Consider the following 57671-nt stretch of genomic DNA (forward strand, 5'->3'; position numbering starts at 1 on the left):
CAGCCCGGTAGCTCGTCAGGCTCATAACCTGAAGGTCACAGGTTCAAATCCTGTCCCCGCAACCAAGCCCAATATCTCAACTTCCCTCGCAAGCACACGCTCGCGGGCGTAGAGTCTTGTCTGCACAAGATGCCGAGTCGTTGCCAACGATACTTGCCGCCGAAGCCAAACCGGATATGCTTCCGTATTCGTAAAATTCGGAGGTGCGAAATGGCTCGCAAAAGGACACTCGTCACGATCGGTCTTCTGTTGGGAGTGCAGTGCCTGTCGACCGCGGCCGTTGGTGATACCTCGGTGCCGAAGACGGGCCAGGAACGAATTGTCTGCAGGACATTCCCCGTTACGGGATCCCTCGTCCGCAAGACGAAAATCTGCAAATCCGTGCATGACTGGGAAGCCGAGCGTGAATTGCTGAGCCAAGGGCCGGGCGTGTCGGACGCCTGCCGCGATCGCGCCAATGGTGGTTTTCTATGTCAATGATCGAGTAGTCGGAAAGGAGTTCGACGACGCGTGGAAAACCGCGATCGCTGTCAGGCCTCCTCAATCAAGGCAATCGCCAGCGTGAGACGACAGATAAGTCTAAGGTTGGGACGTGCGCATTGGGGCAATGTTGCGCAGCATTTGATTCGCTTTCCTGATTTTTCGGTCAGGACGATTGGTGCCCGACCTAGGGAAGAAGCGACATATGAAGCGCGGGTTCTTGAACTTGAGGCCGCAAAGCCCCCATCGCTCCGATCATCATGCACGCGGCATAATGGGCGGTTTCGTCGTCCGAAAGCCTGGGTTGGGATAGCGAGCGGTGGCCGAGGCCGAACAGACACGCCAGCAGAAGTTCTTCGCTCGCGTCGAGTTCGCGGGGCCCGAATTCGGGGTGGCTGACTGCGGCGAGGCGGCGGATGGCTTCACGAAAATCGCCGCACAATGCGTGAATCGTATCGGCGACCCGTGGGTTGCGATGGGCCTCGGCGAGAATTTCGAACGACAGGCCCTCGTCCTGATCGGTCAGCGCGTTGTTCACAAATTGTTCGAAGGCGGCCTGAATCGTGAGATGACCCGATTCAAGTTGCTCGCAAATTGCAACGAGGGCGCGCTGCTGGGCACTGGTCTTCTGCTCGATGATCGCTGAGATTACGTCCCCCTTGTTCGCGAAGAGCCGATAGACTTGGCCGACGCTTACTCGCGCGCTCTCCGCCAGTTCCGCCATCGGTGACGAGTGAAAGCCCTTGGACATGAAGAGCCGCCGCGCCGCGTCAATGATACGATCCCGAGGGGTGGTCGTGATCGGCGGCGCATTCATGTTGCCATTCATCCTCGTTTTTTTGTTGACCTCAAGATTACACACTTTACTGCAGCGCACAATATGGAATGAACGTTCATTCCGCTTTCGTTACCAAAGGCGCCGCGCCTGCCGGAGTGCTTATGAAGTCTGTCACCCTCCCAATGTTTGCGCTCGCTTTCACTCTCGGCGTGGCGGGCTGCTCGAAGCCGGCGCCGTCGCCGAAGCCGGTGCCCAATGTCGGGATCACGGTGATCAAGACCCAGCCTGTTACCCTTACGACGGAGCTTCCCGGCCGCGTCTCCGCAGTGGAGTCGTCGCAGGTTCGACCGCAGATTGGCGGCATCATCCGCCGGCGGCTGTTCACCGAAGGATCGATGGTCCGCGCCGGGCAATTGCTATATGAGATCGACGATGCGCCTTATCGTGCCGCGGTGCTCAACGCGCGGGGCCAGCTCGCCCGGGCTCAGGCCGCGATCACATCCACCCAGTTGCAGGCGGATCGCTATCGCCAGCTCGTCGCGATCAATGCCGTCAGCCGGCAGGATAGCGACAATGCCGCTGCGTCGGCGGGCCAGGCCAAAGCCGATGTCGTCGCGCAGCAGGGCGCCTTGCAGAGCGCCAATATCAATCTCGGCTTCACCCGGATCCGTGCGCCGATCTCGGGCCGGATCGGCCGGTCGCTCGCCACTGCTGGCACTTTGGTGCAGCCGGGTCAGGCCGATGCGCTGGCGACGATCCAGCGGATGGACCACGTCTATGTCGACGTCACCCAGTCGGCCGCCGACCTGCTCAATCTGCGCGCGGCAGTAAGCGGTGGCGCGGTGGCGGGGCAAGGGCCGGGCAGCGCGCGCGTCCAGCTGATCCTGCCGAACGATGCCGTCTATCCGATCGAGGGTCGGCTGCAATTCGCCGATGTCACTGTCGATCAGACGACCGGTGCCGTCACCTTGCGCGCGACCTTTCCGAATCCCGCCGGTGTGTTGCTGCCCGGCCTTTATGTTCGTGCCCGGCTGATCGAGGGGACGCGCCTGCAGGGCATATTGGTGCCGCAGGCCGGCATCTCCCGCAATGAGCGGGGCCAGGCGACCGCTCTCGTGCTCGGTCCGGACGATGTCGTCGCGCAGCGGATCGTGACGACCGATCGGGTGATCGGGGACAAATGGCTCGTCACCGACGGATTGAAGCCGGGGGACAGGGTTGTCGTCGAGGGGCTCATCAACCTGCGGCCCGGCACGAAGGTCGCCGCACATCCGGCAGCCGCCGGCTCGGCGCCGGCAGGTGGCCGGCCGGCTGATCCCAACGCCTCGACGAAATAGGCCGCTCATGTCTCGCTTCTTTATCGACCGGCCGATTTTCGCGTGGGTGCTCGCCCTCGTCCTGATGTTGGCGGGCGTGCTCGCCATTCGTTCGCTATCCGTCGCCCAGTTTCCCGAGATCGCGCCGCCCGCCGTCTCTATCACGGCGATCTATCCGGGCGCCGATGCGCAGACGCTCGAAAACACGACCACCCAGGTCATCGAGCAACAGATGAAGGGCATCGATCGGCTGCGCTATTTTTCGTCGACCAGCGATTCATCGGGCACGGTGACGATAACCCTGACCTTCGAACAGGGCACCAATCCGGATACCGCGCAAGTCCAGGTGCAGAACAAGCTGCAGCTCGCGACGCCGTTATTGCCGCAGGAGGTCCAGCAGCAGGGCATTCGGGTCGCCAAGGCGGTACGGAACTTCCTGCTGATCGCCGCGATCTATTCGCAGGATGGCAGCCATAGCCAGGAGGATCTGGGCGATTATGTCGCATCGCGGATCCAGGATCCGCTCAGCCGTGTCTCCGGCGTCGGCGATACCCAGTTGTTTGGATCGCAATATGCGATGCGGATCTGGCTCGATCCGGTCAAGATGGCCAATCTTCAGGTGACTGCCGGTGACGTGACGACGGCGATCAGGGCACAGAACGCGCAGGTCTCCGCCGGCCAGATCGGTGGGCGGCCGACGGTGCAGGGCCAGGCGCTCAACGCCGTCGTCAGCGCACAATCGCGCCTGCAAACGCCCGAACAGTTTCGCGACATCCTGTTGCGGAGCAATGGCGATGGATCGGTCGTCAAGCTGGGTGATGTCGCGCGAATCGAGATCGGCGCCGAAAATGCCAGCTTCATCCTGCGCTACGATGGCAAGCCGGCAGCGGCAATCGCGATCAAGCTCGCCCCGGGCGCCAATGCGCTGACCACGATCAAGGCGATCAAGGCCGAAATGGCTAGGGTGTCGAGCAGCTTCCCGAGCGACATCCGGGTCGCCTATCCGTTGGACACGTCGACCTTCGTTAGCCTGTCTATCGAACAGGTGGTGCAGACATTGATCGAGGCGATCATCTTGGTCTTCGTCGTCATGTTCCTGTTCCTGCAGAACTGGCGCGCCACCCTGATCCCGACGATCGCGGTGCCGGTCGTGCTGCTCGGAAGCTTCGCGGTCCTCTATGTTGCCGGATTCACGATCAATACCTTGACGTTGTTCGGCATGGTGCTGGCGATCGGCCTGCTCGTCGACGATGCGATCGTCGTCGTCGAAAATGTCGAACGGCTCATCCAGGACGAAGGGCTGTCGCCCAGGGATGCGGCCCGAAAGTCGATGGACGAGATTACCGGCGCGCTGATCGGCATCGCCCTGGTGCTGTCCGCCGTATTCCTGCCGATGGCTTTTTTCGGTGGATCGACGGGCGTGATCTATCGTCAATTCTCGATCACGATCGTCTCGTCGATGGTGCTGTCGGTGCTGGTCGCATTGATCCTCACCCCGGCACTTTGCGCTACGATCCTGAAACCGGCCTCACACAGCCAGAAGATCGAAACCGGCTTTTTCGGCTGGTTCAATCGCACCTTCGATCGCGGCGTCGTGCACTATGGCGAACGGGTCGACAAAACCGGCCGTCGCTGGGGGCGCTCGCTCGCCATCTATGCGGCCATCGTCCTGGTCATGGCTTTGCTGTTCCTGCGGTTGCCGGGTGGTTTCCTGCCCGATGAGGATCAGGGCGTGGTGTTCACCCAGCTCAGCCTGCCGACCGGCGCGACCGCCGAGCAGACCGAAACGGCGATGGCAAAAATTCGCCACCATTATCTGGTCGACGAAAAAGCGAATGTGGCGGGGATTTTCACCATCTCCGGCTTCGGCTTCGTCGGCCAGGCGCAGAATGTCGGTATTGCCTTCACCAAGCTTAAGGACTGGTCCGAACGAAACGGCAAGGCGAACCGTGCGCCGGCGATCGCCGGCCGCGCCATTGGCGCACTCGCCCCGCAAATCCCGACCGGCCAGGCGATCGCCTTCGCGCCGCCCGCGGTGATGGAACTTGGCAACGCCACGGGTTTCGATCTGCAGCTCACGGATATCGGCGAGGTCGGCCATGCCGGCTTGCTGGCTGCCCGCGATCAGCTGCTGGGCATGGCCGCGCAGGACAAGTCGCTGATGCAGGTTCGGCCGAACGGGCTGGACGATACGCCGCAATTGAAGCTCAATGTCGACAAGGCCCGGGCCGGGGCGCTCGGTCTGTCGCTGACGGACATCAATACGACGGTCAGTACCGCGTTCGGCGGCGCCTATGTCAACGATTTCATCGATCGTGGCCGTGTGAAGAAGGTCTATATCCAGGCGGACGCGGCCTATCGCACCAAGCCGGAAGATCTGAACGCGCTCTATGTCCGCGGCGGGAGTGGCACGATGGCGCCGTTTTCGGCGTTCGCATCGAGCAGCTGGGGCAAGGGCCCGGCCCGGCTCGAACGGTATAATGGCCGGTCATCGGTCGAAATCCTCGGGTCGCCGGCACCCGGCCTCAGCACCGGTGCGGCCATTGCCAGCATCGAAGAACTGGCGGCCAAGCTGCCGGCGGGCATCGGCCACGAATGGACGGGCCTGTCCTATGAAGAGCAATTGTCGGGCGGACAGGCACCCGCGCTCTATGCGCTGTCGCTGCTGATCGTCTTTCTGTGCCTTGCCGCGCTCTACGAAAGCTGGTCGGTGCCGGTCGCCGTCATCCTGGTGGTGCCGCTGGGCGTGGCGGGTGCGGTGCTCGCCGCCCATCTGACCGGGCTCGACAACGATATCTATTTTCAGGTCGGCCTGATCACCACTGTGGGCGTATCGGCCAAGAATGCGATCCTGATCGTCGAATTTGCGGAGGAACGGATGCGCGAGGGGATGAGCGCTGGTCATGCGGCGCTCGCCGCCGCCAAGTTGCGGCTGCGGCCTATTCTGATGACGTCGCTCGCCTTCATCTTCGGTGTGCTGCCGCTGGCGGTATCCACCGGTGCCGGCTCCGGCGGGCAGCAGGCGATCGGGCGTAGCGTGGTCGGCGGTATGTTGTCCGCCACCGTTCTCGGCATATTCTTCGTCCCGATGTTCTTCGTCATCGTGAAGCGGCTGTTCCGGCAGGATCAGCCCGACCGGTCTGCGTCCGGCGATCAGGACGAGAAGCGGGCGCAGGAGGCCTGATATGCACCGGTTCAAATATATCATCCCGCTGATGGCGGGGCTGGCCCTGGCGGGTTGCGACATGGCGCCTCGTTATGCCCGTCCGGCTCTGCCGGTGCCGCCATCCCTGCCGACGGGGCCGGCTTACCGTCCGGCCGATCAGGGCGGAGCAACGGAAATGGCACCCGCCGATATCGCGTGGCGCGATTTCTTTACCGATCCAAACCTGCGCGAGGTGATCGCGCTGGCGCTTGCCAATAATCGCGACCTGCGCATCGCGGTCGCCAACGTCGCGCAGGCGCGTGCGCTGTATCGGGTGCAGCGTGCCGATCTGCTGCCGACGATAGCGGCGGACGCTAACGCGACCTGGCAAAAGAGCTCCGCATCGACGCTCAGCACCGCGGCTGTCGCCGCGGGTGGCCGCCGGTCCGACGTTTTTTCCGCCGATATCGGGCTTTCGTCGTGGGAGATCGATCTGTTCGGCCGCGTCCGTAACCTGACTAAGGAAGCGGCGGAAAATGCCCTGGCCAGCGGCGATGCCCGCGCCGCGGCCCAGGTCTCGCTGATCGCGGAGGTGGCCGGCGCCTGGCTGACTTTGGCCAGCGATCAGGATGGCCTGCGCATCGCCGAGGATACGGTACAGGCGTTCGGTCAGACGCTGGAACTCACGCGCGCCCGGTTCAAAAGTGGGATTTCATCCGAACTCGATGTCCGTCAGGCCCAGACGAGCTATGACGATGCCCGCGTCCAGGTTGCCCGGCGGACGACGCTTGTCGCACAGGACCGCAACGCGCTGGATCTGCTGGCCGGAGCCCGGGTTCCCGATGCGCTGCTGCCGGCAGGATTGCCCGCCGCCGGCGCCACGATCGCGGCCTTGCCGGCGGGGCTCGCATCGGATGTTTTGCTGCGCCGTCCCGACATTGCCGAGGCTGAGCATCGACTTCGCGCTGCCAACGCCGATATCGGCGCGGCGCGCGCGGCCTTCTTTCCGAACATTTCGCTGACGGCGGCCCTGGGGTCGATGAGCCTTGGCTTGTCCAATCTGTTCGCGCAGGGGAATGGAACCTGGTCGGTCGCGCCGGCCGCTTCCCAGACGATTTTCGATTTCGGGCGGAACAAGGGCAACCTGCGCTACAGTGAAGCCACGCGCGATGCCGCCCTCGCGCAATATGAAAAGGCGGTGCAGACCGGATTTCGGGAAGTGGCGGACGCGCTGGCGACCCGCGGCACGATCGATCGGCAGATCGAGGCGGAGGCTTCGCTGCGCGATGCGGCGGCCGCCGGCTATAAGTTGTCCGAAGCGCGCTTCCGCACCGGGATCGATCCGTTCCTGACCACACTCGACTCGCAGCGGACCTTGTTCACGGCCGAACAGGGGCTGATCGCGACTCGGCTCGCCGCGCAAAACAATCTCGTGGAGCTCTACAGGTCGCTCGGCGGGGGGCTGAAATGAACCGCGGCTGTCGCGGTGCGGCATCACCTTCGCGGTGCCGGGCCTTTGTCAGGCACAGTCAGCACGCGCCGTTCCGCACAGGCGTTTTACAGCGAAATGAGTGTTCAGAAGACGCAGCGCGCGACCTGATAGCTCAAAATCAGTGGCACCACGATCAACGCAGTGCAGCATAGTTGATGCATCAGTTTGTCAACGGCGACCATATCGACCCTCTCCAGGGCAGGTGTTGCTCTTCTCCCAGAGCACCACGATCCGCGCCGTTATGCAAGTTCTGATTGCAAATGTCGGCAGGGCAGTTGCATAAAATGCAATTGGTGTAAAGTGCCCGATGTCGGGGAAGATTGCCTAGTCGACCTGGTCGGGGTTCAGATTCAGCGCCCATGTCTGACCGACAAGTTCTTTGCCGAACGAATGATGGGGCGCCTCATCAACAAGCATGAAGCCGGCATTTTCATAGATCTTGCGCGCGGCGGTCAGCACCGTGTTGGTCCACAGTTCGAGCCGGCTGTAGCCCGCCTCCCGAGCCCGTTCGATGCAGGCGTTAACGAGCATCTTGCCGATGCCTGCACCGCGCGCATCGGGTTCGACGTAGAGCAGCCGCAGCTTTCCCACTGCTGCGCTGTCGCTTCTGACGAGGAAGATCGAGCCGACCATTGTTCCGTCCAGCTCCGCGATCCAGCCGGCCTCCCGAGCCGGGTCGAACGCTTGCTGGAAATCGGCGAGGATGCGCGCCACCAGCGCCTCATAGTCGGCATTCCAACCATATTCCTGCGCATAGAGGATCGCCTGCCGGGCGGTGACGAGGCCGAGATCGCCCGGTCGCAGGCCGCGCAGCACGGGTTGCGGCGGCGCGTCGTCTTCAAAGATGCGTGTGATGACCTCGGCGGCCGATCGAAGGCGTTCGCGCCGAAAAGGGGGGAGTTCTTTCAGCAGCCCGCCAACCGCCATGCGGGTGTTGCGCTCCAACGCGTCGAACGCGGTGCGTCCCTCCCGTGTCAGCGACAAAAGCTGGTGTCGTCCATGCGCCGGATTTTCCCTTGCCTCGGCGAGGCCGCGATTGGCGAACCGCTTGAGCGTACGGCTGATCTGCGCCGGATCCAGCCGGAGCGAGCGGGCGATTTCCGCCGCGGTCGGATCGGTCCGGTTTGCCAGTTCGTAAAGTACCCGCGCCTCGCTCAGCGTGAAAGGGCTACGGTCGAGGTGCGCGTCGAGCAGGCCGAGCCGGCAGGTGTACGCGCGATTGAAGGCGCGCAGTGCGGCTATGTCCATCTCTTCTCGAGTTGCCATATTCGGCCTCCAATATTGACTCAATCAATATTCTGGAATGATGACTGAGTCAATAAGTGCCGAGGTGCGTTGTCGCCGCTTGCCGCGATGTCCGCGTCGCGGACGAAGCGGATCAGGGTTGCGCGGGGAATTCCAGCTTGGTGACGTCATAGCCTAGCGCCTTGCCTTCGGCGACCAGCGACTTCACCAGAGCCGGATCGGGATGCGTGTCGCGCGTATAGATCCAGAAATTGGTGAAGTCGGCGGTAGCGGAAATGAACCAGCTATAGCCGTCGTCATGGTCGAGCACCCAATAGTCGCGGGTCACCGGTATGAAGCCCAAAAAGCGATAGACGGCATGGAGCTTGGCGTTGGTCCCCGGATCGACGATCTTACCCGACGCGCCGATCGATTTCAGCTTTCCGGCGGGTGTCTGGTCATGACAGCTGTCGATCAGGTCGATCCTGTCGCCGGTTTTCGCCACATATTCAGTGCCCCCGGCCACGCAGCCATCGGTGATTTTCGCCGGCGTACGGGCGATCTCGATCCATTTGCCCCGATAGAGCTTTGCCACGTCCACCGGCTTGATGGGTGCGGGAGCGGCTGTTGGCGCTGCGGCCTGCGCCGAGCCCGCGCCGACGAAGAGCGCGGCGACGATCAGGCGCGACAGGATCGGTTGGTTCATCATGTTCTTCACTCCCCCTCCAGCGCGATCATCGGCGGCCACCTGCCGGATCCGGCGCCGCGCCGCATAATGAGCGCCTTCAGGGCGCCTTCGTCAATGGCACCAACAGCGCCTCAAACCCGGCCGCTCCAACGGGCATCGGGGCACGGGATGGTGCATGTCTCAAGCCAATCAAAGCGTGCGATGGGCAACTCCAACATGCGCACAATCGTACGGATTGCCGATCGCAACGATATTCCAGACCCAAGCCGGTTGATTTCGCTGCGATCATCCCGCACACTTTGGCCGGCAAGCCCGACCGAATGGCCCTGATGGTTGTTCGGAGCGCGGCATCGGTTGCCTGATCTCCCATCAGGCTTTCGTCCTTCTGAGTGGAACTCCCTATGACTTTGAAACCGCTATCTGGCGTCCGCGTGCTCGACTTCACTTTTCTGCCGCCGGGCGGTGCATGCACTGTGATGCTGGCCGATCTCGGAGCCGATATCATCCGCGTCGAATCGCCCGCACAAAAGGGCAGGCCGAGCATGGTGATCGGCCAGGTGCCGTTGAGCCGGGGGAAGCGTTCGATCACGCTCGACCAGCGCAATCCGGCTGCGAACGCGATACTCGCGCGGTTGGCCGCGAGCGTCGATGTGGTGGTCGAAAACAGCATGCCGGGGTCGATGGAGGCGCGTGGCTTCGGCTACTCGCACGCGCGTGCCGCCAATCCGCGGCTGATCTGGTGCGCGATGACGGGCTTTGGGCAGGACGGCCCCAATGCCGCGCATGCCGGGCATGACATGTCCTATGTCGCGCATTCCGGGATGTTGGGCGCGCTCTCGGCTGACATGCCGTGGCAGCCGGCGACGATGCTTTCAGTCCCGGCCGGTGCGCAAGCAGCTGTGATCGGCATTCAGGCGGCCTTGCTGCAACGCGTGGCATCCGGCGAAGGCGCGTTCCTCGACATCAGCCTGTCGGAATCGATGGGCTGGTTCCTTACCTGCGCGATCAACCCGTTCTCGGACAACCCGTATATGCTCTTGGGAACGCCCGATCGTCGTGTCTATGGCTGTGGCGACGGGCGCTATATCGCGGTGGCCTCGGCCGAGCCGCGTACATGGGGGGCGCTGTGCGACGGACTGGGCCTGCCGGAACTGAAGGACCGGCTCCACAAGGCCGATCAGGCCGCCGAAACCACCGCAATTTTGGCGCAGGCATTCCTTGCCCGTCCGGCGGCGGAATGGGTCGAACGGCTGGCGCCGGCCGGTGCGGCGGTCACGTTTGTGAACCGGGCGAAGGAAGTGCTCGACGATCCGCATATCAAGGCGCGCGGGTCGGTCGTCGACTGCGCGGGCGTACCCACGCCCGTCAATCCGGTGCGGCTGTCCACCGCCGACGGGCAAAGGGGGGAGATGGCGTTGGGCGCTCCGCATCTTGTCGGGCAGGACAATGCGGATGTGTTCACCGCGGCGGGCTTCGCGGCGGACGAGATTCAGAAGCTTGAAGCAGATGGCGTGATCTGACCCGGATTACGCGGTCACGCCATGGGGCGAGGTGGGCCGTTTCGATGGCACACCTCGCGGGCTGATTTCAGTCCACATCCTCGACATCGACCTTCTCGCCCGTCACGCGCTGCGATAGCGCCGCCGCCATGAATCGGTCCAGCTCGCCGTCGAGCACGTCGGACGGGGCGGTCGAGGTCACGCCGGTCCGCAGGTCCTTCACCATCTGATAGGGCTGAAGGACGTAGGAGCGGATCTGGTGGCCCCAGCCGATCTCGGTCTTGGCGGCATAGCCCGCCATCGTCTCGGCTTCGCGCTTCTGCAATTCCTGTTCGTACAGCCGGGCCTTGAGCTGCTTCATCGCCTCGGCCTTGTTCTTGTGCTGCGAACGCTGATTCTGGCAGGCCACGATGATGCCGGTCGGAAGGTGGGTGATACGGACCGCGGAATCGGTGGTGTTGACGTGCTGGCCGCCGGCGCCCGAGGATCGATAGGTATCGATCTTGAGGTCCTTCTCCAGCACCTCGATGTCGATATCGTCATCGACTTCAGGATAGACCCAGACCGAGGCGAAGCTCGTGTGGCGCCGCGCGGCGGAATCATAAGGGCTGATGCGGACGAGGCGGTGGACGCCGCTTTCGGTCTTCGCATAGCCATAGGCATTCTCGCCCTTGACGAGGATCGTCGCCGATTTGATGCCGGCCTGTTCGCCGGCATGATAGTCGACCAGTTCGACCTTGAATCCGCGCCGTTCGGCCCAGCGCGTGTACATGCGCTGGAGCATTCCGGCCCAGTCCTGGCTCTCGGTACCGCCGGCGCCGGCATTGACCTCGATATAGCTGTTATTGCCGTCGGCCTCTCCGGCCAGCAGCGCGGAGATCTTGTCGGCCTCGGCACGAACCGCGAGCGTCGCAAGGCTGGCGACGCCGTCATTGACCAATGCCTCGTCACCCTCGGCCTCGGCCATCTCCATCAGTTCGACGGTATCGCTGACTTCGGTTTCGATCGACTTCACCGCCGAAACCGCCTCGTCGAGCCGGCGGCGTTCGCGCATCACCTCCTGCGCGGCCTTGGCATCGTCCCACAGCTTCGGATCCTCGACCCGGTTGTTGAGCTCGTCGAGGCGGCGCAATGCACGATCCCAATCCAGGAAGCGGCGGACAAGCGCCATCGCCTGGTTGATCTGATCGACATGGGCTTGCGCTTCAGCGCGCATGGTTTTTTCTCCGAACGTTGGACCGTCGTCCCGGCAGGGCCGGAACCGTAAGCTTCGTCATTCCAGCGAAAGCTGGAATCTCTCTTCCTTCAGCGGTTGAAGGAGAAATGAGATCCCGGCTTTCGCCGGGATGACGATTCAGGTTGAGCGCGCTCTAGTAAATAGCGCCCTGTGTTTGCAAGAACTCGCTGTCGCTGGTGGCTTTGGCCGGTGCCTTCGTAGCGGTGGCGATTTCCTCGCGGCGGATCGTGCGGCGCGGCTCGCTTTCGGGCTTGAAGGCTTCCCAGATCACCGGCGACAATGGCGATCCGTCGGGCCAGGCGCCGAATACGCGGCGGCCGCTCTTGCGATCGATACGGATCATGCGGATGCCGGGCGGCGCCTGGAACGGCACGACCGGCATGTCCTTCATCGCCTTCTGTGCAAACTGGCGGAAGATCGGGGCCGCTATCGTGCCGCCCTGCGCATAGCCGCCCATCGGCTTCGGCGCGTCATAGCCCAGATAGAGCCCACCCACCATGTCGGCCGATCCGCCGACGAACCACACGTTGGTCGGTCCGGTCGAGGTGCCGGTCTTGCCGAACATCGGGCGGCCGAGATCGCGCAGCACGGTCGCGGTGCCGCGCTGCACGACGCCTTCCATGATGTGCAGCATCTGATAAGCGGTCATCGCATCGATGATCTGTTTCTGGCGCAGGCGCGGACGCGGCATCGGCTTGCCGTCCCAATTCGGCATGTTGCAGCCTTCGCACGCGCGCTTGTCGGCGCGCCAGATGATCTTGCCGTGGCGATCCTGGATATAATCGATCAGGGTCGGCGTCAGCGCGCGGCCCTGATTGGCGAACATCGAATAGCCGTTGACGATCTTCGACACGGTGGTCTCGCCGGCGCCGAGCGCATAAGCCAGATACGGTGGATAATCGCCGATCCCCATTACCTTGGCCGTGTGGACGACCTTGTCCATGCCGATCTGGCTCGCGGTGCGCACGGTCATCAGGTTGCGCGATTGCTCGACGCCCCAGCGCATCGTCTGTTCGCCCGCGCTCTGGCCGCTGAAGTTGCGGAAGCATTTCTGGCCGAGATGGACCGATTGCAGCACGCAGAATGGCCCGTCGATCACGATCGAAGCCGGCGTCATGCCATTGTCGAGCGCGGCGGCATAAACGAACGGCTTGAAGGTCGATCCGGGCTGACGCAGCGCCTGGGTCGCGCGGTTGAACGAACTGCCGCGCGAATCGAAGCCGCCTTGCATCGCCAGCACCTGTCCGGTGTGCGGATTTTCCACGACCATGCCGCCCGAAATCTTCGGAATGCTTTTCAGGATGAAATGGTCGCCGTCGCGGCGCACGACGATCGCATCACCGACCTTGAGGAAATCGAAGGCCCGCCCGCCGATCCCGGCGCGCGGCATCGTCGCGCCATAGGATGGCAATAGGCCCTTCGAACCATTCTCGAAGCCGATCTCGGCCTGGTTGGCGGCTTTGGACAGCACGACCGCGGGATACCAATTGGCATAGCCCGCGCCGATATTGGCGAGGGACAGCGCCTGCGCCCAATTGCCGCTGACATCGATCTTCGCGATTCGTCCGGTCCAGCCCTGCGCGGCCTCGAAGCGGGAGAGCCCGTCGCGCAGCGCGCCTTCGGCTGCGTCCTGCACTTTCGGGTCATAGGATGTCCGCACCCACAGGCCCCCGGCATAAACGCTGTTCGGGCTGTCCTCGGCGTCCTCGCCATATTGATCGATCAGCTGGCGGCGCACCTCTTCCATGAAATAGCCGCCGACGCTCGGCTTGGGGGCGTAGCGCATGATGACGCCCAACGGAGCCGCTGCCGCTGCCGCCTGTTCGGCGGGGGTGATATAGCCGTTCAGCGCCATCTGGTGGAGCACATAGTTGCGGCGATCGATTGCGCGGTCGGCATGGCGTTCCACAGTGTAGTTGGACGGCGCCTTGGGCAGGATCGCCAGATAAGCAGCCTCCGGCAGGGTGAGGTCGGCGACATCCTTGCCGAAATAGGCGCGCGCAGCGGACTGCACGCCATAAGCGTTCCGCCCCAGGAAGATCTGGTTGAGATAGAGTTCGAGAATCTGCTGCTTGGTCAGCGCGCCTTCGATCCGGAAGGCCAGGATCGCTTCGCGGATCTTGCGCTTGATCGAATATTCGTCGCCGACAATCAGATTCTTGGCGACCTGCTGAGTGATGGTCGATCCGCCCTTGGCGCGCCGGCCGCTGCCGAGCTTGGTCGTATAGTCCCAGACCGCCCCGGCCAAGCCAGGCAGGTCGACGCCCGGATGCGTGAAGAAGGTCTTGTCCTCGGCCGAAATGAAGGCGTGCACCAGCGTCGGCGGGAACTCGTCATAGTTGAGCTGGACGCGCCGTTCACGCGCGAAATCGGCGATCGGTTCGCCATCATAAGCGCGCACATTGGTGGGCAAAGGCGGTTGATAGGCGAGCAGGGCATCTGCCGATGGCAGCCCGCGCGCGAAGAAGAACCAGATGGCGATCCATGCGAACAGCAATGTGAAAAGCGTGTAACCGGTCCAGCGCCAGCTACGATATTGGGCCGCCGCGCGAAAATTATCGCGGAACGGCGGCAAAGGCGGCAGGTGCAGACGGGGCAGCTTCATCACGCGCCCGCGTCTAGCAGCTTTGCCCGGCTTTGCCAGCGCCGGCCGATCAGCGCGGCCATCATTCGCCGGTCAGGCGTCGCGCGAAATGGGTTTCAACGGCCTTGCGCACGCCGACGGCTATGTCGTGCTGATAATCGTGTGAAAATAGCAGCTGCAGATCGTCGGGGTTTGACATATAGCCGGTTTCGAGCAGCACCGACGGCACATCAGGTGCCTTTAGCACGATCAGGCCCGCGAATTTGTGTGCGCTGTCCTTGAAATGGACGGTGCCGGACATCTCCCGTTGCAGCAATGTCGCGAAATTGGACGAGATGTTCATCGTCTCGCGCTGGGCAAGGTCGATCAGGATCGAGGATACGTCATTGTTCTCGCCGCCGAGATCGACTCCGTTCAGGATATCGGCGCGGTTTTCCTTCGCCGCGAGCTGGGCTGCCACCCTGTCGGAGGCGACTTCGGACAATGTGTAGATGCTCGCGCCGCGCGCGGCGGGATTGGGGGCGCTGTCGGCATGGACCGAAATGAACAGATCGGCCTTCAGTCGGCGGGCGATTTCGCGCCGCTCGCCGAGTACGAGAAACCGGTCGTCGCCGCGGGTCAGTGCGACGCGCACCCGGCCCGAGGCAGCGAGTTCGTCGCGGATGGCGCGCGCGATCGCCAGCGCCGCATCCTTTTCGCGCCGCGACCCGTCGGCCGAAAGCGAGCCGGGATCATGGCCGCCATGCCCGGCATCGATCACGACGAGCGGGCGCTTCGTGCCACGGGCGCCGGTCACGAGCGGGGCGGGCAGCGGCTTTGGCGGATCGAGGGGCACGGTGATGCCGCCCGGCTGGGTGGTATTCTCGTCATTGCCCTTGTTCAGTCCGAACAAGCGCCGCCCCTTGCGGACGGTGCGAGCGAACAGGTTTTCGCTCACGGGCTGCAGGGTGAGGGTCAGTGCCTGATGATCGGGCGAAAATTCGGCGTCGGCAACGATCGCGGGTTCAGTCAGTTCGAACACGATCCGGGCCGTCTGCTGGTCATATTGGCCGTGCCGTGTCGATGCGATCAGCCCCCCGGTCGCCGCGATCCGGCCCATCTGGGTTCCGGGAAGATCGACGGCGATCCGATCCGGCCCATTGAGCACGAAAGCCGACGCGGTCGCGACCGGCTTGTCGAACCGTACCGTCACCTGGTTGGCGGCGATGTCGATGCCGGCAATTGCCGCCGAAGCCCGAACGGCACCCGGCCATGCGATCATCAGCCACGAGGCGATCATGATCCACATGAACAAGGCGGGGCGGTGGCAACGGTGCGATGATGGCAGGCTGATGGTCTCTCGTTGCAAAATCGCCCCGCAATCACGCATTTGCCGACGCTTGGGTTGGCAGTGTGGCCAGTTAACCAAAGCTTTACCCTGCTTGTCCAGAGCAGTCGCACGGTCTGAGGATTTGGTTGCTACCAGGTCACGCGAATGCTAGCACCATTTGTCCGGACGAAGGCCGATGTTTATCATCGGGAAAATCCGTCCGGGACTGTCGTCGGCGCCGATTTCGGCGGCCGACACAATAGGTTGACGTTCGCATGAGTCATTTTTCGCCTTTTCTACGTAGCGACCATGAAAGTGGTGGCGCGTGGAATGAGGCCTTTTTTCCGGTGCATAGTGCCGGATGTGACTTTGCGACGGCTGCGCACAGACTCTTTTCAACCCATTTGGCCATGATGACCGGTGCGACGCGATCTGCTTCGCCGGGCGCAGGGCCACATCACACATATTGCGCGTTCCGCAGCGGCGATCACGCCGCGCCGCGCGCCTGGAGACATTTGAATGACAACCCGCATGCTGATCGACGCGCGCCACCGGGAGGAAACCCGCGTGGCCGTCGTCCAGGGGAACCGGATCGAGGAATTTGACTTTGAGTCTGCCGAGCGCAAGCAGCTCAAAGGGAATATCTATCTAGCCAAGGTCACGAGAGTCGAACCGTCGCTGCAAGCGGCGTTCGTTGATTATGGCGGCAATCGCCATGGCTTCCTGGCGTTCTCGGAAATCCATCCCGATTATTATCAGATCCCGAAGGAGGATCGCGAAGCGCTGCTGCGCGAAGAGGCCGAACACGCCGCCGAGGAAGAGGCTTTGCGCCAGCGCGAGCTCGATGATGGCGACGAGGACGATGTCGAGCGGGACGAGGGTGATCAGGACGATGATCGCGGCGAGATCGAGGGCGAAGGCGACGACGAAGACACGCCCCGCCCGCAGCGCGAATCGGTCGGTGGCCGCAGTTCGGACGATGGCGCCGTAGAGAATCTACGCCAGAAGCGCATGAATCTGCGCCGTCGCTATAAGATCCAGGATGTGATCCGCCGCCGTCAGGTGCTGCTGGTGCAGGTCGTCAAGGAAGAGCGCGGTAATAAGGGCGCGGCGCTGACCACTTATCTCAGCCTTGCCGGCCGTTATTGCGTGCTGATGCCCAACACCAGCCATGGTGGCGGGATCAGCCGGAAGATTTCGAACGTTGCCGACCGCAAGCGCCTGAAATCGATCATGGCCGAATTGAACCTGCCACGCACGATGGGTTGCATCGTGCGTACCGCGGGGCTTCAGCGCACGAAGGTCGAGATCAAGCGCGATTTCGATTATCTGGCGCGGCTATGGGACGAAATTCGCGAGAATACGCTCAAGTCCGAAGCGCCGGCTTTGATCTATGGTGACAGCGACCTGATCAAGCGCGCGATTCGTGACATCTATAATCGCGATATCGACGAAGTGATCATCGAAGGCGAGGAAGGCTATCGCCAGGCCCGCTCGTTCATGAAGCTGCTGATGCCGAGCCACGCCAAGAAGGTGCAGCTGTATATCGATGCCGTGCCGCTCTTCCAGCGCTTCGGCGTCGAGGATCAGTTGGCGGCGATGTATCAGCCGATCGTCCAGCTCAAGTCGGGCGGTTATCTGGTGATCAACCCGACCGAGGCGCTGGTCTCGATCGATATCAACTCGGGCCGTTCGACCCGCGAACATAATATCGAGCAGACCGCGACAGCAACCAACCTCGAGGCGGCGCATGAGATCGCGCGTCAACTTCGGCTGCGCGATATGGCCGGCCTCGTCGTCATCGACTTCATCGATATGGAGAACAACTCCAATATCCGTAAGGTCGAGAAAGCGATGAAGGAAGCGCTGAGGAACGATCGCGCGCGCATCCAGGTAGGCCGCATTTCGTCCTTTGGTCTGTTCGAGATGAGCCGCCAGCGTATCCGCACCGGCGTGCTCGAGGCATCGACGCGCACCTGTCCGCATTGCGATGGTACCGGTCTGATCCGCACGGCATCGTCGGCAGGTCTGTCGGCGCTAAGAATGCTGGAGGATGAGGCGGCGCGCGGACGTGGCAGCCGGTTGCTGCTCCACGCCAGCCAGGAAGCGACGCTCTACGTGCTCAATCGCAAGCGCGCCGAACTGGCCGAGATCGAGGAGCGCTACGGCGTGTTCATCGAGATCATGTCCGACGGAAGCCCCGAGGGCGCGCGGATGGCTGTTGAAGTGGGTGGCCCGCCGCCGATGTATGCGCCGCGTCTGCCGACTCCGATGATCGTCGAGGCCGATGACGAGGACGAAGAGATCGTCGAAGACGAGATCGATGCCGAGGTCGAGGAAGAAGACGGTGAGATCGAAGTCGCGCGGCAGGGCGAGACCAGCCAGGAAGCCAGCGATCGCGAAGGCCGTAACAAGCGCCGCCGTCGCCGTCGGCGGCGTGGTCGCGGCCGTGACGCCGAGAGCCAGGCCGGTGCCGAATCTGGAACCGAGTCCGAATCCGAGGGCGAAGCGAGCGATAGCGAGGCCGATGTTGAGGCCGATGCGGAGACCGTGGAGCCCGTGGCCGAGGGTGAAGAAGATGGTGAGGGCCGCCGCCGTCGCGGCCGTCGGGGTCGTCGCAGCGGCCGCCGTCGTGGCGGCGAAAGCGCCGGCGGCGAAGCCGCTGTCGCTGTCGCTGGCGAGACCGAATCCGAAACGCCGGCTGAAGAAGTCGAGGCCGAAGCTGTCGAGGCCGTTCCCGCCGAGGAAAAGCCCGCACCGAAGGCGCGTCGTCGTCCTCGTGCCCGCAAGGCGGATAAGGCGGATACGGCGCCGGTTGTAGAAGCTGCGTCCGAGGCGCCCGCGGCAGAGCCGGTCATCGTGCCGTCGCCTGTCATCGAAGCCGAGGTCGTGGCCGAAGAATCGGTCGCCAAGCCGCGCCGTCCGCGCCGCAAAAAGGTCGATGCCGAGGCTCCGGCCGCGGAGGCTGAGGCCGTCGCGGCTGCTGTCGCCGAGCCCGAACCGGAAGCAGAGCCGGAGGTTGTGAAGCCGAAGCGTCGTTCGCGGGCTAAAGCTGCGACCAGTGCTGTGGAATCCTCGATCGATGCGCCAATCGCCGAGGCGGAATCTGCCCAGCAGGAAGCTGTGGCGGAAGAAACCAACGAAGACGGTTCACCCCGTCGCGGCTGGTGGCAGCGGACTTTCGGGGCATAATAACAGACCGGGCGGGTTTTTTCGAAAACCCGCCCGTGTTGCTTAAGACGCCGTTAATGGCAATCGGAGAGGATCGGCACGATGATCAGCCCCTTTTCCGTCCCCCGCCGCCGCTGGCTCGCCGGTGCGCGCGCCGCATGCGCACTGTTGCTCGCGGTGACCATGTCGACTCAGCCGGCGATGGCGCAAAGCGTTTTGCGCGACGCCGAGACCGAGGCCTATCTGCACGAGATAGCGAGCCCGCTGATTGCTGCGGCCGGGCTGCAGCCGGGCAATGTCGATATCATCCTGATCGGTGACAAGGAAATCAACGCGTTCGTTGCGGGTGGCCAGGCCGTCTACATCAACAGCGGGCTGATCGAAGCCGCCGACAACACCAACGAGGTGCAGGGCGTCATTGCCCATGAACTCGGCCATATCACCGGCGGCCACATCATTCGCCAGGGCGAAGGCGCCAAGGCCGCGACGGGCATCACGATATTGTCGCTCCTGCTCGGTGTGGCGGCAATGGCGGCAGGCGCGGGCGATGCCGGCATGGGCGTGATGATGGCGGGGCAGCAGGCCGCGCTCGGCAAGTTCCTGGCATTCAACCGCACGCAGGAGGCCAGCGCGGATTCGGCCGGCGTCTCCTTCCTCGACAAGGCGGGCATTTCCGGCCGCGGCATGCTCAGTTTCTTTCAGAAACTGCGGGTGGAGGAATATCGGTTCGCGTCGACCTATGCCGAAACCGATCCCTATATGCAGACTCACCCGATGTCAGGTGATCGCGAGGCGACGCTGCAGGCCGACATCCAGAAGTCGGCGGCCTATGGCAAGAAGACCGATCCCGCGCTCGACGTGAAGTTTCAGCGGATCAAGGCCAAGCTGATCGGTTATATGGACGATCCGACGACGGCCCTGCGCAAATATCCCGAGACCGATCAGGGCCTGCCGGCGCACTATGCCCGAGCTTATGCATGGCATCGCGGTGCCTATCCCGACAAGGCGGTCGAAGAAGTCGACAAGCTGGTCGCAGCGGCGCCGACCGACCCTTATTTCCTCGAACTGAAAGGACAGATCCTGCTCGAATCGGGCAAGCCGAAGGAGGCGCTGGCGCCGCTGCGGCTGGCCGTCGCCGGTTCGCGCAATGCGCCGCTGATCGCGAGTTTGCTGGGTCATGCGCTGGTCGCGACCGAGGATCCCGAAAATCTCAAGGAAGCGCGTGACGTTCTAAAGGTTGCGGTGGCCCGGGATCGCGATAATCCGTTTGCTTGGTACACGTTGGGGACGGCCTATGCGCGCCTCGGCGATGAACCGAGGGCACAACTCGCAACGGCGGAGCGATATGCGTTGATCGGGGAAGAACGAATGGCGATGGCAAGTGCCGAGGCCGCGATGCAAGGAATCAAGCAGGGAACGCCTGATTATCTGCGCGCCGAGGACATCGCCTTGTCGGCCCGATCAGCACAAAATGACAGGAAGAAGCGGTGATCGGAAAGCTGAATGAGTGGAAGCGACAGAAGGTAGTAGCCGGCGTGACACTGGCCCTTCTCCTGGTTGGTGGCGGGCTTGCGGCGACGCTGACGAAGGAACCGACCATCACCATGGCGGGCAAGGATCGTGCGCAGATCGAGGCGGTTGTACGGGAATATATTATGGCGCATCCCGAGATCATACCCGAAGCCATCAACCGCCTGCGTGAGAAGCGATCTTCGGACGCATATGTCGCCAATCGCGCGGCGCTCGAGACGCCCTTCGCATCCGCCTGGGCCGGGGCCGAAAAGGGCGACGTGACCCTGGTGATGTTTTCCGATTATGCCTGTGGATATTGCCGGTCCAGCGTGCCCGACGTCGAACGGCTGCTGGCTGAAGATCGTGGGCTGAAGGTCGTTTGGCGCGAGATTCCGATCCTGGGCCCCGGCAGCGAAGTCGCCGCCAGGGCGAGTCTCGCGGCCGCAAGCCAGGGGGCGTTTCTAAGCTTCCATAAGCAGATGTTCGCGGCTGGCCGGCCTGATGGGGAAAAGGTCGCCAATGTGCTGCGATCGCTCAGGATCGACCTGAAGAAAGCCCAGCAGGATGTCGACAGTCCTGCCGTGGCGAAGGAACTGCGCAATAATCTCGATCTTGTCGCGCATATGGACGAAAGCGTCGCGACCCCGACGTTTTTCGTTGGCGGCCAGATGCTCAAGGGCGCGGTCGGCTATGCAGCGCTCAAGCAGGCGATTGCGGAAGCGCGCGCGAAGAGGGCGGCCAGCGCAACCTGAGTTTCATCGCCTTGCGACCAGCTTTCCGTCGATCGTTGCCGCCGAAGGGTGATGCCGTTCGAGGTGGCGATGGATCAGCCGCAGGTTGCGGCTGTTCGATCGGAAAAAGAAGTCGGGAATGGCGCCGACGAACGGGATGGCCCCCAGCAGCATATCGATACCGACATTGCCGAACATGCGGGCCATCTGCCACTTCGACATACCCAGATTGCGCGCTTCCCATACCATCCAGCTTCCGAGCAGCGCGCCAGCCAGATCGCCGATCACCGGAACTGCATCAAGAATGACATCGAGGCCGATCGGCCGATTGATCCCCGGAATCACGAACATCCGTTCGAGGAGCTTTTCTATCGCTTCGATCCGCTTGCGCACCGATGCCGGATCGCGCCCCAATCCCGGCATGGCCTCCGCGAGCCGGTCGAACTTTTCGGTGGTCGGGCGCTTCATTTGTACACTCCTCAGGCTGTCTTGGAGATCGCTCCAGGACAACATTGGTTCCGGTCAATCGGCGATGAGATCCGCTAACGGATGGATTGCGCGGGCGTTCGGCTTGAAGCCCGGCAAGGTCGGCGCTGCCAAGGACCAGCGCACCGGTTGAGCGAGCGGAATGAATGGCGTGATCGACGCCAGCCGCGCCTCGGCCTCGATCAGCAGCCGCGATCGTTCATCGGGATTGATCGCCTTCATCGCGGCGGCCAGCGCAGCATCGGCCTGTTCACTGCACGGCGGCCCGAGGCTGCACGAGAAGTGGGTGAGGAACCAATCAGCCTGATCGAGCGGGGCGACTTCGTCGATCAGACGAAGGTCCGCTGCCTCGCCATCGACGGCACGCTCGACCGCAATGCCGATCTGGCTCCATTGTGCGGACAATTGATGCAGCAAAATCCGGCTGCCAGGGTCGTTCCCCATCGCTATCCGGACTTTCGGCATATCCGTCAGCCGGTGCTGCCCCACCCATTGCTGGACGATTCGCCGCGCGATAGCGATGCGGCCCGGCAACGAGGGATCGTTTCCGCGCCGGACATTGGCCAGCGCTTGTGCCCATAACGGGCGCGTCGGCTGCGGAAGATCGGTCAGGCCCGGCGGAAGGATCGATTGGCTGCTGCGCCAGCCGGCTACGCCGAGTGCTTCGCCGATGGCCTCGCGATCGAGCGACATCGACAGCGCCTGCCGGATCTCGATCGACATCAGCAAGGGGGTCGGCCTGGCGATGCGCAGGCCGAACAGGCCGGTCACCGGATCGAGGCTGATCGATGTTGGCGCGATGCCGGCAAGTTTGGGAAGGAGCATGTCCCCGAAGCGGCCGCCGGTCACCAGCGCCGCATCGCCCTGGGCAAATCGCACTACCGCATGTGCTGCGGGCTCGCCGCGCAGCAATATCGGCCTGTCGGTCGCGGGTTTGCCGTTGGCGCCGGGCACGGCCGCCTGATGATACGGCTTGAGTATCGTCAGCTTCCCCACTTTGCCGACGATACCGAGCGGCCCGCTGCCTTTGCCATCGATCAGAATCGCGAAGTCGGGTTCGGCCAACAGCGTGATCAGCCCCGGGCTGGGGGACGACAACCGAAACTCGATGACCTCCGGCGTCACCGCAACGATGTCGTCGATCGCGGCGAGCCGGTCTCGCAACATGCCCATCCGCGCCTTTCGGACAAGCTGTAGCAAGGCGCGGGTAACGCGTTCCGCATCGGGGCCGTCACTATCCAGCCGGAATGTATAATAGAGGCCATCGTCGGATATCGCCCAGCGGATCGATAGTCCTGGCACGATCTGCGCTTGCGCGTCGAACCGCACGAGGCCCTGCGCGACCCCTCCGAGCAATGCTGCGCCTGCAGCCTGCGGCTCCGTTCGCGCCGGATTGACGAACCGCGTTTCTCCGCCGATCACGCTCACGGCCACCGGACCGCCGGGCGCTCTATGGCCACACCCGCCGACGATCAGCAGGGCGGGCATCAGCACGATGATCGGCAGAATCCTCATCTCAGGCTTAATGTCCGGCTGGGGTGGCTGTTCGATGCATTGTCGTGCCAGCCCGACACGCGCGGGGCAACCAGCGATCGGCTGACATAATAGCTGATCGGGATCAGCGGTGCGTCTTCCATCAGCAGAGCCTCGGCCTTGCGCATGGCGGTCAAACGCCGTCGCGGGTCCGCCTCGGACATCGCCTGATCCAGCGCCCGATCGAAGCGCGCGCTGCGATAGCCGGCGTAATTGATGGCGCCCGCATCGGAGCGGTGAATCGCGAGATAATTTTCGGGCGCGGCAAGATCGCCAATCCAGCCCGATCGGGCCAGCGCGAAATCATGGCTGCGCAGACTGGCGAAATGCAATGATGCCTCGCTGTTGAACAGATGGGCATCCACACCCAGCGGGCGCCACATTGCAGACAAGGCCACGGCAACGCGCCGATGATCGGCATCGCTGTTGAACCGGATATCGAATGACAGTTGGTGCTGCGGGCCGAACCCCGCGGCGGCGAGCAGCCTGCGGGCGGCATCCTGCCGTTTGGCCGCGGGCCACCCGGCCCATGATGGCCGATAGTCTCCAAGCGGCTCCATGATCGCGGACGGCACTATTCCCCAGGCGGGTTTGGTGCCCAGACCGATCAGGCGTTCGGCGATCCAGCGGCGATCGACAGCCATATTCAGCGCCTGCCTTACCCGCCGGTCGTTGAACGGCGATTTCGACATGTTGAACACGAAATAATAGCTGCCGTTATAGGGCGCGACATGGGCCGTGCCCGGCGCATGCCGTTGAAGCCAGGCGAGACGGGTTGGCGGAAAATCGCTGCTGGTATCGGCTTCGCCAGCGGCAAAGCTGCGCAAAGCCGTGAGCCGATCGGGGACGGGGCGCCATTCGATGTGCGCGATGGGGGCGGCGGCGCCATGCCAATAGGGATTTCGTCCGAGCCGGATGCGCTCATTGAGCCGCCACTCTGTGAGCCTGTAGGCGCCGGAGGTGACAAGCGGACGGTCCCTGGTCCAGCCATCGCCGGCGGTCGCAATCCGGTGCAGCGGCAAGGCGGCCATCGATGGCAAGGCGAGCAGTTCGGGGAGTGCGGGCATGGGCTGCTTGAGCTTCACCGTTACCGCGGCGTCATCTGCCGTGACGCTGTCGATATCCCGATAGAGTGAGGCGTTGGGCGAAGCGGTGGCGGGGTCGCGCAATCTCGCGAATATGGCCGTGAACAGCGGGGCGCGGATCGGCGCACCATCGGAGAAGCGGAGGCGCTTGCGAAGGGGGAAGCGCCAGATCCGTCCGTCGGCTGAAATGCTCCAGCCCATCGCCAGTCCAGGCTCGGCGTGGCCCTCGCCATCCACGCGCGTGAGTCCCTCGAACTGGTCCCGCGCGATGCGGATCGAACCGAGATCGGAAGCCTTTTGTGGATCGAGGTTTTTCACCTCATCATCGGCGATCCGGATCAGAATATCCCTGGGAAGCGGTACGGGCGGTTGCCCGTGGCAGCCGGCAAGCAGCAGGCAGAGCAGCGGAAGTGCTATTCGGAACATGAGAGGAGCTATAGGCCCCGCCGGGCCGCAATGCTCAAGCGTCTTTGCGTTCGACGGCGCGCGCCAGCGCGCGCGCAAAGTCGCTCGCCGTGAAGGGTTTGCGCAGGACGATCGCGGCACTGCCCATCACTTCGGTGATGGCGGCCGATTGCGAAAAGCCGGTGGCAAACACCACCTGAATTTCCGGCTGACGGGCTAACGCTATCCGCGCGACATCGGCGCCATTCATCCCCGGCATGGCAAAATCGATGACCATCACCGGGGGCCGGTGCTGTTCGATGAGCTGGAGCGCGTGCTGGCCGTCGCTGGCCTGCAGCGCCGAACATCCGAAATCGCTGACGATCGTGGCAATGACATCGCGAACATCGGCTTCGTCGTCGACCACGAGCAGCGTCAATCCCTTGAGCTTTTCGATGTCGAGCGGGTCGACGGTGTCGTCGGCATCATTCGGCGGCTGCGGAGCCCCGGCCCGCCGCAGATAGATCGTCACCGTCGTGCCGGATCCCAGCGTGGAGTCGAGCATGACGGTGCCGCCGCTTTGGCGGGTCATTCCGAAGACCATGCTGAGCCCCAGTCCCGATCCCGCCCCAACCGGCTTCGTCGTAAAGAAGGGTTCGAACACGCGCTGCGCGATTTCGGGGGACATGCCGATGCCGTTGTCCGCGACGGAGATCGCAAGATATTCGCCATCTTCCACGCCATCCTGGCCGGCAAGAAGGCGATTGCTCACGCTTATCATGAGCTTCCCGCCATTTGGCATCGCGTCGCGGGCGTTCAGTGTCAGATTGAGCAGGGCAAGCTCAAGTTGCACGCGATCGGCCAGTACCGTGTAGGGTTCCCCTTCGCACGTGATGGACAGCGAGATCGAAGGATCGATCGACCGCGCGAGCAGATCACGCATTTCCTCGATCAGCGGCGGTACATCGATCGCTCGTAATTCCAGCCGCTGCAGTCGAGAAAAGGCCAGGAGTTGGTTCGTAAGCCGTTTCCCGCGCCGGACCGCTCCAATCGCGTTGGATGTCAGGCGCAACAGTCTCGGATCGTCGTCGATCCGGCTCGACATGAGATCGAGACTGCCGCTGATGATTTGCAGCAGATTGTTGAAATCATGGGCAATCCCCCCGGTGAGTTGGCCGATCGCTTCCATCTTGCGCGACTGGAGCAGAGCAGCCTCGGCCTTTTCACGTTCGCTGATTTCAGCGTGCAGTGCTGCCACCGCCGCGTCGCGCTCGACGATGCGACTGCTCAGCGCGTCATTCGCTTCCCGCAGCCGGGACGGCGAGGGTAGAGCTATGGCTTTTGGCAGCAACGGCCATAGCAGCACGGCTGTCAGCAATGACGCGGCTGCGGTGATGAGTTTTACGAACGCCTCGACCCCATAATTGCCATGCCACAGGTTCCAGATCGACAATATATGTGTCGTGCCGCAGGCGAGGATGAATAGCGCGAACATCCAGAAAACGCCGCCAAAGGCGATATCGCGACGTTTGCGGACGAATGCGACGAGCGCGAGGGGAATCGAAAAATAGGAGGCCGCAATGATTGTGTCCGAGACGGCGTGGATCCAGATCAGCCATGGTTGCCAAAGCAAGCAATAGCCATGCGGCGCATAGCTGGCCGTGAGCAGGGCGCGGATCGTGTTCGCTACCGCCATCTCTTCCCCCCAATGGCACGGCAATATGTTGGTGAAGCTAGATCATCTTGAGCATTCCGGCCAAGCCTATTCATTGCGAGCACATACCGAATCCGCCAATGTACTATGCCAGGACCGGGTTGACGCGAAACGGTGCCGCACCGATGATCGATCGGTGTACGGGGCCTCGCGGGTGTGGCCAAGGGCACGTCGGCCGATGTCTGATGTAGCGAAGGAAGCAGAGTGGCGATTATCAAGCGGGCCCTTGCCGGGATCGATCCGTTTCTGCTCCTGCTCATCGCCACGGTCGCCATGGCATCGCTGTTTCCGGCACATGGGGTCGGCACGATTTGGTTCGGCTATGCCACCAATGCGGCGATCGTGCTGTTGTTCTTCCTGCATGGTGCGAAACTGTCGCGGCAGGCCGTTCTGGCCGGGGCCGGAAATTGGCGGCTGCATCTGCTCGTACTATGTTCGTCTTTCGTTATCTTTCCAGCCCTGGGCCTGCTGTTCAGCGCCTTGGGAGGCCGCTTTGTCGCGCCGGAAATTATCGCGGGTCTATTGTTTCTGTCGCTCCTGCCCTCGACGGTTCAGTCGTCGATTGCCTTCACGGCGCTGGCGCGGGGCAATGTCCCTGCTGCTGTGTGCAGCGCGTCGCTGTCCAATCTGCTTGGAATCGTGATTACGCCGGTGATGGTAGGGCTGTTCATGCATGTCAGCGCGGCCACCGACGGAATCTCGCTGGATGCCATCAAAGGCATCATGTCGCAGTTGCTGCTGCCATTCGTGGCGGGCCATTTGCTGCGTCCGTTGATCGGTGGATTCGTCGATCGGAACAAGCGTATCCTGATGCCGGTCGATCGCAGTTCGATCCTTCTGGTCGTCTATACAGCATTCAGTGCTGCCGTGATCGGTGGAATTTGGCAACGCACGTCCATCTGGGATCTGCTGGCAATTCTGGTGATGAGTGCGCTGATGCTCGCGTTGGTGATGGGCGCTAACCTGTTTGTCGCACGGCGGATGGGTCTCGGCCGCGAGGACGAGATCGTGCTGCTGTTCTGCGGATCGAAAAAAAGCCTGGTGTCCGGCGTACCGATGGCCGGAGCCCTGTTTCATGCGGCGGCCGGCCCGCTGATCCTGCCGCTGATGATTTTTCACCAGCTGCAACTCTTTGTCTGTGCGGTGATCGCGGCGCGCTATCGCGGCATGGCGGACGATGCGCCGATCATTCGGGCGCCTGCGGTCGACGACGCCATCTGACGCTGGCGGGAAAACTCTCACCATATCGGATGCAATAACGGGGTTGTGATATAGGTAGCGCTTTGACTCGGCTTCACGAACGCGCGATGGTTCACCAGGGAGACGGTGGACCGGGATGCTGCAGCTCCAAAATGTCATTCTTGAAATGGTCGCACGCGGAGACGCGCTCAAGCCGACGATCGATCGGTTGTGCGCGGCGATCGACGCCTCGGTCGATAACGCCTTCTGTTCTGTGGTCATCGTTGATCGCGATGGTCTGCTCCACCCGTTGGCAGGGCCCGGTGTTCCACCCCAACTTGCCGCGCTGATCGAGGGCAAGGTGATCGGGCCGAATGTCGGCTCGTGCGGATCGGCGATCTATTTTAAGAAGCCCGTCGCTGTTACGGATATTGCGCATGATCAGCGCTGGGACATTTATCGCGATCCGGTGCTCGCTGCCGGCATGGTTGCATGCTGGTCGAGCCCGATCCTTGCCGGGGACGGAAGGGCGCTCGGCGCGTTCGCTTTTTATTATACCGATCATCGCGGACCCACTGAAAACGAAAAGAAACTGGTCGCGGCGTCGGTTCACCTGTGCGCGATTGCGCTCGAACGTCACGAGCGGGCGCTGGAACGTGAGCGCGCTCGGCATACGGACGATCTTACGGGGCTGGGCAACCGCGCGGGTTTCGACGCCATGCTGTCGCACATGTCCTGTTCCCGCGCCGGGGAATGGGCTCTGCTGATCATCGACCTCGATAATCTCAAGACCATCAACGATACTTTTGGGCATCATGCAGGCGACTGTCTGCTGCAGGTGACCGCCGAACGCCTGGCGGACGTCGCTGCGGGCGATGCCGTGTTCCGGCTCGGCGGCGATGAATTTGCGATACTCGTCCAGTCGCCAAATGCGCTCGAGGACCTAGGCGCCGCATCCGCACGCATTCTCGAGAAATTGGGTGAGGCGGCCGATTGCGGCGGCTATCAGATTTACCCCAAGGCTTCGATCGGCGGCGCGGAGGTTATCGAGGGCGACAGCAGCGCCACCGTGCGCCAGAATGCCGACCTCGCGCTTTACCATGCCAAGGAGACCGGCCCCGGCGGTTTCGTTCGCTATCGGCCCGAATTGGGAACGACGATCACGCGCCGGTTGAGCGCGATCCGTGAGCTCGAACTGGCGCTCGTCGAGGACCGCATCGACGCCCATTTTCAGCCGGTCATATCGCTCGAGGGCAATCGTGTTTGGGGTTTCGAAGCTCTGTGCAGGCTCACGAAACCCGATTCGACGATCCTGACGGCCAGCGCCTTCCATGAGGCGACGGCTGATGCCAGCGTTGCCGTGTCCCTCACCCGCCGAATGTTGGGCCTCGTTGCTAGGGATATGGCTCGATGGCGCCGGATGGGCCTCGAAGTCCCTTATGTTTCCGTCAACGTCACGTCTGCCGATTTTCATCGCGGGATGCTGGAGGATGAGGTTTGCGCCTTGTTCTCCGACGTGCAGGCTCCACTGGAGAAGCTTGTGCTCGAAGTGACCGAATCGGTGCATATGGGGCGGCGCGATCATATCGTGGCCCGCACGATTGCCTCGCTCAGAGCGCGCGGTCTTCGCATTGCGCTGGATGATTTCGGTACCGGTTTCGCCTCGCTCACCCATCTGCTCGCGGTGCCTGTCGATGTCATCAAGATCGACCGCGCATTCGTCGAGCGCCTTTCGCCAGATGGTCCCGGGTTGGCGATCATTGAGGGGCTGGTGGGCATCTCCGCGAAACTGGGCATTACCGTGGTTGTCGAAGGCGTCGAGTCCGATGAGCAGGCCGATTTGTTGCGCCGCATCGGTTGCCGGTTTGGGCAGGGATATTTTTTCTCGCCGGCGGTAGATCGCGATATTGCCACCGAGTGGATCCGCAGCGGCGTCCGGTTGCCGTCGTCCCTGCTCTAGCCCAACCCGAAAGAGCTCTAATCTGCGCCGGGTCGTTTGCGGCCCGCCTTTGCCCAGGGCTGGCCGATCAGCGGGCGATAGATGTCGTGCGTCAACCAATGCAATGGCACCCGCCATTCGGCGATACCGGGCAAGCTCCAGGGATCGAGGCCGGTGAACGGCAGAAATGGATTGCGCCGGCTATAGGCCCACAATTCGATCCGGGTACTCGGACGCGACGATGGTCCGCGCGCGTGAAACCCGAATGTGTCGGCGATGATCAATGTGTTGGCGGGCACAGCAAAGGCGGTGGGGGCGGGCAGGTTCAGCGAAGCCAGTTCCTCTTGGGCGATCCTGAATGATCCGCGCGCCGATAATCGGTCTCCACGCGTCAGGACGTCAAGGCTGCGCCTGTGTTCCCATGCCAACCGTTCGGTTGTCAGCTGATGCGACCCGGGGACATAAGTGAGCGGTCCTTCCGTGCTGCCGACATCCTCGAGGAACAGCCACGCTTTCATGGTGGAATGAAACGTATCCGCGTGCAGATTGACTTGCGGATCGGGTGGCGCGTCATGGCGATGGCTGAGGATCGCCTGAATATAGAGCAGCGGCTCTATATCGAAACTGGCCGCGTAGCGCGTCATCCCGCGCCAGCGCGGATCGTCGGTCAGTGCTCGCACCGCGGGAATCGACCGAATAGCCGGCGGATCGATCGCATAGCGTTGCGTGATTGTATCCCCCTGCACCATTTCGCGCGCCGGTCCCGCATAAGACCGAATCTGCTCGCGGAGCCGGGAAAAGGCATCCGCGGGCAGGAAATTTTCCCGGCAGATGAAACCATCGCGATCGAACTCCAATCGATCGCGATCCGATATATGTCGAGCCAGGCGTCGGCGTCGCTCCTGCGCCATTCGACTTGCCTGCGCCACCCGCCATCGATGCAGCCCCGCGCGGTTGAGTCGATCCGATCCGATCAGCGGATTATCGAGGAAGGATTTGGCGCCAGTCAGAAGTTGCGCTGCCCACCATGGTGTCAGCAGCGCGCGAAGCAAAGCGGAAGCCATATGGCCCTTATGCTATAGCGCGCGCGGCGAGGATAGCCTCGATTGGGGCGACGTCGCTGGGATTGTTCAACTCGATGGCATCCCACGCAATCGGATCGAACGGAACCACGCCGACGGGGATTCCTCCGTCGATGAAGCGCAACTGCTCGAGTCCCTCGAGCAGTTCCAGTTCGGACGGCTCCATTGCCACATAGCGCTCCAGCGCAGCCGGGCGATAGGCATAGACGCCCAGATGCAGATGGATCGGGGGGAATGGCAGTGTCGCGGCGGCCGGCGGCAGGTGCGGAATCACGCGCTTCGAAAAATAAAGCGCGTGACCGTTGCGGCCGAAGACCACCGTTGTCCCGCCCACCCGGCCCTCGGCCTGATCCTGAATGAGGTGCCGATAAGTGCTGCCCGAACATCGCACGGCCGGCGTCATCATCATAATGTCGGGCGCGGCGGCCAGTGCGTCGACCAGCGCTGTGACCACGAAGTTCGGTGTCAACGGTGCGTCGCCCTGCAGATTAACGATAATCTGGGGCAATCGGCCCATCTGCCGCACGGCGTCTGCGCACCGTTCGGTGCCGTTCGCACAATCGGCGGAAGTCATGATTACCCGGCCGCCAAAACCCCGCACGACGGCCGCTACGCGATCGTCATCGGTCGCAATCCAGACATTGTCGGCGTCGATTATGCTCGTTGCGCATTCCCAGCTTCGCTGAATCAGCGGCTTCGCGATGCCCGTTGCACCGCGAAGTATCGCCAGCGGTTTGCCGGGATAGCGACTGGAATCATAGCGTGCAGGTATGATGATGGCTACGTCTGGCCGCACAGCCACGTCGCTGTCTGGCATGGGAAGGCGCTTTAGCTCAGGCCGTGCCGAACGAAATCGTGGATATGCACGATCCCTGCCGGGCGGTCGCGATCGTCGGCGTTCATGACGAAAACCGTCGTGATCTTGGCGTCGTTCATGATCAACAACGCGTCTTCGGCCAGCATATCGGAAGGAACTGTTTTGGGATGCGGAGTCATCACGTCTGCGGCATTGCGATCAAGCAGATCCCCGATATGGCGGCGCAAATCGCCGTCGGTGATCACTCCGACCAGGCGGCCGCTCCAATCGGTGACACCGGCCACGCCAAAACCCATCGACGTCATCGTCATGATCACGTCGCGCATTGGCGCCCTGCTCTCGACCAGCGGTATCCGACTCCCGATATGCATCATCTCGGCGACCGTCTTCAAACGCAGGCCTATAGAGCCGCCCGGATGCAACTGCTTGATGCTCTCGCGCGAGATCCCACGCAGATCCATGAGCGCCATGGCCAGCGCGTCACCGAGCGCCAGCATCATCACGGTCGACGTGGTTGGCGCGATATTGGCAGAACAGGCCTCGCGAATCGCCGGCAGTGCAAGCGCCACGTCGGCATCGATCATCATCGGCGAGTCGATCCGCGACGCGACTCCGATCGTACGTATGCCCAGGTTACGGCTATGTTGCATGACGACGTGCAACTCGGCCGTCATCCCGGAATTGGACAGGACCAGCAGCGTATCGCCGCGCTGGATCATGCCAAGGTCCCCATGCGACGCTTCGGCCGGATGGAGGAAGATTGCAGGTGTACCGGTTGCGGACAACGTGGCTGCGATTTTCCGCGCAATATGGCCGGATTTACCCATGCCGGTGACGACAACCCGGCCGATCGTGGCCGCCAGCAGGCGGGTGGCGATCGCAAAATTTTCATCCAGGGCCGCACCGAGTTCTGCCAAGGCATGGCTCTCAGCCGCAATGACATCCCGGCCTCGTGCAAGAATGCTCTGATCCGCCAAACGTGTCTTCCGAAGGAGATCATTTGCGATCACGTTCGATAACTCCATGGATTCAAGCCATTCTTGTTACTTTTTGAGGATAAGCCCACTTCCGCTAACCTTAGGCTCGGACACGCGAGTTGCAAGTGATTGTTGCGTCGCGGCATTGTTTCGTGTCGGAAATGGATCAATTTCTCATCTCGCATCGAGTTGCCGCGTCGCGAACAATAGACGTGCGCGCTTCAAACCACCGACTGCGCCACAGGTTGCATGTCCTGTATTGGCGCGCACAGTCATTTCAAGATTGGCGACTTTGTGTTGCAGCTTTGCAACAGCAAGGAGCAGGCTCGGCGGCGGTCGGATTGCTATTGGGTGCGGTCGAGCCCATATTTTGAAGGCGATGAAGCGCCATGGTTCCGGCATTTGGAGTTTTACGATTTGACAGGTCGGGATACCGAAAGTGGCGGCATCGGCCGGATCGGCGACAAGAGTTGGTTGCAGCGGATGAACACGCTCACGGCGCGCCGGGTCGATACGCCGCGGCCGCAAATTCCGGTCGGCCAGCGCGTCTATGCGGTGGGCGACATCCACGGCCGGCTTGATCTGATGCTGCCGCTGCTGGCGCACATCCGCGCGGATTCGGCTTCGCGCCGGCCGCTGGATACGCATGTCGTGATGCTGGGCGATCTGGTCGATCGCGGCCCCTATTCGGCCGAAACCGTCGAGTTCATGCTGAGCATGCGCCCGGCATTTGCAACCTTCCATTGCCTGATGGGCAATCATGAGGAGGCGATGATCCGGGCGATGGATGCTGCGGCCGACCGATCCGAAAATCAGTGGCTCAAATTTGGGGGCTACGAAACGCTGGCGAGCTACGGTGTCCCCGTCGCCATGCTGGGGGAGGAACTGCCACCGGCGGAGGTGATAAGGAACTATATTCCGGAGCGACACCGGTTGTTTCTCGAGCAGCTGCCGGACAGCCTGAGATTCGGTGATTATCTGTTCGTGCATGCGGGTGTGCGGCCGGGTCTGCCGCTCAACGTGCAGGATCCTTCGGACATGCGATGGATTCGCGATGAATTTCTCGATTATCGAGGGGATCTGGGCGCATTTGTCGTGCACGGGCACACAATAACCAACGAGCCATCGGTTCAGATCAATCGCCTGGGTATCGATACCGGCGCATATCGCAGCGGCACGTTAACAGCGCTGGGTCTCGAGGGCGATCAGCGCTGGTTTATCAACGCGACGGTTGTCGACGGTGAAGTTCAAACGAAATTAAGCAGCATCGGTTAGATTCCCCGCTCTGATCCAGGGAGGGAGATTCGCCCCATGCGGCGGGTGCGCGGACAAGCAGCCACCAATGCTGACGAAAGGGGCGCCGAAACCCCCGGATTTGCTGCGCGGTTTTTGCGCGGGCTGTTGCCGGAAGGGTCTTCGCACGATCACCGATCGATAGTCGGGCGCGTTCGTATGACGTCCGGCATGTTGCCGATGTTGATGTTGGCCGAGATTATCTCCGGCGCAGGGCTGTTCGTCGCGCGTGGCCCCGGCGGCTGGCGCGCGCACGCGCCGAATCTGTTCCTCGCCCCGCTTGTGGTGATGATTCTGTCAGGCGGCGCCGTTCTCGCCATGACACGAGTACGACTGTATCGTAGCGCGAGCCCGGGTCAGCGACATTTTGCGATAGCGGCCTATGCCTTGCTGCAAGGCCTCTGCTGGGCGGCCTGGTTCGCCGATTTCGATCAAATGGCTGCGGCTGGGCCCATTGACTGGGTGGTTTATTGCAGCCTGGTCGTCATCGGGACGGTGATCTTCACGCCTATTCCCATGGCGGTCGCATTATTATGGCTGGCGACACTGGTGTCCGTGCTGCTCCACGTGCAGTCGATGTTGGCCGGCGGCTTGTTGACTGCTCTGATGGTGGTGGGCATTCTGGCGCTTGGCGGCATTTCGGAGCGATCCTATCGCGCCTCGCGGCGCTGGTTCGACAGCGCGACAGGGGCACTCAAAGCGGCTACGCTGTTGCGCGAATTCGAAGAAAATCGCCGGGGCTGGTTCTGGGAAACCGATGCGCGCGGCAATCTGACCTATATTTCGGCGCAACTCGCCGCCGCGATCAGCTTGCCGGTCGAACGATTGCTGGGCAAGCCGATGACGAATCTCGTTCTGCATGAACGGGATGCCGGTGACGTAACCGCGCAGGGCGAGCGGACGCTGGGCTTTCATCTATCGACCCGGCTGGCCTTTTCCGAAATCGCGGTGCGCGGAGCCGGCATGGGCGATGGATGGTGGTGGGCCCTTTCAGGGCGCCCGGCGTTCGATGAGGATGGCGTCTTTCTCGGTTTTCGCGGTAGCGGGACCGACTTGACCGAAATGCGCCGATCCGAGGCTGAAGTAAAACGTCTCGCCAGCTATGATGCGCTGACCGGTTTGCCCAATCGTATCCTGATGCGTCGCACGCTGGACGAATCGTTGCGCGATGTGGCCGGCCGCCCGAAACGCACGGCCTTGTTCATGCTCGACCTTGATCGCTTCAAGATGGTCAATGACACGCTTGGTCATCCGGTGGGTGATGCGTTGCTGCGCCTGGTTGCCGAGCGGCTGACGCGTGTCGTTCAGGCGGACGGCCAAGTGGGAAGGCTCGGGGGGGATGAGTTCAACGTTGTGCTGCCCGGCATCGTCGATCGGGCGCGGCTCGCTTTTCTGGCCGATGCGATCATCCAGCAGGTTTCCAAGCCGTACATCATCGAAGGCGCGCATGTTTCGATCGGGGCGTCGGTCGGCATCGCGATCGCGCCGGATGACGGCGCGAGCGCCGATGCGCTGGTGCGCAATGCCGATCTCGCGCTCTACGCGGCGAAGGGCGACGGCAAGGGTGTCCATCGCTTCTACGAGCCGGCGATGCATGCGAGCGCCAAGGATCGCCGGCTGCTCGAAATGGATCTGCGCAAGGCGATGGCCGAACGCGGGCTGCACCTGATGTATCAGCCGGTCGTCGACGCCTGCAGCGAGGCTGTAGTGGGGTTCGAGGCGCTCGCTCGCTGGGACCACCCGACCCGCGGGATGGTTTCACCGACCGATTTCATCCCGATCGCGGAGGAGATCGGGCTGATCCAGCAGATTGGCGAATGGGTGTTGAGGACGGCGTGCCTGGAGGCAAGCAATTGGCCGGAAAATGTGCGTGTGGCGGTCAACATTTCGCCGATACAGTTTGCCAATCCCGCCTTGCCCGGCACCGTGTTGAGCGCGCTTGCCGCGGCGCAAATAGCCCCGGATCGGCTCGAGCTCGAAATTACCGAGGGCGTTTTCCTCAACGATGACGAGGCGACCGATTCGATGTTCGCCCGGCTCAAGGCGATCGGCGTGCGGTTCGCGCTTGACGATTTCGGAACCGGCTATTCGTCGCTGGGCTACCTCAAAAAGGCACCGTTCAACAAGATCAAGATCGACCAGAGCTTCGTGCGGGGGGCCGCCGTTCCGGGCAATCGCAATGCGGCGATCATTCGTGCGATTGTCGCCCTCGCGGAAAGTCTCGAGATGGAGACCACCGCCGAGGGCGCCGAGACACCCGACGAACTTGCCCTGATCCGTTCGCTGGGCTGCTCTCATATTCAAGGCTATATCTTCGGGCGGCCGATGTCGAAGGATGACGCGCGTACCCGCGTGGCGGGGACGGGCAAATTATCGATGCCGGAATTGCTTGTGACTCGCGAGCCTCGCGTGGCCATGCTGCGCTCGGTCGTGCTGCACAGTCTTCAGGAAACGGTTTCGGCGCGGATCCGCAATCTGTCGCGTACGGGTGCGATGATCGAATGTGGCTCGACGTTTGCGCCGGGCACCGACCTTGAGCTTGAGCTTGCCGATGGCATGCGCATTGCTGGCGTCGTGCGCTGGGCCGATCAGGACCGGTTAGGCGTGGCATTCAGCGAAGCGGTGGAAATCGAGGAGCTCATGGCGCCCCGGGCATCGCGTAGCGGCACGCGGCAGCAAGCCGCTTCCTAATCCATCAACGCCGGGAAGAAGCCCTCATGCGCCGCGCGCAATGCGGCGAGGTCGATCCCCGCGACGGTCGAGCCGCCGGTCGTGCCGAACCGCGCGGCCTGGACACCGGCGAGCAGAGCCGCTGCAAGGACGGCATCGGGGTTGGGCGCCGTCACGACATAACGGGCTTGATCTTCGCCAAAAGCAGCCATGTGGGATGGTTTGCCGATATCAGCACCGATATTGCCGGCCAGCGCCATTTCGGCGACCGCCACCAGCATGCCGCCGTCAGACACATCGTGGACCGCAGTCAAACTGCCCGACAGGATCTGCTCGCGCACGAAATCGCCATTACGTCGTTCCGCCGCCAGGTCGACTGGCGGCGGCGGGCCGTCTTCACGGTCTGCGATATAACGCAACCAGAGCGATTGGCCGAGATGACCCAGGCTGTCACCGATGATCAGGATCGCTTCACCCTCGGCTTTGAAGGCGATTGTCGCCATCGTATCGATATCGGCAATCAGGCCGATGCCGCCGATGGCCGGGGTGGGCAGGATCGCGCTGCCCGATCCATCCTCATTCTTGGTTTCGTTGTACAGGCTGACATTGCCCGACACGATCGGGAAATCGAGCGCGCGGCAGGCCTCCGCCATTCCCTCGATCGCGCCCACGAACTGGCCCATGATCTCGGGCCGCTGCGGGTTGCCGAAATTCATGCAATCGGTGGTCGCGAGCGGCGTGGCGCCCACGGCGGTGATGTTGCGCCAGCATTCGGCGATCGCCTGGCGGCCACCTTGCACGGGATCGGCGAACACGTAACGCGGCGTGCAATCGGTGCTGATCGCCAGGCCCTTTTTCGATCCGTGAATCCGCACCACGGCGGCATCGCCGCCCGGTCGCTGCACCGTATCCGCACCGACCATATGGTCATATTGTTCCCATATCCACCGCCGGCTGGCGAGATCGGGGCTCGCCATCAGCGCCAGCAGATTGTCACCGATCGAGCCCTTGGCCGGGATGTCGCCAAGCGGTCCGCGCGCCGGGGTCGGCACCCAGGGGCGATCATAGGATGGCGCGTCGTCGGCGAGCGGCCCGAGCGGAATGTCGCAGACGACCTCGCCGTTGAAGCGCAGCACCATGCGGCCGGTGTCGGTGACCACGCCGATTACCGCGAAATCGAGTTCCCACTTGCGGAAAATCGCCTCGGCTTCGGCCTCGCGGCCGGGCTTGAGGACCATCAGCATGCGTTCCTGCGATTCGGACAGCATCATTTCATAAGGCGTCATGCCGGTTTCACGGCACGGCACGGCGTTCATGTCGAGTTCGATGCCGACGCCGCCCTTCGACGCCATTTCGACCGACGATGAGGTCAGGCCGGCCGCCCCCATATCCTGGATCGCAACGATCGCATCGGACGACATCAGTTCGAGGCAGGCTTCGATCAGCAATTTTTCGGTAAACGGATCGCCGACCTGCACCGTCGGGCGCTTCTCCTCGGAATCCTCGGAGAAATCAGCCGATGCCATGGTCGCGCCGTGGATGCCGTCGCGGCCGGTCTTGGAGCCGACATAGACGATCGAATTGCCCGTGCCGGATGCCGCCGAATAGAAAATCTTGTTGGTTTCGGCGACGCCGACCGTCATCGCATTTACGAGGATATTCCCGTCATAGGCCTTGTGGAAATTGACCTCGCCGCCGACCGTGGGCACGCCGACGCAATTGCCGTAACCGCCGATGCCGTGGACGACACCCGCGATCAGGTGGCGCATCTTCGGATGATCGGGGCGGCCGAAACGCAGCGCATTCATGTTGGCGATCGGCCGTGCGCCCATCGTGAACACGTCGCGCAAGATGCCGCCAACGCCGGTTGCCGCGCCCTGGTAGGGCTCGATGTATGACGGGTGGTTGTGGCTCTCCATCTTGAAGATGGCGGCCTGGCCGTCGCCGATATCGACCACGCCGGCATTTTCGCCGGGGCCGCAAATCACCTGCGGGCCGGTGGTCGGCAACTTCTTCAGGTGGATACGCGAGGATTTGTACGAGCAATGCTCGGACCACATGACCGAGAAGATACCGAGTTCGGTAAGGTTCGGCTCGCGGCCGAGCGCATGGAGGACGCGCTCATATTCTTCCGGGGAAAAGCCATGTTCGGCGACGACGGCGGGCGTGATCTGAGTCATGCGGTGGCCCGATAGCGATTTGGACGGCGCTCGCCTATCCCCATTCCGATCGTAAGGCCAATCCGCCTGCATCGTCGCACCCGGCGTGCGTGCTCATGTTGCAGTGAACAATGCATATTTGCATTGCGATCTGGCTTTTGAGAGGCGGCGAGTCGCCCGGCCCCGCTCCGCCGGCATGAAAATGGCCGGCGGAGCGAAGCTCGCGCCGGCCGAATTGAAGAGACGAAGATCAGGCTTTGCAGCTCTGCGATGCTTTCCCCGGAGCTGCGATATCGACGGTGGGACCATCCCCGCTGACCGAATAACCGTCCGCGACATAGGGCTTGCCGGGCGCCGGAGCGGTCAACACCGTCGGCGAACCATCCTTGGCTGTCTTGTAATTGGCCGTGTTGTTGCTGAAGAAATCAATATAAACCAAGCGGTTGTCGGCGCAACGATAGGTGCGGCTCTGCGTCACCATCGGCGGCAGAGAGACCGGCGCTGCTGCGTTAAGGGCAGCTGCATCGGGATCCTTGGGGCCGTCGGCGACGATCGTCTCCGGCTTGGAATTGCAAGCTGCAAGAAAAAGGGAAGTGCCGAGAACGGCGGCGGTCAGAAGGCGGGATGTGGTTTGCATAGCGATCCATGTTTTGCGATTCTTGTGTGCACTGCGTCAAGAGCACAATCTCTTAAAGCGGCATTAGCGCAGGAATCTTGCGATTCGATTGCGAAGCTCATCGCCGGTCGAGAAAAGCCTTGAGGGGGAGCCAGCGCACGCGCTTTGCCGCGAGGCCGATCGTGAAAGCCGGGCTGCTCGATGGCAGGTCGATCAATGCCAGTTTTGTCGTGGCGGGAATTAGCCGGCGTCCTATCCGTGCGGCGGTCGCGCCGTTGAAGCCGATCGCCCGCAATTCGGGGAGATTGGCAATCAGTGCCGCCAGGTCATTGGTGCGATGGTCGCGGATCGCGGCGTCCAGGCTGCCGCTGCGCGCGGCATCGGCGACGACATCCCACAGGCCGATACCCGCGCCCAGCAGCGCCTGCAGCCGATCGTCATAAGGCAAAGCGACCAGGTCGCGTCCGGTGATGGCGCTCACCAGTTGCCAGAACTGATTTTGCGGGTGGGCATAATAGCGGGCAGCCCGTAGCGATGCCTCGCCCGGCAGGCTGCCGAGCAGCAACAGGCGGGTCCGTTCGTCGATGACAGGCGAAAAACTGGCCTTGCGAATCATCCCTCTTCCTGGCGCAGGGCTTGTCCGGGATCAAGGCGGCCAAAGGTCTGTCCGCCCTCGTGCAAGAGAAGCTTTCTTGGCAATCACCGGGCGGCTCGGCTATCGCTGGCACATGGCCTCTTCCCTTATCGCGCCGAACGCGCTTTCCCTGATCGGCAACACCCCGCTGGCCCGCCTCAACGGCCCCAGCGAAATCACGGGCTGCGAGATCCTCGCCAAGTGCGAATTCATGAATCCGGGCGGATCGGTCAAGGACCGCGCGGCCCTGGCGATCATTGCCGACGCGGAGGAACGCGGAGCGCTCGAGCCAGGCGGCATCATCGTCGAAGGTACGGCAGGCAATACCGGTATCGGGCTGGCGCTTGTCGGCAATGCCCGCGGTTATCGTACGATCATCGTGATGACCGACACCCAGAGCCGCGAGAAGCAGGATACGTTGCGTGCGCTGGGCGCCGAACTGGTGCTGGTCGCGCCGACGGCCTATTCGAACCCCGCCCATTATGTGCACACGTCGCGCCGCATTGCCGAGGAAACCCCGGGGGCCTTCTGGGCCAATCAGTTCGATAATACCGCGAACCGGCTCGCCCATATCCGCACGACGGCGCCTGAAATCTGGGCGCAGACCGGCGGCAGGGTGGACGGGTTCACCTGCGCGGCGGGCACCGGCGGCACGATCGCGGGCGTCGGGCTGGGCCTCAAGGAATTCAATGACGATATCGTCATCGGTCTCACCGATCCTTATGGTGCGGCACTCTACAATTATTATGCGCACGGCGAATTGAAGGCCGAAGGCAGCAGCGTTGCCGAAGGCATCGGCCAGAGCCGGATTACGGCCAATCTTGAAGGTGCCCCCATCGATACGCAGTTCCGCGTCTCCGACGAGGAAGGGCTTGCGCAGGCCTTTGCCTTGCTCGAGCGCGAGGGGCTGTGCGTCGGTTTATCGTCGGGGATCAATGTTGCTGGCGCGATTCGGCTCGCGCAGGAAATGGGGCCAGGCAAGACGATCGTCACGATGCTGTGCGATTCGGGGATGCGCTATCTTTCGTCGCTGTTCAATGCCGACTGGCTCGCATCGAAGGGGTTGCCGGTCCCCGCATATCTTGGGCGCTAGGTCTGCGATCGTTCCGCGCCGCCGCCTGTGGCGGCAGGCTGTCGACACGGCGGTGCCAATTCGTTAACCTGTAAGCCCAATGTTCTGTAGGGTCCGCGTACTGGCTGTTGGTCGCCATATCCGGCATGTCCATCCGATGTGGGGAAACTTGTGGGTCAACGCGTTCGAATAGGAATCACGGGGCTGGCCTGTGTCTTCGTCGTCGTGCTGCTGGCGGCGGCGATCGTCGGCTTCCGGTCGGAAGATGCTGGCAACGCCGGATCGCAGATGGTCGCAAGCGGCAATGACAATGCCGCGAGCGAGCCGAAAGATCCGCTCGCCGAACTTGGTGTGGCGCCAGGAGGCGCTACTCCCCACCCGTCCTCCACCAAGACACGCTGACGATGGGCTGCGACTCGGCACCAACGGCCGGGTCCCGGAGCGTCGCGATAGCTAGTTCCACGCCACAGGCGATCTTCCGTGGAAGGATGATGCACATCCTGTCCCGCTCATCCCCGCACGTCTGCACAATGTTTCCAACACACTTATCCACAGGCTTTGCGGGGGCGTTTTCCGCGGAAAAGCGGGCTGCCAATGGTATGTGGTGTGGCGAAGTTCCATGCGTCGAATACGGTTATTCACAAGGTGAACCATAATATCCCCTGAATTCCCATGAATTCCCATTGAAAACCAAGCTGTGCAGCGATATGCCGTTGTGATGCAGTGGGGCAAGGATTCTGCCGTGACGCGCTGACGTCTTCATTGTCCGGACGGGCAGCGGTCGTGGTCAAACTCCTTGCTTTCGATGGGGTTTGCCGTGGCGTCGGGTGGTGCGATCTTCAATGACGTTCATGTGAACGGCGTAGACGCCAAGGGCCGCGTTTCGCTGCCTGCCGCGTTCCGCCAGACGATCGAAATTCGCTGCGCCAATGGCGAAGTTGCCACCGGTCTCGAAAAAACGCTGAAAATGGCCAGGCATCGCGAACTGCCGTGCATTGAAGTCTATGATGCGCGTCAGGTTTCCGAAGTCGAACAGAGCATGTTGCGCCGCGCGCAGAAAGAAGCGGACGAAACCGGCGAATTTGTCGACGATATCTATGAGCGCATGGAATATGCGGCATTCCCGTCGCGCAAGGATGTGACCTTCGACAGCGCTGGCCGGATGGTGTTGCCGCAGCGGTTGCGCGACAAATTGAAGATCGGTGACGATGCGGTATTCGTCGGCGGCGGCCGCACCTTCCGGATCTGGAGCCCCGAAGTGCTGCGCGCCGAGGGTGGCGAAGGGCCCGAGACAATCGAGGATATGGAAGACGCGCTCGCACGCCGCGGGGCGCGCGGATGACCGCGGCGGCTCTCCATATTCCGGTCCTGCTCGATGCGGTGATGGCGGGGCTCGCGCCCGTGCCCGGTGAAACCCACGTCGACGGCACGTTCGGCGCGGGTGGTTATACAAGGGCGCTGCTGGGCGCCGGCGTCCATGTGTTCGCCTTCGATCGCGATCCCGATGCGATTGCGGAAGGCCGGCCGATCGAGGCGGAGAGCCAGGGCGCGCTGATTTTGGTGCCCGAGCGCTTCTCGCGGATGCGCGAGGCGCTGGCCGAGCGCGGGGTTGAACAGGTTGATGGGGTGACGCTCGATATCGGCGTGTCGTCGATGCAGATCGATCGCGCCGAGCGCGGCTTTTCGTTCCAGGCCGATGGCCCGCTCGACATGCGGATGGAGCGGGCGGGCATGAGCGCGGCCGATTTCGTCAACATGGCCGATGAGGACGAGATCGCCAACGTCCTTTATCAGCTGGGCGATGAGCCGCGCTCGCGGCGGGTGGCGCGGGCAATCGTCGCGGCGCGGCCGATCACGCGCACGGGCGAGCTGGCCGATATCGTCCGCAAGGCGCTGGGCCACCGGCCGCATGAGAAGAAGGATCCTGCGACCCGCACCTTCCAGGCGATCCGCATTCATCTGAATGCCGAGCTGGAGGAACTGGAGCAGGGGTTGGCCGCGGCCGAGCATGTGCTGCGCCCGGGCGGTCGGCTGGCGGTGGTGTCCTTCCACTCGATCGAGGACCGGATCGTGAAACGCTTCCTGCGGGAACGCAGCGGCGCGACACCGGCGGGATCGCGCCATGCGCCGGATCGGGGTGACGCGGGGCCGAAGCCGAGCTTCGAAGCCGTCGCGAAGCCCGTACGGGCGGGCGAGCAAGAGGTGGCGCGCAATCCCCGCTCGCGATCGGCCACCTTGCGCGTCGCGCGACGCACGGGCGCTTCACCATGGGGCACATATCAACCACAAGACCAAGGACGTCAGGGATGATTGCGAACCGCTTTCGATCGGTCGGCTGGACAGGCTGTATCTGTGCGGCCGCATTATCCTTCTATCTGGTCTCCCAGACGGTAGCGACCAAGCGCGCCGAACTGGCGACGGTCGATCGACGCATCGGATCGACCGAGCGCGAAATACGCCAGCTCGAAACCGAAATCGGCACACGCGGCGGCATGGCGCAGATCGAGAATTGGAACAGCAGGGTCTATGGCCTGCAGGCACCCGGCGCCGCGCAGTTCGTGCATTCGACCACGCAACTCGTCGCCCTCGCCGATCCGCAGCCGCTTCAGCTTGATCCGGCGGTGGCGGCGCCGCGCCCAGAGGTGCAGCAGGCGAGCCTGACCACGGCTGTACCGGCACCGCGGGCGGCTCCCGCACCGGCGTCGGTGGCCGAGAGCGGACCGGCGCCGCAGCCGATGGTTCGGCAGGCGACCTTCGTTCAGGCCAGGCGCCAGGCATTGGCGGCCGGGAATGACGATATCCATCTCGCGTCGCAGCTGAGCGAAGCCGATCCGGTGTTCAGCAAGCCGGCGGTCAAAGCCATCGAACCGAAGCCCGCCAACAAGCCGGCGATCAAGGTCGTCGAGGCCGAAGCGAAGGGCAAGCCTCCGGTCAGGGAAGCCGAACCCAGGTCCAGGAGCAAGCCGCCGATCAAGCTGACCTCGCTCGACGACAAATGGCTTGCCGATGTGACGGGCGAACCTGCGACGAAGCACGGCCGCAAAGGACGGCCATGACGGCAGTCGCCGTAGCCTCGGCAACTTCCCAGGCGCGCGCGCGCGCCGTCGTCAAGACGAACGAAACGGTTCGCATCGCCCAGCACCGGCTGATGGTGCTGCTGATGCTGTTCGCGTTGATGACCGCGATCATCGGCGCCCGGTTGATGTGGCTGGCGGTCGTCGACGCGCCGGATCGTGGGCCGGCCGCCGCGCCGGCCGGGTTGCGCGCGGACATCACCGATCGCAATGGCGTGGTGTTGGCATCGACGATCAAGGGCTGGTCGATCGGCATCTTCCCGAAGAAGATCATCACCGATCGCAACAAGCTTGCCGCGGATCTCGCGCGGATCCTGCCGGCGAAGACCGAAGCCGAATATCGCAAGATAGTGTTCAGCAACAAGGGCTTCGTCTATCTCGAGCAGAATAGCGTGCCCGCGACCGTAGAAGCGGTCAACGCACTCGGAGAGCCCGCGATCCAGCTGGAGCGCGAGCCGGAACGCTTCTATCCGCAGGGCACGATGGCAAGCCAGGTGATCGGCTATATCGAGCCGGGCGGTGAGAAGCTGAGCGGGATGGAAGCCTATCTGTCGAAGCAGCTGACCGATCCCGCGCGGCACGGCGCCCCGGTTGCACTGTCGATCGACAGCCGCGTCCAGGCGGCGATGGAGAGCGCGTTGGGCCTGCAGATGGCCAAACATTCGGCCGTGGGCGCGGCCGGCATCGTTCTCGACGTCAAGACCGGCGAAATTTTGGCGATGACGTCACTGCCCAATTTCAATCCCAACGCGCCGGGCCAGGCGCCGGTCAGCGCGGACAATACGCAGCCCGATGCGCGCTATAATCGTTCGGTCAGTTCGGTGTTCGAGCTCGGATCGATCTTCAAGATGATCACGGTCGCCAATGCGATCGAGCATGGCGTGATCAACAATATGGGGCAACGCTACGACGCGACCGCGCCGCTGCATGTCGGCGGCTTCCCGATCCATGACGATCATCCGCAGAACCGCTGGCTGACGGTGCCCGAAATCCTGATCTATTCGAGCAACATCGGCACCGCGCGTATTGCCGACGAACTCGGTCAGGCCCGTACCGCATCCTTCTTCCGCCAGCTCGGTTTCGATCGCCCGGTCAACCTTGAACTCGGCGCGCGCGCGCATCCGCTGTGGCCGGGCTTCTGGGCGCGGACGACGGTGATGACGGTGGCATATGGCCATGGCATCGCGGTCAGCCAGCTCCATCTCGCGAATGCCTATGCGGCTCTGGTCAATGGCGGGATCCTGCATCAGGCGACTTTGATCAAGCGCCCGCCCGGTGAGGTGCCGGGTACGCGGATCGTCTCCGAGGCGACGAGCGCGCGGATGCGGCAACTGATGCGATTGGTCGTGACGATGGGCACCGGCAAGAAGGCATCGGCGCCGGGGCTGCGCGTCGGCGGCAAGACCGGTACGGCCGAGAAGAATATTCATGGCCATTATATCGGCAACTCGCTGGTGACCACCTTTGCCGCGGTCTTCCCGATGGATGCGCCGCGTTATGTGGTGATCGCGACGCTCGACGAACCCAAGGGGATTCCCGAAACGTTCGGGCTGCGCACGGCCGCCTGGACGGTGGCGCCGGCGGTACGCTCGGTCATTTCGCGAATCGGGCCATTGCTCGGCATCATCCCGGAAGAGGGCCGCGACGTCGATGTGTCCGACCTGATGCCGTACGTTCAGCAACCAGACGATAAGCCAGGCCATGTGGCTGAATGATCTGATCCCTTCCGAACTGGCCGGCGATGCCGGCCGCACGCGGATCACCGGGTTCGCGATCGATCACCGCAAGGTCGCGCCGGGCACGATCTTTGGTGCCTTTCGCGGCAGCCGCGTCAACGGCGAGGATTATATAGACCAGGCGATCGCATCGGGCGCCGCCGCGATCGTCGCCGCGCCCGACGCGAAGGTCGTCGGCGCTCCGCACATCGCCGATACCGAACCGCGCCGGGCCTTCGCGGCGCTGGCGGCGCGCTTCTTCGCGCCATTTCCCGACACCGTGGTTGCCGTCACCGGCACCAATGGCAAGACATCGACCGTCGAATTGACGCGGCAATTGTGGGGCATGGCCGGTTATCATGCGGCGTCGATCGGCACGCTCGGCGTCACCACCGCCCATGATCAGGTCTCGACCGGTCTCACAACCCCGGACGTCGTCACCTTCCTGTCCAATATGGCCGGGTTGCGCCGGGAAGGCGTGACGCATGCCGCGTTCGAGGCGTCGAGCCATGGTCTGTCGCAATATCGCACCGAAGGGCTGCCGGTGCGGGCGGCGGCGTTCACCAATCTCAGCCGCGATCATCTTGATTATCACGGCACGATGGAAAGCTATTTCGACGCCAAGATGCGCCTGTTCACCGAGGTCGTGGACGATGGTGGCGCGGCCGTGATCTGGGCCGATGATCTGATGTCGGACAAGGTGATCGCGATCGCGAAGGCACGCGGCCTGCAGCTGCATACCGTCGGCGAGATGGGCGAGGCCATCCGCTTGCTCGATCGTCAGCCGACCGCGCTCGGCCAGAAGCTGACGATCGCGGTGGACGGCAAGCCGCGGACGATCACGCTGCCGTTGATCGGTGCCTATCAGGCCGCCAATGCCCTGGTGTCGGCGGCACTGGTGATCGCCACCGGCGGCGGCGTCGATCGTACGTTATCGGATCTTCAGCGGGTTGCGCCGGTTCGTGGCCGCCTCGAGCGCGCGGTAATCACATCGAGCGGCGCACCGGTCTATGTCGACTATGCCCACACCCCCGACGGGCTGGATGCGGCGATCCAGGCGTTGCGGCCGCACGCGCGCGACCGGCTGATCGTCATATTCGGTGCGGGCGGCGATCGTGACACCGGCAAGCGACCGCTGATGGGCGATGTGGCCGTGCGCCTGGGTGATCTGGTGATCGTTACCGACGATAATCCGCGCAGCGAGGATCCCGCAGCAATCCGTCGCGATGTGCTCGCTGGCGCGATCGGCGCGATCGAAATCGGCAGTCGCCGTGATGCGATCGCTGCCGGCGTTGCCGAAGCCGGCCCGGGCGATATCGTGCTGATCGCCGGCAAGGGCCATGAGCAGGGGCAGATCGTCGGCGATCGCATCCTGCCGTTCGATGACGTCACCGTGGCGAGGGAGTGCGCGGTATGACCCCGCTGTGGACCGCCTTCGATATTGCCGCCGCCGTCGACGGGGAGGTGCACGGTGCCTTCGACGCCAATGGCGTCGCATTCGATTCGCGTGAGGTAGGGCCGGGCGATCTGTTCATCGCGCTCAGGGGCGAGGCAACCGATGGCCACCGTTTCCTCGATCGGGCCTTTGCGGCCGGCGCGGCGGGTGCGATCGTGTCGGACGCATGTTCCGGGCCGCATGTGCGCGTCGAGGATACCGCGGATTCGCTGATCGCGCTTGGCATTGCGGCCCGCAAGCGGATGAAGGGCAAGGTGATCGGCGTCACCGGCTCGGTCGGGAAGACGGGAACCAAGGAGGCCCTGTTCGCCTGTCTCGATCGCGGCCTTCGCGGCGGGGTGCACCGCTCGGTGAAAAGCTACAACAACCATACGGGTGTGCCGCTGAGCCTCGCGCGGATGCCGGCGGACAGCCGTATCGGCATTTTCGAAATGGGCATGAACCATGCGGGCGAGCTGGCGGCGCTGACCCGGCTCGTGCGGCCGCATGTCGCGATCGTCACCGCGATCGCGCCGGCGCACAGCGCCTATTTCGCCAATGAAGAGGCCATTGCCGACGCGAAGGGCGAGATTTTCGAAGGGCTGGAGCCGGGCGGGATCGCGATCCTGCCCGAAGACAGCCCCCATCGCGATCGATTGATCGCGGCCGCGCGGCCTTATGCATCGAAGATCGTCACATTCGGAACCAGCGAGGATGCCGACGTCCATGTCCAGGATGTCGTGCCGCTCGATGAAGGCACATTGGTATCGCTGATTCTGCCCGATCGCGAACTGACCTTCACGATCGCGGCGCCGGGCCAGCATTGGGTGTCGAATGCAATGGCGGTGGTCGCCGCGGTCTGGGCGGTCGGCGGAGATCTGGCCGCGGCGGGGCTTGCCTTTGCCGAGATGGAAGGCCTCGCCGGACGCGGTTTGCGCAGCCGCGTGCCGGTGCGGGATGGCGAAGCTCTGCTGATCGACGAAAGCTACAATGCCAATCCGGTATCGATGGCCGCGACGATCCGGATGCTGGGCGAGCAAAAGGCCGTGCGCAAGGTCGCCATCCTGGGCGAAATGCGCGAACTTGGCGTACGCTCGCCCGAATATCATGCCGATCTTGTCGGGCCGCTGCGCGCGGCCGGCGTCGATTTCGCTCTGCTCGTCGGATCGGAGATGAGGCCGCTTGCAAATGCGCTTGAGGGGCGGATCGATTTCGCGCATGTGCCCGACGCCGAAGCGGCGATCGCGGCCCTGCCGGGCGCGATTGCCCCTGGCGATGCCATATTGATCAAGGGATCGAACGCGATCGGGCTCTCCCGCCTCGTCGAGCAACTGCGCTCGGGGGCGCTGGCGGGCGGAAGGACGACATGCTCTATTTGATTGCCGATCAGCTCGGATTTCCGGGGCTGTTGAATCTTATCCGCTATATTACGTTCCGTGCCGGGGCGGCGGCGATGACGGCCTTGTTCATCGGGCTGATCATCGGCCCGAAGTTCATCGGCTGGTTGCGCACGCGCCAGGGCAAGGGGCAGCCCATTCGCGCCGATGGCCCACAGACCCACCTCAAGAAGGTCGGCACGCCGACAATGGGCGGGCTGATGATCCTGATCGCGGTCACTTCGTCGGTGCTGCTGTGGATGGATCTCAGCAACCGCTACACCTGGGCGTGCATCTTCGTGATGCTGGGTTTCGGCCTGATCGGATTCATGGACGATTATGACAAGGTCAAGAAGCGCAGCCACAAGGGCGTATCCGGCCGGGTTCGCCTGCTGTTCGAGTTCCTGATCGCAGGGGCGGCAAGCTGGCTGATCGTCTCGGGCAACAGCACCGAGCTTTATGTGCCCTTCTATAACGGTGCGGTGATCAATCTCGGGCCGTTCTACATCCTGTTCGCGGCATTCGTGATCGTCGCATTCGGCAATGCGGTGAACCTGACCGACGGGCTCGATGGCCTCGCGATCATGCCGGTCGTGATCGCCAGCCTCGCCTTCTTCGTAATCACCTATCTCGTCGGCAACGCCAAATTCGCGCATTATCTCGGCATTCCACACGTCGCCGGCGCCGGCGACATGACGATCCTCACCGCGGCGATCATCGGCGGCGGCCTGGCCTTTCTGTGGTTCAACGCGCCGCCGGCGGCCGTGTTCATGGGCGATACCGGCAGCCTGGCTTTGGGCGGTGCGCTCGGCACGATCTCGGTCGTCGCGCATCACGAGATCGTGCTCGCGATCGTCGGCGGTCTCTTCGTGATGGAGACGGTGTCGGTGGTGCTGCAGGTGTTCTTCTACAAGCGGACCGGCAAGCGGATCTTCCGCATGGCGCCGATCCACCATCATTTCGAACAGCTCGGCTGGAGCGAACCGACGGTGGTGATCCGGTTCTGGATCATCAGCTTCGTGCTGGCGCTGGCCGGCCTTGCGACCCTGAAGCTGCGGTGATCACGGCACGCGCCTTTTCCGGGAAACATTATGCCGTCCTGGGCCTTGCGCGCTCGGGGCTGGCGACGGTCGACGCGCTGCTGGCATCGGGCGCGAAGGTGACGGCGTGGGACGGGAATGCGGCGGCGCGGGCTAAAGTCTTGGAAAAGCCCCTCCCCTTCAGGGGAGGGGTTGGGGTGGGGCAGTCGAGTGCAGCGCCCGGAACTCCCGAGTTGTCCTTGGTCGCCGGCCCCACCCCAACCCCTCCCCTGAAGGGGAGGGGCTTAGAATTGGCCGATCCGCTGGAAATCGACCTCACCGGCTTCGCGGCCGTCGTCGTCTCCCCTGGCGTGCCGCTCAACAAGCATCCGATCGCGGCCTACGCGAAGTCGTTCGGTGTGCCCGTCATCGGCGACATAGAACTGTTCGCCCAGGCGCGCCCCGATCTGCCGTCGCACAAGGTGGTCGGCATCACCGGCACCAACGGCAAGTCGACCACCACCGCTCTGATCCACCACATTATCGAGACGGCCGGCATCCCGACCCTGATGGGCGGCAATATCGGCCTGCCGATCATGGGCCGCGATCCGCTGCCCGAAGGCGGCATCTATGTGCTCGAACTGTCGAGCTACCAGATCGATTTGACCTTCAGCCTCGATTGCGACGTCGCGGTGCTGACCAACATCACGCCTGATCATCTCGATCGCTACGACGGCTTTGCCGGATATGCGGCGTCGAAAGAGCGGCTGTTTGCGATGCAGTCGGCCGGTCATGCCGCGATCATTGCGGTCGAGGACGAGCCGAGCCGGGCGATCGCCGGCCGCATCCCCGATGTGATCGCGGTGCGATCGAGCGAGGTTGGCGATCAATCGGCCTGGCCTGCCCTGCAGGGGCCGCATAATGCCCAGAACGCGGTGATCGCCATCGCTGTGGCTCGCGCGCTCGGCATCGCCGAAGACGCGATTGCCCGTGGCCTTGCCACCTACACCAGTTTGCCGCACCGCATGCAGAGGATCGCCGAAAAGAACGGCGTGCTGTTCGTCAACGACAGCAAGGCCACCAACGCCACGGCGACGGCCCCGGCGCTCGCCGCTTACCCGGCGGTGCACTGGATTCTCGGCGGGCTCCCCAAATCGGACGATCTCGACGACTGCGCATCGCATTTCGATCATGTCCGCGCGGCCTATACGATCGGGCAGGCCGGGCCGATGTTCGCGACCATCCTGCGCGCGGCCGGCAAGCCGGTGACCGAGAGCGGCACGCTAGCGCAGGCCGTAAAGGACGCGGCGGCGGCGGCAAAGCCGGGCGAAGTCGTCATGCTGTCGCCGGCTTGCGCCTCTTTCGATCAGTTCAGCGACTATGAGGCACGCGGCGACGCATTTCGCGCAAGCGTGGAGGCGCTTTGACTATGCTGGGGGCAGTGGCGCAACTCGACCAGATCATTCCGCGCAAGAAGAAGAAAGTCGCCCGGCGTTCGCGCTTCGGGCGCGGCAAGAACACGCCCATCGCGCGCTGGTTCTGGGAGATCGATCGCGTCCTGCTGCTGCTGGTGACGATGCTGATCGGCATCGGGCTGATCGCGGTTGCCGCCGCCTCGCCGGCCGCCGGCGTGCGCTATTCGGGCGGTGCGGTGACGGTCGCGGCGCGGCATTATTTCTGGATGCAACTTGCCTGGACGCTGATCGCGACGCCGGTGATGGTCGGTGTGTCGATGCTGCCGCAGGCGGTCGCGCGCCGGATGGCGCTGGTGGGGGCGGCGATCTTCTTCGCGCTGCTGGCGCTCGTGCCGTTGGTGGGCAGCGCAGCCAATGGCGCGACCCGATGGATCGCTCTGGGGCCGATCAAGATCCAGCCGTCGGAATTCCTCAAGCCGATGTTCGCGGTCGGGATCGCCTGGCTGTTCTCGCTCCGGACGAAGAATCCGGGGCTGCCATTCACCTGGATCTCGGTCGGCATCGTCGGCGCGATCGCAGGCTTGTTGATGATGCAGCCCGATTTCGGGCAGACGGTGATCTTCGTATCGGTGTGGATCGTGCTGCTGATGCTGTCGGGCGCGTCGCTCAAGATGCTGGGCATGCTCGGCAGCGGCGGCCTCGGCGCGATCGTGATGGCCTATTTCTTCTATTCGGTGGCGCGCGAGCGGATCGACAAATTCCTGTTCAAGCAGGGCGACACCTACCAGATGGATCGCGCCCATGCGACGCTCACCAATGGCGGGCTGATCGGCACCGGGCCCGGCGCCGGTACGCAGAAGTTCACTTTGCCCGAACCGCACACCGATTATATCTTCTCGGTGATCGGCGAGGAATTCGGGCTGATCGCCTGCTTTGCGATCGCCTGCCTCTATCTGGCGATCGTCGCGCGCGTATGTGTTCGCCTGCTGCGCGAGGAGGATGATTTCCTGCTGCTGGCATCGGCCGGTTTGGTGTCGCAATTCGGGCTCCAGGCCCTGATCAACATGATGGTCAATGTCGGGCTCGCACCGTCGAAGGGCATGACCCTGCCGTTCATCAGCTATGGCGGCTCGTCGATGATCGCCCTGTCGATCGGTTTTGGCCTGCTGCTCGCCTTCACCCGCGAAAACCCGCACCTCAAGGAGGCGAGCTACACGGTTCGCTGGAACGGCCGATGAGCGTCGTGCGCCATTTCGTCGTCGCCGCCGGCGGCACCGGCGGCCATATGGTGCCGGCGCACGCCTTGGCGGCGGAACTGATCCGCCGCGGGCACCGCGTCGCTTTGGTGACCGACGAGCGGGGCGCGCGCATTCCGGGCCTGTTCGATGGCGTACAGACCCATGTCATTCCCGCCGGCCGATTGGGCCGCAACCCGCGCCAGCTGTGGCAGGCGCTGCAGGCGATCCGCGCCGGCACGGCGATGTCGCGGCGGTTGTACGAGACCTTTGATCCCGCCGCCGTCGTCGGCTTCGGCGGTTATCCTGCACTGCCGGCGCTTCGGGCGGCGTTCAAGGATCGCGTTCCGACGGTGATCCACGAACAGAATGCCGTGCTCGGCCGGGTCAACCGGCTGGTCGCGGGCAAGGTGGGCGCGATCGCGACCGCCTATCCCGATGTCCAGCGGCTCAATCCCAAATATGCGGCCAAGGTCCATCTGGTCGGCAATCCGGTGCGCGATGTCGTCAAGGAAATCCGCGAGCAGCCGTTCCCGGATATTTCGGATGACGGCATCTTCCGTGTGCTGGTGACCGGCGGCAGCCAGGGCGCGAGCATCCTGTCCGATGTCGTGCCCGATGGGCTGGCCCTGCTCCCGCTCACCTTCCGTCGCCGCTTGCAGGTGACGCAGCAGTGCCGGCCCGAAGATATCGAGACGGTCCGCAGCAAATATAAGGTGCTCGGTATTCCGGCCGATCTCGCCACCTATTTCACCGACCTTCCTGAACGGCTCGCCTGGGCGCATCTCGTGATTGCGCGCGCCGGCGCTTCGACGATCGCCGATCTGACGGTCGCTGGCCGGCCGGCGATCCTGATTCCGCTTCCATCGGCTGCCGACGATCATCAAACGGCGAATGCCAGGGAACTCGCGGCGGTCGGTGGCGCGCGGTCGATCGCGCAATCGCGCTTCACCCCGTTCGAACTCGCCAAGCAGATGCAGAAGCTCGCACTCGATCCGAAAGCGTTGCTCAATGCGGCGCGGCGGTCGTTCGGTGTCGGCCGGCCTAACGCCGCCGAGGATCTGGCCGATCTGGTCGAAGGTATCGGCCGCCAACCGCTCATGGACCCCATCCCTGTGGAAAATCTGGAATTGAGACCGTTGAAAGGCGCATTCGCATGAAGGGTGTCGCGATCGACATCGGCACGATCCACTTCATCGGCATCGGCGGCATCGGCATGTCCGGTATCGCGGAGGTGATGCATAATCTGGGTTACAAGGTGCAGGGCTCCGACGTCGCCGAAGGCTATGTCGTCGAGGGGCTGCGCGCCAAGGGCATCAAGGTGATGATCGGCCACAAGGCCGAAAATCTGGGCGATGCCGCGGTGGTGGTGACATCGACCGCGATCAAGCGCGGCAATCCCGAGGTCGAACTCGCGCTGGAGAAGCGCGTGCCCGTCGTCCGCCGCGCCGAGATGCTGGCCGAGCTGATGCGGCTCAAGTCGACGGTCGCGATCGCAGGCACCCATGGCAAGACCACGACGACGTCGATGGTGGCGGCCTTGCTCGATGCCGGCGGGGTCGATCCGACCGTGATCAACGGCGGCATCATCAACAGTTACGGATCCAACGCCCGGCTGGGCGCGTCCGACTGGATGGTGGTGGAGGCCGATGAGAGCGACGGCAGCTTCCTGCGGCTCGACGGCACGATCGCGGTCGTTACCAATATCGATCCCGAGCATCTCGATCATTATGGATCGTTCGATAAGGTGAAGGACAGCTTCGTCGAGTTCGTCGAGAATGTGCCCTTCTATGGCGCGGCGTTGCTGTGCATCGATCATCCCGAAGTGCAGGCCATCATCCCGCGCGTGCGCGATCGCAAGGTCGTGACCTATGGTTTCTCGGCGCAGGCCGATGTGCGCGGTGACGCAGTGACGCCGATTCCCGGTGGCAACCGCTTCGATGCGGTCATCCGTGATCGCAACGGCAGCAGTCGGCGGATTACGGGCATCACCATGCCGATGCCCGGCCGCCACAATGTCCAGAATGCGCTGGCCGCGATCGGCGTCGCGCTGGAAATGGGCATTTCCGACGATATCATCGCCAACGGCTTTTCCAAATTCGGGGGCGTCAAGCGCCGCTTCACCGATGTCGGCACTGTGGATGGCGCGACGATCATCGACGATTATGGCCACCATCCGGTCGAAATCCGCGCAGTGCTCGCCGCCGCGCGCGAAGGCGCCAAAGCGCGCGTGATCGCGGTCGTCCAGCCCCACCGCTTCACCCGGTTGCGCGATCTGATGACCGAGTTCCAGACGGCGTTCAACGATGCCGACATCGTCTATGTCGCGCCGGTTTATGCGGCGGGCGAGGCGCCGATCGAGGGCATCGATGCGGCGGCTTTGGTCGCCGGGCTCAAGCAGCGCGGGCACCGGGCGGCGCAGGTGATTGCGGGGCAGGATGCGTTGGCGGAAGCACTCGCCGATACGGTTCAGGCTGACGACATGGTGATCTGCCTCGGCGCGGGCGACATTACCAAATGGGCCGCCAATCTGGCGGGCGCGATCGGCAAGATCCGGGAGGGCGCGGCGTGAGCCAGCAGGCCCCGATCGACATCAGGACGGTTCCTGCGGCGCGGGGCGCCGTGGAGGCGCATGCCAGCCTTGCCGAATTCATCTGGTTTCGCACCGGTGGGGATGCGGAATGGCTGTTCCGTCCGGCTGATCGGGCCGATCTGTCCGACTTCCTCAAAACCCTCGATCCCGCGACGCCGCTGTTTCCGATCGGGGTCGGATCGAATCTGATCGTCCGCGACGGAGGCCTGCCCGGGGTGACGGTCCGCTTGCCCAAGAGCTTCGCCAAAGTGTCGATCGAGCCAGGCAACCGCGTCCGCGCCGGTGCCGCTGCGATGGGCATCACCGTGGCCAGCGCCGCGCGCGATGCCGGGATCGCCGGCCTCGAATTTCTGCGCGGTATTCCCGGTACGGTCGGCGGTGCGGTACGGATGAACGCTGGTGCTTATGGCCGCGATGCATCGGATATCCTGATCGCGGTCACCCTCGTGATGCGCGACGGCGCGATCGAGACGTGGCCGGCGGCCCGGCTCGGCTACAGCTATCGCCATTCCGAACTTCCCGAAGGCGCGGTCGTGATCGAGGCGCTGTTCGAAGGCTCGCCGGGCGACGTGCAGGCGATCGGCGCCGAGATGGACCGCATCGCCGCCGAACGCGAAGCGAGCCAGCCATTGCGCAGCCGCACCGGCGGCTCGACCTTCAAAAATCCCGAAGGCCGCAAGGCATGGCAGCTCATCGATGACGCCGGTTGCCGCGGCTTGCGGCGGGGCGACGCTCAGGTTTCCGAGAAGCATTGCAACTTCCTGCTCAACCTCGGCCACGCCACGTCGGCCGATATCGAGGCTCTTGGCGAAGAGGTACGGGTACGGGTGAAGGCGCAGTCTGGGGTCGAACTCGAATGGGAAATCCAGCGGGTGGGGGTGGCGGCATGACCACCCCCCTCCACGTCGCGGTCCTGATGGGCGGATGGTCGGCCGAGCGCGAAGTCTCGCTCACCAGCGGAAACGGGGTCGCCGATGCGCTCGAAACGCTCGGGCACAAGGTTACCCGCATCGACATGGGCCGCGATGTCGCGTTGCGGCTGGCCGAGGCGAAGCCCGATGTCGTGTTCAATGCGCTCCACGGTACGCCCGGCGAGGATGGCACCGTGCAGGGCATGCTCGATCTGATGGGGCTGAAATATACGCATAGCGGGCTTACCACATCGGTGATCGCGATCGACAAGCAACTCACCAAGCAGGCGCTCGTCCCGCACGGCATCCGAATGCCGTTGGGTACCGTCGTGAAGAGCGAGAGCCTCCACGATCGCGATCCGATCCCCAGGCCCTATGTGCTGAAGCCGATCAACGAAGGATCGTCGGTCGGCGTCGCGATCGTCACCGAAAGCGGCAATTGCGGCCATCCGATTGCGCGTGACGCACATGGCCCATGGCAGGTTTTCGAAACTTTGCTGGCCGAGCCGTTCATTCGGGGCCGCGAATTGACCGTCGCCGTGCTCGGCGATCGCGCGCTCGCGGTCACCGAACTGGTGCCGAACAGCGGCTTCTATGACTATGAGGCGAAATATACCGATGGGCTGACGACCCATATCTGCCCGGCGGAGATCCCCGATCATATCGCGCGGACGGCGATGCAGATGGCGCTGGATGCGCATCATCTGCTGGGGTGCCGTGGTACGTCGCGATCCGATTTCCGCTGGGATGATGAGCGCGGCGAGGCCGGGCTCTATCTGCTGGAGGTCAACACCCAGCCCGGCATGACACCGCTCAGCCTCGTGCCCGAGCAGGCCCGCTATATCGGCATGAGCTATGCCGAACTCGTCCAGGCGATCATCGAGGAAGCCTTATGAGCAGCGTAGCGAAGATCCGGAAAGGCTCATCTGGTGCCGATCGGCGCAAGCGCCCCGATGCGGGTGCCGCGCGGCGGGCCCCGGCCAAAAGGCGACCGAACATATTCGATCGGGCGATCGCGCAGGTTCCGATCCGGCGCGAGACGCTGCGCCGCGCCGGCAACTGGCTGCTCGGCGGGGCGATCAGCGCGGGGTTGGTTGTGGGTGTCTTCGCGATGGGCATTCCGCAGATGGCGGCGGCGGCGCTGGCCGAGGGGATCGGCCATGCCGGTTTCGCGGTCCGCAATGTCGAGATCCTCAATCGGCACCGGGCCGACGCCGATGTCGTCTATGATATCGCGATGAGCCAGAAATCGCGCGCGATGCCGCTGGTCGATCTGGCCGGGACGCGGGCCGAACTGATGAAGCTCGGCTGGATCGCCGATGCCCGCGTCTCGCGCCGTCTGCCCGATACATTGGTCGTCGATATCGTCGAGCGGGTGCCGGCGGCGATCTGGCAATATGAGCATCGGTTGGCGCTGATCGACAAGGATGGCGTCGTGATTGCCCCCGTCGACGATCGTTCGATGCCCGATCTGCCGGTGGTCGTCGGCCCCGGCGCGAACCGCAGGGCGACGCAGCTCGCGGCGCTCCTCAACGGCACGCCGTCGCTCAAGCCGTTGATCACCGCCGCCAGCTGGCAAGGCGATCGGCGCTGGGACATCATATTCCAATCGGGCGAGACGCTGAAACTGCCCGAAGGCGATGCCGAAGCGGCAAAGGCGCTCACTTATTTCGCGAGCGAGGATCGCCGCGTGCGCCTGCTCGGTAAGGGGCTGGTGAGCTTCGACATGCGGGATCCGTCCCGGATCGTGGTGCGTGTGTCGCGCGAGCCGGGCAGCAAGATCGAACCGCCAATTACGGCGCCGACGGCAAAGGCGGTGGTATGATCCGGCAGCAATATTTCACGGCGGCACAGGAAAGGATCGACGATGGCGCAGCCTAAACCCGAATCGCTGATCACGGCCCTCGATATCGGATCTTCCAAGGTTTCCGCGCTGATCGCACGGACCAACGACGGGGGCGATCTCGAAGTGCTTGGCACCGGCCAGCGCGAGAGCCGGGGCGTCCGCCGCGGCTATATCGCCGATATGGAGGGCACCGAGGCCGCGATCCGCGAGGCGGTCGAGCAGGCCGAAACGATCGCGCGCACCAAT

45 protein-coding genes (1 of these 45 running past the window's edge) are annotated in these 57671 nt (G+C 63.3%); 29 read left to right on the forward strand and 16 right to left on the reverse strand.

Annotated elements, in window-relative coordinates:
- Positions 1-210 precede the first annotated feature (210 nt).
- Entirely contained in the window at positions 211-480 is a 270-nt protein-coding gene (locus BLS13_RS20295) for a hypothetical protein (protein WP_143011902.1), read from the forward strand.
- A gap of 187 nt (positions 481-667) precedes the next feature.
- Here BLS13_RS20295 and BLS13_RS07380 read toward each other — a convergent pair whose 3' ends face one another.
- Positions 668-1297 carry a TetR/AcrR family transcriptional regulator gene (locus tag BLS13_RS07380; RefSeq protein WP_176943480.1) on the reverse strand — a complete coding sequence of 210 codons (630 nt, stop codon included), beginning with the start codon at positions 1295-1297 and terminating at the stop codon, positions 668-670.
- Between the two features lie 122 nt (positions 1298-1419).
- Between BLS13_RS07380 and BLS13_RS07385 the strand changes: the two genes are divergently transcribed.
- The 3 genes from BLS13_RS07385 to BLS13_RS07395 are packed head-to-tail and all read left to right on the forward strand — an operon-like array spanning position 1420 to position 7190.
- Entirely contained in the window at positions 1420-2595 is a 1176-nt protein-coding gene (locus tag BLS13_RS07385; RefSeq protein WP_093451347.1) for an efflux RND transporter periplasmic adaptor subunit, read from the forward strand.
- A 7-nt stretch (positions 2596-2602) separates the two neighbouring features.
- Positions 2603-5758 (forward strand): efflux RND transporter permease subunit, encoded by a 3156-nt coding sequence (locus BLS13_RS07390; protein WP_093451053.1) that lies wholly within the window; start codon positions 2603-2605, stop codon positions 5756-5758.
- 1 nt (position 5759) lies between these two features.
- Positions 5760-7190: an efflux transporter outer membrane subunit gene (locus BLS13_RS07395; protein WP_093451055.1), complete on the forward strand. Its 1431-nt coding sequence runs from the start codon at positions 5760-5762 to the stop codon at positions 7188-7190.
- Between the two features lie 345 nt (positions 7191-7535).
- Here the strand turns inward: BLS13_RS07395 and BLS13_RS07400 are convergent, their stop codons facing one another.
- The gene (locus BLS13_RS07400; protein ID WP_218123246.1) at positions 7536-8477 is read right to left on the reverse strand and encodes a bifunctional helix-turn-helix transcriptional regulator/GNAT family N-acetyltransferase; all 942 of its coding nucleotides are present in this window, start codon (positions 8475-8477) and stop codon (positions 7536-7538) included.
- Positions 8478-8589: 112 nt separating this feature from the next.
- Positions 8590-9144 carry a lipocalin family protein gene (locus tag BLS13_RS07405; protein ID WP_093451058.1) on the reverse strand — a complete coding sequence of 185 codons (555 nt, stop codon included), beginning with the start codon at positions 9142-9144 and terminating at the stop codon, positions 8590-8592.
- A 380-nt stretch (positions 9145-9524) separates the two neighbouring features.
- On the opposite strand from BLS13_RS07405, the gene BLS13_RS07410 reads away from it, so the two are divergent.
- Positions 9525-10643, forward strand: coding sequence for a CaiB/BaiF CoA transferase family protein (locus BLS13_RS07410; protein ID WP_093451060.1), 1119 nt, complete (start codon positions 9525-9527; stop codon positions 10641-10643).
- A 67-nt stretch (positions 10644-10710) separates the two neighbouring features.
- Here BLS13_RS07410 and prfB read toward each other — a convergent pair whose 3' ends face one another.
- The 3 genes from prfB to BLS13_RS07425 form a co-directional block, all read right to left on the reverse strand.
- Positions 10711-11838 (reverse strand): peptide chain release factor 2, encoded by a 1128-nt coding sequence (prfB, locus tag BLS13_RS07415; protein WP_093451062.1) that lies wholly within the window; start codon positions 11836-11838, stop codon positions 10711-10713.
- A 154-nt stretch (positions 11839-11992) separates the two neighbouring features.
- Entirely contained in the window at positions 11993-14464 is a 2472-nt protein-coding gene (locus tag BLS13_RS07420; RefSeq protein ID WP_093451064.1) for a penicillin-binding protein 1A, read from the reverse strand.
- Positions 14465-14525: 61 nt separating this feature from the next.
- On the reverse strand, positions 14526-15704 hold the full coding sequence (locus BLS13_RS07425) for an N-acetylmuramoyl-L-alanine amidase (RefSeq protein WP_371128193.1): 1179 nt from the start codon (positions 15702-15704) through the stop codon (positions 14526-14528).
- 567 nt (positions 15705-16271) lie between these two features.
- On the opposite strand from BLS13_RS07425, the gene BLS13_RS07430 reads away from it, so the two are divergent.
- The 3 genes from BLS13_RS07430 (at position 16272) to BLS13_RS07440 (ending at position 21187) form a co-directional block, all read left to right on the forward strand.
- Positions 16272-18944: an Rne/Rng family ribonuclease gene (locus BLS13_RS07430; RefSeq protein ID WP_218123247.1), complete on the forward strand. Its 2673-nt coding sequence runs from the start codon at positions 16272-16274 to the stop codon at positions 18942-18944.
- Between the two features lie 81 nt (positions 18945-19025).
- Positions 19026-20414, forward strand: a complete 1389-nt coding sequence (locus tag BLS13_RS07435) for a M48 family metalloprotease (protein ID WP_093451066.1) — start codon at positions 19026-19028, stop codon at positions 20412-20414.
- Positions 20411-21187, forward strand: a complete 777-nt coding sequence (locus tag BLS13_RS07440; RefSeq protein ID WP_256325753.1) for a DsbA family protein — start codon at positions 20411-20413, stop codon at positions 21185-21187. Before BLS13_RS07435 ends, BLS13_RS07440 begins: the two co-directional genes overlap by 4 nt.
- Before the next feature lie 3 nt (positions 21188-21190).
- Here BLS13_RS07440 and BLS13_RS07445 read toward each other — a convergent pair whose 3' ends face one another.
- From BLS13_RS07445 to BLS13_RS07460, 4 genes are read right to left on the reverse strand one after another with little or no spacing between them, the layout of a single operon-like run.
- Positions 21191-21634 carry a DUF4112 domain-containing protein gene (locus BLS13_RS07445; RefSeq protein ID WP_093451067.1) on the reverse strand — a complete coding sequence of 148 codons (444 nt, stop codon included), beginning with the start codon at positions 21632-21634 and terminating at the stop codon, positions 21191-21193.
- A 54-nt stretch (positions 21635-21688) separates the two neighbouring features.
- A complete protein-coding gene (locus BLS13_RS07450; protein ID WP_093451069.1) occupies positions 21689-23167 on the reverse strand; it encodes an ABC transporter substrate-binding protein in 1479 nt (492 codons plus the stop codon).
- A complete protein-coding gene (locus BLS13_RS07455; RefSeq protein ID WP_093451070.1) occupies positions 23164-24696 on the reverse strand; it encodes a peptide ABC transporter substrate-binding protein in 1533 nt (510 codons plus the stop codon). Before BLS13_RS07455 ends, BLS13_RS07450 begins: the two co-directional genes overlap by 4 nt.
- Positions 24697-24730: 34 nt before the next feature.
- Positions 24731-26350, reverse strand: coding sequence for an ATP-binding protein (locus BLS13_RS07460; RefSeq protein WP_093451071.1), 1620 nt, complete (start codon positions 26348-26350; stop codon positions 24731-24733).
- A 228-nt stretch (positions 26351-26578) separates the two neighbouring features.
- On the opposite strand from BLS13_RS07460, the gene BLS13_RS07465 reads away from it, so the two are divergent.
- Positions 26579-27589: a bile acid:sodium symporter family protein gene (locus tag BLS13_RS07465; RefSeq protein ID WP_371128194.1), complete on the forward strand. Its 1011-nt coding sequence runs from the start codon at positions 26579-26581 to the stop codon at positions 27587-27589.
- A 115-nt stretch (positions 27590-27704) separates the two neighbouring features.
- Positions 27705-29507, forward strand: coding sequence for a bifunctional diguanylate cyclase/phosphodiesterase (locus BLS13_RS07470; protein WP_093451073.1), 1803 nt, complete (start codon positions 27705-27707; stop codon positions 29505-29507).
- A 17-nt stretch (positions 29508-29524) separates the two neighbouring features.
- On the opposite strand, the gene BLS13_RS07475 is transcribed toward BLS13_RS07470, so the two are convergent.
- The 3 genes from BLS13_RS07475 to BLS13_RS07485 are packed head-to-tail and all read right to left on the reverse strand — an operon-like array spanning position 29525 to position 32302.
- Positions 29525-30550, reverse strand: a complete 1026-nt coding sequence (locus BLS13_RS07475; RefSeq protein WP_093451074.1) for a phytanoyl-CoA dioxygenase family protein — start codon at positions 30548-30550, stop codon at positions 29525-29527.
- 7 nt (positions 30551-30557) lie between these two features.
- Positions 30558-31385, reverse strand: coding sequence for a 3-deoxy-manno-octulosonate cytidylyltransferase (gene kdsB / locus BLS13_RS07480; protein WP_093451076.1), 828 nt, complete (start codon positions 31383-31385; stop codon positions 30558-30560).
- An 11-nt stretch (positions 31386-31396) separates the two neighbouring features.
- Positions 31397-32302 carry a KpsF/GutQ family sugar-phosphate isomerase gene (locus BLS13_RS07485; protein WP_371128190.1) on the reverse strand — a complete coding sequence of 302 codons (906 nt, stop codon included), beginning with the start codon at positions 32300-32302 and terminating at the stop codon, positions 31397-31399.
- Between the two features lie 477 nt (positions 32303-32779).
- Between BLS13_RS07485 and BLS13_RS07490 the strand changes: the two genes are divergently transcribed.
- The gene (locus tag BLS13_RS07490) at positions 32780-33637 is read left to right on the forward strand and encodes a metallophosphoesterase family protein (RefSeq protein ID WP_256325754.1); all 858 of its coding nucleotides are present in this window, start codon (positions 32780-32782) and stop codon (positions 33635-33637) included.
- Positions 33638-33814: 177 nt separating this feature from the next.
- The gene (locus tag BLS13_RS07495) at positions 33815-36346 is read left to right on the forward strand and encodes an EAL domain-containing protein (protein WP_256325755.1); all 2532 of its coding nucleotides are present in this window, start codon (positions 33815-33817) and stop codon (positions 36344-36346) included.
- Here the strand turns inward: BLS13_RS07495 and purL are convergent.
- The 3 genes from purL to BLS13_RS07510 form a co-directional block, all read right to left on the reverse strand.
- The gene (gene purL, locus BLS13_RS07500) at positions 36343-38505 is read right to left on the reverse strand and encodes a phosphoribosylformylglycinamidine synthase subunit PurL (protein WP_093451078.1); all 2163 of its coding nucleotides are present in this window, start codon (positions 38503-38505) and stop codon (positions 36343-36345) included. The two genes, BLS13_RS07495 and purL, sit on opposite strands and share 4 nt — an antisense overlap.
- 229 nt (positions 38506-38734) lie before the next feature.
- The gene (locus BLS13_RS07505; protein ID WP_093451079.1) at positions 38735-39121 is read right to left on the reverse strand and encodes a hypothetical protein; all 387 of its coding nucleotides are present in this window, start codon (positions 39119-39121) and stop codon (positions 38735-38737) included.
- A gap of 97 nt (positions 39122-39218) precedes the next feature.
- Positions 39219-39716, reverse strand: a complete 498-nt coding sequence (locus BLS13_RS07510; protein ID WP_093451080.1) for a DNA-deoxyinosine glycosylase — start codon at positions 39714-39716, stop codon at positions 39219-39221.
- A 112-nt stretch (positions 39717-39828) separates the two neighbouring features.
- Here BLS13_RS07510 and BLS13_RS07515 point away from each other — a divergent pair, with 112 nt between their 5' ends.
- The 17 genes from BLS13_RS07515 to ftsA form a co-directional block, all read left to right on the forward strand.
- Positions 39829-40827, forward strand: coding sequence for a cysteine synthase A (locus BLS13_RS07515; RefSeq protein WP_093451356.1), 999 nt, complete (start codon positions 39829-39831; stop codon positions 40825-40827).
- Between the two features lie 150 nt (positions 40828-40977).
- The gene (locus BLS13_RS07520) at positions 40978-41208 is read left to right on the forward strand and encodes a hypothetical protein (RefSeq protein WP_093451082.1); all 231 of its coding nucleotides are present in this window, start codon (positions 40978-40980) and stop codon (positions 41206-41208) included.
- A gap of 415 nt (positions 41209-41623) precedes the next feature.
- Positions 41624-42148: a division/cell wall cluster transcriptional repressor MraZ gene (locus BLS13_RS07525; RefSeq protein WP_093451358.1), complete on the forward strand. Its 525-nt coding sequence runs from the start codon at positions 41624-41626 to the stop codon at positions 42146-42148.
- Positions 42145-43116 carry a 16S rRNA (cytosine(1402)-N(4))-methyltransferase RsmH gene (gene rsmH, locus BLS13_RS07530; RefSeq protein WP_093451083.1) on the forward strand — a complete coding sequence of 324 codons (972 nt, stop codon included), beginning with the start codon at positions 42145-42147 and terminating at the stop codon, positions 43114-43116. Before BLS13_RS07525 ends, rsmH begins: the two co-directional genes overlap by 4 nt.
- Positions 43113-43862, forward strand: coding sequence for a hypothetical protein (locus BLS13_RS07535; RefSeq protein WP_093451084.1), 750 nt, complete (start codon positions 43113-43115; stop codon positions 43860-43862). Before rsmH ends, BLS13_RS07535 begins: the two co-directional genes overlap by 4 nt.
- A complete protein-coding gene (locus tag BLS13_RS07540) occupies positions 43859-45595 on the forward strand; it encodes a peptidoglycan D,D-transpeptidase FtsI family protein (RefSeq protein ID WP_093451085.1) in 1737 nt (578 codons plus the stop codon). Before BLS13_RS07535 ends, BLS13_RS07540 begins: the two co-directional genes overlap by 4 nt.
- Positions 45582-47012, forward strand: coding sequence for a UDP-N-acetylmuramoyl-L-alanyl-D-glutamate--2,6-diaminopimelate ligase (locus tag BLS13_RS07545; RefSeq protein ID WP_093451087.1), 1431 nt, complete (start codon positions 45582-45584; stop codon positions 47010-47012). Before BLS13_RS07540 ends, BLS13_RS07545 begins: the two co-directional genes overlap by 14 nt.
- A complete protein-coding gene (gene murF, locus BLS13_RS07550) occupies positions 47009-48409 on the forward strand; it encodes a UDP-N-acetylmuramoyl-tripeptide--D-alanyl-D-alanine ligase (protein ID WP_093451089.1) in 1401 nt (466 codons plus the stop codon). Before BLS13_RS07545 ends, murF begins: the two co-directional genes overlap by 4 nt.
- Positions 48397-49467 carry a phospho-N-acetylmuramoyl-pentapeptide-transferase gene (mraY, locus tag BLS13_RS07555; protein ID WP_093451090.1) on the forward strand — a complete coding sequence of 357 codons (1071 nt, stop codon included), beginning with the start codon at positions 48397-48399 and terminating at the stop codon, positions 49465-49467. Before murF ends, mraY begins: the two co-directional genes overlap by 13 nt.
- Entirely contained in the window at positions 49464-50852 is a 1389-nt protein-coding gene (gene murD, locus BLS13_RS07560) for a UDP-N-acetylmuramoyl-L-alanine--D-glutamate ligase (RefSeq protein ID WP_093451092.1), read from the forward strand. The genes mraY and murD overlap by 4 nt, the downstream gene beginning before the upstream one ends.
- Positions 50853-50854: 2 nt before the next feature.
- Positions 50855-52078, forward strand: a complete 1224-nt coding sequence (locus tag BLS13_RS07565; RefSeq protein ID WP_093451094.1) for an FtsW/RodA/SpoVE family cell cycle protein — start codon at positions 50855-50857, stop codon at positions 52076-52078.
- Positions 52075-53235 carry an undecaprenyldiphospho-muramoylpentapeptide beta-N-acetylglucosaminyltransferase gene (gene murG / locus BLS13_RS07570; protein ID WP_093451096.1) on the forward strand — a complete coding sequence of 387 codons (1161 nt, stop codon included), beginning with the start codon at positions 52075-52077 and terminating at the stop codon, positions 53233-53235. The genes BLS13_RS07565 and murG overlap by 4 nt, the downstream gene beginning before the upstream one ends.
- The gene (gene murC / locus BLS13_RS07575; protein WP_093451097.1) at positions 53232-54647 is read left to right on the forward strand and encodes a UDP-N-acetylmuramate--L-alanine ligase; all 1416 of its coding nucleotides are present in this window, start codon (positions 53232-53234) and stop codon (positions 54645-54647) included. The genes murG and murC overlap by 4 nt, the downstream gene beginning before the upstream one ends.
- Positions 54644-55558: a UDP-N-acetylmuramate dehydrogenase gene (gene murB / locus BLS13_RS07580; RefSeq protein WP_371128191.1), complete on the forward strand. Its 915-nt coding sequence runs from the start codon at positions 54644-54646 to the stop codon at positions 55556-55558. Before murC ends, murB begins: the two co-directional genes overlap by 4 nt.
- Entirely contained in the window at positions 55555-56475 is a 921-nt protein-coding gene (locus BLS13_RS07585; RefSeq protein WP_093451100.1) for a D-alanine--D-alanine ligase, read from the forward strand. The genes murB and BLS13_RS07585 overlap by 4 nt, the downstream gene beginning before the upstream one ends.
- The gene (locus BLS13_RS07590) at positions 56472-57404 is read left to right on the forward strand and encodes a cell division protein FtsQ/DivIB (protein ID WP_093451102.1); all 933 of its coding nucleotides are present in this window, start codon (positions 56472-56474) and stop codon (positions 57402-57404) included. The genes BLS13_RS07585 and BLS13_RS07590 overlap by 4 nt, the downstream gene beginning before the upstream one ends.
- A 42-nt stretch (positions 57405-57446) precedes the next feature.
- Positions 57447-57671 carry the beginning of a cell division protein FtsA gene (gene ftsA / locus BLS13_RS07595; protein WP_093451103.1) on the forward strand. It continues 1038 nt past the right edge of the window, so 225 of the gene's 1263 nt are visible here — the first part of the coding sequence; its start codon is at positions 57447-57449; the stop codon falls past the right edge of the window.

The organism is Sphingomonas sp. YR710 (genome assembly GCF_900101455.1).
Lineage (GTDB): Bacteria > Pseudomonadota > Alphaproteobacteria > Sphingomonadales > Sphingomonadaceae > Rhizorhabdus.

Coding starts and splice junctions, on each gene's coding strand:
- BLS13_RS20295 (WP_143011902.1), top strand. CDS start 211: ATGGCTCGCAAAAGGACACTCGTCACGATCGGTCTTCTGTTGGGAGTG.
- BLS13_RS07380 (WP_176943480.1), bottom strand. CDS start 1,297: ATGAATGCGCCGCCGATCACGACCACCCCTCGGGATCGTATCATTGAC.
- BLS13_RS07385 (WP_093451347.1), top strand. CDS start 1,420: ATGAAGTCTGTCACCCTCCCAATGTTTGCGCTCGCTTTCACTCTCGGC.
- BLS13_RS07390 (WP_093451053.1), top strand. CDS start 2,603: ATGTCTCGCTTCTTTATCGACCGGCCGATTTTCGCGTGGGTGCTCGCC.
- BLS13_RS07395 (WP_093451055.1), top strand. CDS start 5,760: ATGCACCGGTTCAAATATATCATCCCGCTGATGGCGGGGCTGGCCCTG.
- BLS13_RS07400 (WP_218123246.1), bottom strand. CDS start 8,477: ATGGCAACTCGAGAAGAGATGGACATAGCCGCACTGCGCGCCTTCAAT.
- BLS13_RS07405 (WP_093451058.1), bottom strand. CDS start 9,144: ATGATGAACCAACCGATCCTGTCGCGCCTGATCGTCGCCGCGCTCTTC.
- BLS13_RS07410 (WP_093451060.1), top strand. CDS start 9,525: ATGACTTTGAAACCGCTATCTGGCGTCCGCGTGCTCGACTTCACTTTT.
- prfB (WP_093451062.1), bottom strand. CDS start 11,838: ATGCGCGCTGAAGCGCAAGCCCATGTCGATCAGATCAACCAGGCGATG.
- BLS13_RS07420 (WP_093451064.1), bottom strand. CDS start 14,464: ATGAAGCTGCCCCGTCTGCACCTGCCGCCTTTGCCGCCGTTCCGCGAT.
- BLS13_RS07425 (WP_371128193.1), bottom strand. CDS start 15,704: ATGATCGCATGGCCGGGTGCCGTTCGGGCTTCGGCGGCAATTGCCGGC.
- BLS13_RS07430 (WP_218123247.1), top strand. CDS start 16,272: ATGACAACCCGCATGCTGATCGACGCGCGCCACCGGGAGGAAACCCGC.
- BLS13_RS07435 (WP_093451066.1), top strand. CDS start 19,026: ATGATCAGCCCCTTTTCCGTCCCCCGCCGCCGCTGGCTCGCCGGTGCG.
- BLS13_RS07445 (WP_093451067.1), bottom strand. CDS start 21,634: ATGAAGCGCCCGACCACCGAAAAGTTCGACCGGCTCGCGGAGGCCATG.
- BLS13_RS07450 (WP_093451069.1), bottom strand. CDS start 23,167: ATGAGGATTCTGCCGATCATCGTGCTGATGCCCGCCCTGCTGATCGTC.
- BLS13_RS07455 (WP_093451070.1), bottom strand. CDS start 24,696: ATGTTCCGAATAGCACTTCCGCTGCTCTGCCTGCTGCTTGCCGGCTGC.
- BLS13_RS07460 (WP_093451071.1), bottom strand. CDS start 26,350: ATGGCGGTAGCGAACACGATCCGCGCCCTGCTCACGGCCAGCTATGCG.
- BLS13_RS07470 (WP_093451073.1), top strand. CDS start 27,705: ATGCTGCAGCTCCAAAATGTCATTCTTGAAATGGTCGCACGCGGAGAC.
- BLS13_RS07475 (WP_093451074.1), bottom strand. CDS start 30,550: ATGGCTTCCGCTTTGCTTCGCGCGCTGCTGACACCATGGTGGGCAGCG.
- kdsB (WP_093451076.1), bottom strand. CDS start 31,385: ATGCCAGACAGCGACGTGGCTGTGCGGCCAGACGTAGCCATCATCATA.
- BLS13_RS07495 (WP_256325755.1), top strand. CDS start 33,815: ATGACGTCCGGCATGTTGCCGATGTTGATGTTGGCCGAGATTATCTCC.
- purL (WP_093451078.1), bottom strand. CDS start 38,505: ATGACTCAGATCACGCCCGCCGTCGTCGCCGAACATGGCTTTTCCCCG.
- BLS13_RS07505 (WP_093451079.1), bottom strand. CDS start 39,121: ATGCAAACCACATCCCGCCTTCTGACCGCCGCCGTTCTCGGCACTTCC.
- BLS13_RS07510 (WP_093451080.1), bottom strand. CDS start 39,716: ATGATTCGCAAGGCCAGTTTTTCGCCTGTCATCGACGAACGGACCCGC.
- BLS13_RS07515 (WP_093451356.1), top strand. CDS start 39,829: ATGGCCTCTTCCCTTATCGCGCCGAACGCGCTTTCCCTGATCGGCAAC.
- rsmH (WP_093451083.1), top strand. CDS start 42,145: ATGACCGCGGCGGCTCTCCATATTCCGGTCCTGCTCGATGCGGTGATG.
- BLS13_RS07535 (WP_093451084.1), top strand. CDS start 43,113: ATGATTGCGAACCGCTTTCGATCGGTCGGCTGGACAGGCTGTATCTGT.
- BLS13_RS07540 (WP_093451085.1), top strand. CDS start 43,859: ATGACGGCAGTCGCCGTAGCCTCGGCAACTTCCCAGGCGCGCGCGCGC.
- BLS13_RS07545 (WP_093451087.1), top strand. CDS start 45,582: ATGTGGCTGAATGATCTGATCCCTTCCGAACTGGCCGGCGATGCCGGC.
- murF (WP_093451089.1), top strand. CDS start 47,009: ATGACCCCGCTGTGGACCGCCTTCGATATTGCCGCCGCCGTCGACGGG.
- mraY (WP_093451090.1), top strand. CDS start 48,397: ATGCTCTATTTGATTGCCGATCAGCTCGGATTTCCGGGGCTGTTGAAT.
- BLS13_RS07565 (WP_093451094.1), top strand. CDS start 50,855: ATGCTGGGGGCAGTGGCGCAACTCGACCAGATCATTCCGCGCAAGAAG.
- murG (WP_093451096.1), top strand. CDS start 52,075: ATGAGCGTCGTGCGCCATTTCGTCGTCGCCGCCGGCGGCACCGGCGGC.
- murC (WP_093451097.1), top strand. CDS start 53,232: ATGAAGGGTGTCGCGATCGACATCGGCACGATCCACTTCATCGGCATC.
- BLS13_RS07585 (WP_093451100.1), top strand. CDS start 55,555: ATGACCACCCCCCTCCACGTCGCGGTCCTGATGGGCGGATGGTCGGCC.
- BLS13_RS07590 (WP_093451102.1), top strand. CDS start 56,472: ATGAGCAGCGTAGCGAAGATCCGGAAAGGCTCATCTGGTGCCGATCGG.